The sequence below is a fragment of the Collinsella sp. AM38-1BH genome (genome assembly GCF_003467545.1).
GTDB lineage: Bacteria > Actinomycetota > Coriobacteriia > Coriobacteriales > Coriobacteriaceae > Collinsella.
In genome coordinates this window covers 57,672-115,342 of record NZ_QSHC01000003.1, presented here as the reverse complement: position 1 = coordinate 115,342, position 57,671 = coordinate 57,672, and the positions used below count along the sequence as shown (strand labels likewise).

Genomic DNA, 57,671 nt, shown 5'->3' with positions numbered 1-57,671 from the left:
GGTATCATGGATGGGAAAAGCCGATAGCGGCAGCGACAGGAAAGGTGGCCACGTATGGCAGACGTCGACAACAGGAACCGTAACCGCAGGTCCAACCGAGCGGGTCAGCCCAATCCCAAGCGCGAGGCCCGTGCCAAGGCCGCCGAGCGTCACGTGTCAACTGTGTCCGAAGCGTGCGCCAAGGATATCGAGCGTTCGCTTGCCGGTGTTCGCGAGTTTGACGGTATGCCTGCCGGCTTTGTCGCGGCGATGAAGGCCAAGGTTCAGACTGCTGTGGCCGCTGAAGAACAGGTTGCCGAGGACGTCGAGGGCGCGGAGGCTGCCGAGACCGAGGCGGCACCCGAGAGCGAGGCAGCGCCCGAGACCGAGGCAGCTCCTGAGCCCGTCGAGGAGCCTGCCGAGGAAATCGCCGAAGCTGAGTCCGCGCCTGCTGAGGAGCCTGCTGCGTCCCTGCCTGAGGTCACCGTGCTCGATGCCTCCGCCACGCAGGCCATCTTGGACAACGGTCGTGGCTATGCGCAGTTCTGCGACATGGCCGTGCTCGCCTTTGCCTCGTTCACCAATCCGGGCGGTGGCTATATTCAGGGTTATCTGGGCCAGGAGGCCACGCTGTGCGCCGATTCGTATCTGTACAACGTTCTCGATAAGCAGCGCAAATGGTACGGCGAGAACCGTCGCCGCAACATCAACTGCGAGCTTTACCGAAACCGTGCGCTGGTGGTGCCTGCGGTGCGCTTCGATCGCAACCACGTGCATGCATACGCCGACGTGATCGTGGCCGCCGCGCCCAACGTTAAGCGCGCCCGCCAGGAGTATCGCGTGAGCGACGATGCTCTGCTGGATGCCCTGCGCGACCGCATTCGCTTTGTGCTTGCCATCTGCGACGAGCTGGGTCGCGAGAAGCTCGTACTGGGCGCTTGGGGCTGCGACAACAACGGCTTTGACGCCGAGGCCGTGGCCGAGCTCTTCCGCAAGGAGCTCGCGTCGGGCGACTTTAAGGTCAAGCAAGTCTTCTTTGCCGTGCCTTCTACGCGCTGGGATGAGGATTTTGCCAAGTTCGAGCACGTGCTGGCAAACTTCCCCGAGCGCAACGAGGAGTCCTATGCCCAGGTTGCCGCTCGCGCTGCGGCAGCTCGCGCCGCCGAGCAGGCCCAGGCTGCTACCGAGGATGATGAGAACGAGGACGATTGGCGCAAGTACCTGTAATCGGTACGTGCTGACAGATGGGTCGAGCCGGCGGGAGGGCTGCTCCCGTCGGCTTTTTACTGAGCGAGGGGCTTACGATGAAAAACGTTCTATGCTTTGGCGACAGCAACACCTATGGTTACGATCCGGCGGGCATGCGCGACGGCACCGCGGTGCGCTATGCGCGGGATGTGCGCTGGTGCGGCGTGGCCCAACGTGACTTAGGCGAGGGCTGGCATGTAATTGAAGAAGGCCTCAACGGCCGCACGACGGTACGCGACGACATGTGCCATCTGGACACCAATCTTAACGGCATCCGCGCGCTGCCGATGCTGCTCGAGGCCCATAAGCCACTGGACGCCATTGTGATCATGCTGGGCACCAACGACTGCAAGACGGTCTTTAACGTGACGGCTGCCGATATCGCCCGTGGCGCCATGGCGCTGATTCGCGCCGTCCGCGCGTTTCCGTGGACCGACGCTGCGCCTTGTCCGCGCATTCTGCTGATGGCTCCTATCAAGATCAAGCCGCAGATCGCCGATGTATATATGACCGATTTTGACGAGCGTTCCGTCGAGGCCTCGGAGCATTTTGCTGAATACTACGCGCACGTAGCCGAGCAGTTTGGCTGCGACTTTTTGAATGCAGCGGAGTTTGCCGAGCCGGGCGATATCGACTATCTGCATATGATGCCCGAAAGCCATGAGAGCCTGGGTCACGCCGTGGCGGCCAAGCTCCAAGAGATGCTCGGTGAGTAGCACGGCCCCAAACCACCACAATAGTTCTCCTTGCGACGGCTTGTTTCGTTGGTTTGCTTTGATCTGTAACAGTTGTAAGGCCAAAAACGGGCTAGATGTTACAGATTAAGATTATTTAGGTCGATATCGGTCGTTTGTCTCGATCTGTAACATCTAGGGTCGATTTTGCCGAGTTACTGTTACACATCGAGATTATCTTCTCAGTGGAATTTGGATGTCTCGATTTGTAACGGGTGGGCCGAAAAATGGACTTTAACTGTTACAGATCGAGATGTTTGTGGGAACCACCGCAAGGGTGCCTGTCCCCTTTGCGGTGGTTTTGGACTGCGAATCTTAATACTGCCACATGTGGTTGACGGGGCCGGAGCCTTTGCCCATGTTCAGGCCGGCGGCCAGAGCGCCTGTCAGGTAGGCCTTGCCAGCGTTGACGGCATCGGCAAGATCCATACCCTGGGCCAGCGCGCAGGCAATGGCGGACGAGAGCGTGCAGCCGGTGCCGTGTGTGTTATTGGTATCGATACGCTTGTGGCGGAACCACGTGGTGAGTGGATCTCCCAGATGGTTGCCCTCGTCATCGAGCGGCGCGGGTTCGGCCAGTACATCGTTGGCCTCGTTGACAAGATGCCCACCCTTAACGAGGGATGCGCAACCAAAGCGGCGGGTGAGGAGCATGGCAGCATTTTGCTGCGTGCGCTCGGAGTCGACCTCGTAGTCGAGCAGGGCCATGGCCTCGGGAATATTGGGCGTGATAACCGTCGCCAGCGGGAACAGGCGGCGGGTGAGCGCCTCGGCGGCATCTTCGGCAATCAGCCGCGCGCCCGAGGTGGCGACCATGACGGGGTCGACGACCACGTTCGTTGCGTTCCAGGCGCTCAAGCGGTCGGCGATGACTTCGATAATCTCGACAGAAGAAACCATGCCGATCTTGACGGCGCTCGGGCGGATATCGTCAAAAACGGCGTCAATTTGCGCGGCTACGATATCTGGCGAGATATCCTGTACGGCGGTGACGCCCAGCGTGTTTTGCGCTGTGATGGCGGTGATGGCCGTCTCGGCATACAGGCGGTGCGCCGTGATGGTCTTGATGTCGGCCTGAATGCCGGCGCCGCCGCTGGAATCGGATCCCGCGATGGACAGGACGGCAGGTACCTTACTACGATCCATGTTCGCTCCCTTGTTCGGTCGGAATCAAATGGGTCTTTAAGCCAGCATTATAAAGATGCCCGGGCCGACTCTATGTCGAACCCGGGCGGGCGATGCAATCTTTACGCAAATGCAAGCAAATGTTCACACGTCAACAATTGACAGGCACCAGCTCGCCGCCAGAGGCGGCCGCGGCGACAGGGTTAGTCCTCTATGCCGAGGTCGATCGTGGTGCCCTCGAAGATCTTGTTGACGGTGCGGACGGCGCACATCTTGCCACACATGGTGCAAGTGCCCTCGGTGGCGGCGGGGGACTCCTCGTAGCGCTTCTTGCCCGTAACCGGGTCGAGCGCGCACTCCCACATGGCGTCCCAGTCAAGCTTGCGGCGTGCCTGGCCCATCTTGTCGTCCATGTCGCGGGCGTGCGGCACCTTTTTGGCGATGTCGGCGGCGTGTGCGGCGATCTTGGTGGCCATGAGGCCGTCGAGCACATCCTGGGCGTTGGGCAGGCATAGGTGCTCTGCCGGTGTCACGTAGCACAGGAAGTCGGCACCGGAGCTGGCGGAGATGGCGCCGCCGATGGCAGCGGTGATGTGGTCGTAACCCACGCCGATATCGGTCACCAGCGGCCCGAGCACATAGAACGGAGCATTGTGGCACAGGCGTTTCTGCAGTTTCATGTTGGCGGCGATCTCGTCGAGCGCCATGTGACCCGGGCCCTCGACCATGACCTGGACGCCGGCGGCCCAAGCGCGCTTGCACAGCTTGCCCAGCTCGATCATCTCAGCGGTCTCGGTGGCGTCGTTGGAGTCGTAGAGGCAGCCCGGGCGGCAGGAGTCGCCGAGCGAAATCGTCACGTCGTACTCGTGGCAAATCTCGAGCAACTCGTCGTAGAACTCATAGAATGGGTTCTCGTTACCGGTGACCTCCATCCAGCCAAACAGCAGTGAGCCGCCACGGCTCACGATGTTCATCAGGCGGCCGGTCTCCTTAAAGGTCTTGGTGACCGACTTGTTTATGCCGCAGTGGATGGTCATAAAGTCCACGCCGTCCTCGGCATGCGCGCGCACGACTTCGAACAGGTCGTCCTTGGTGAGCTTGACCAGCGGCTTTTCCATGTAGCCGATGGCGTCGTACATGGGGACGGTGCCTACCATGAGCGGCGTCTCGTCGATGAGCTGCTGGCGGAACTGGCGCGTCTTGCCCGAGTTGGAGAGGTCCATGATGGCGTCGGCGCCAAAGTCCTCGGCGATCTTGACCTTCTTCCATTCCTCGGCGGCATCGGCCTTGTCGCCCGAGATGCCCAGGTTCACGTTGACCTTGGTGGACAGGCCCTCACCGACGCCAAAGGCGCGCATGCCCTTTTTGATGTGCACGATGTTGGCGGGAATGGAGATGCGGCCGTCGGCCACGCGCTCGCGGATGTACTCGGGGTCGCGATGCTCGCGCTCGGCGACCTCCTTCATCTGCGGTGTGATCCGCCCGGCGCGGGCGAAGTCGATTTGCGTGACGAGCTTGGGCTCGGTCTGTGCGCTCATTGGCACGGCTCCCTTCGTTGGCATTACCCATATCAGGTTTGCGGGTCAGGGCGGGCGCGCCCAGTCTCAGCCTGCCGTCTTGTCCTGCAAGCTCCCCGTTTATGTAATGGGCTCAAGTATAGCCTGAATGGGTACGATTGGGCCAACGAGCGTGCCTGTGGGGAGGCGTACATGGAAGACAAGCATCTATATCGAGAGACACAATGGGGTGTATCGGCCGAGGAAAGCCGTGCGCACCATGGGTTGGTCGCGATTGGTTTTGCGGTGCTTGCCGTGCTGGTGATTGCCTTTTGTATTTGGACGTTCGGCGGTCCTGGCGGCGCCACCTGGGGGTTTGAAGCCGACGAGGGCCTGCCGATTATGACCATGAAAGTTTCTGGTGGCAACACGGTTGCCGCACCGGGCGACTATTGGTATCCGCGCGACGAGTTTGTGCAGCTGCAGCTGAGCGGCGGGTCTATTCCGGGTGAAGAAATCGAACGCGTGACGTTTGATGCGACGCTCAAAACGCTGACGGTGAAGCTCAAAGATCAAGGGGACGTGCCCACGACCATGGACATTGCGCTGACGGAGTGGCGTCTGGAACCTCCGTCGGGCGTTACGGTATCCGACGTAGAGCACGTTAAGATTACCTACCAAGATGGCTCGACGAGCGAGATTGCAAAGGCCGATGGCTTGGCGGAGTAACGGGGTGTTTGGAAACGGCGGGCCTATAGTGCCTGCGCGTTCATGAAAACCAGGGTGTTTTTGTCTGAAAGCTCGGGGATGTGCCGATAGCCGATGTTGAATGCGGTAAGTTCGCTTGCATCCTCGAGCTTGTTTTCTGCCATCCACCGCACCATGGAGCCGCGCGCCTTTTTGCTGGCGGTCGACCGTTGGATGGGCTTCCCGTTGCGGATGCCCTCGCCAAAGAGGCATGTGACGGCCGTGGCGTCGCCCGCGAGGTGGGGCAGAACGGCTTTGGCATACTCTACGCTGGCGAGGTTGACGATCGTGGTGTTTGAGCCTGCCGGGGCGATAGCCCGCGCGAGCTTATCGCTCCAAAATGCGTAGAGGTCTCGGGCACCGTCGACGACAAGCTTCGCGCCCATCTCCAGCCGATACGGTTCGACGGCATGAAAGGGACGAACGCACCCGTAGAGGCCGGAGAGGATCCACAGATGGCTTTGCAGCCAGGCGAGCTGTTCGGCATCCATTACCTCGGGTGCCATGCTCTGGTACTGAATGCCGTGATAGGACATGATGGCAGGGGAGAAGTGACGGGCGAGTGCGGGATTGTCGAGATCGCCGTTTTTCAGGATGGGCCCGAACTCATGCAGGGTGTTGAGGCAAGGTCCCAGCAGTTTGTCACTCACGTTCCACAGCGCCTGCAGGCCGCCGCTGCCTTCATTCCGCTCGATATCTAGCAGTGCGCGGTGGAGGCGAGCTGTCTCGCGCACAAAGGGTGGAATGCCCAGGACTTCAAAAGCATTTTGGGCCGCGCGCATCTGCTTGGCGGGCGAAATGATGACCTGCAGCATGGACTCTCCTCTGCCAAAAAAGAAATTGCGGTGGAATACGGTCTGTTTGGGCTATTGAAAGACCAAATCAATCCGTATTCCACCGCAAGTTATGGGTGGGGTGGATTAGGCGCGCTCGAGGAAGGCCTTGTAGCCGCGATAGGCCTCGTAGATGTCGGCCTTGTTGGCGACCTCCCACAGGGCGTGCATGGACAGGACGGCAACGCCGGAATCGATGACGTTCATGCCGTACTTGGCCATGATGTAGGCGATGGTGCCGCCGCCGCCCGCGTTGACGCGGCCGAGCTCGCAGGTCTGGAAGTCCACTCCTGCCTTGTCCATGATGTCGCGAATGAGGGCCACATACTCGGCGTCGGCGTCGTTAGAGCCGCCCTTGCCGCGGCTGCCCGTGTACTTGTTAAAGCACAGGCCGCGACCCATAAAGGCGGCGTTCTTGGTCTCGAACTTGCCGGCATAGCCCGGGTCGAAGCCGGCGGACACGTCGGAGGAGAGCATACGGCTGTGGGCGAGCGCGCGGCGCAGAGCCAGCGGGCTGTCCTCGCCGGCGAGCGTCATGATCTCGGCGACGGTGTTCTCGAAGAAGCGGCTCGTCATGCCGGTGGCGCCCACGGAGCCGATCTCCTCTTTGTCGACGATGAGCGTGATGCTCGTGCGCTCGACATTGGCCACATTGATCTGGGCGAGCATGGAGGGGTAAGCGCAGACGCGGTCGTCGTGACCATAGCCCAGAATCATGGAGCGGTCGAGGCCCATGTCGCGGGCGGGGCCGGCGGGCACGACCTCGATCTCGGCGGAGAGGAAGTCCTCCTCCTCGACGCCGTACTGCTCTTTGAGGATGTCCAAGAACATCTGCTTGACGGGCTCCTTGGAAGCGTCCTTGTCGTCCTCATCGAACTTGACGGGACGGCCGCCCACGATCACGTCGAGAATCTCGGCGTCGACGGCGTCCTTGGCGGGCTTGGCCATCTGCTCGCTCGAGAGGTGGATCAGCAGATCGGAGATGGTAAAGACCGGATCGTCTGCCTTGTCGCCGATATTGATGTCGACGGTGGTACCGTCCTTTTTGCAGATGACGCCCACGAGTGCGAGCGGGGAGGCTACCCAGTGGTAGCTCTTGACGCCGCCGTAGTAGTGCGTGTCGAGGTAGGCCATGTCGCCGGCCTCGAAGGCGGGATTCTGCTTAAGGTCCAGGCGCGGCGAGTCCACGTGGGCGCCCAGGATGTTAAAGCCCTGCTCGAGCGGGGCGGTGCCCAGGTTGACGAGCATAAGGTCCTTGCCGTGGTTGGCGGCGTACACCTTGTCGCCGGCCTTGAGCGTGCGGCCCTCGGCGATCACGGTCTCCAGGTCGACGTATCCCGCCTCCTCGGCCATCTTGATGCCGGTCTTGACGCACAGGCGCTCGGTCTTGTTCTCGCTCAAAAACTGCTTATAGCCGCGGCAAAGCCCCTCGAGCTCCTCGACTTGCTGTGGCGTGTACTTTTTCCATGCGCAGGGACGCTCCATGACGCAGGCTCCTTTCGGATCGATCGTGCTGGTTGATGTACCGTGAGCCATCGTATCACGCGCGGGCTCGCGGTGGCGGGGGAGCTTGATGTGCGGTGGCCGCGGGGCGGGGAGCGTGTAAACTGGAGTAAGCAAACCGTGCCCAGCCCAAAGCGAGGTATTCAATATGTCTGACAAGCGCCGCACCTTTGCCGTTATCGACGGCAACTCGCTCATGCACCGCGCCTTCCACGCCGTGCCGCCCACCATGAATGCGCCGGACGGCCGCCCCACCAACGCGATTTTCGGCTTTCTGAACATGTTTCTCAAGATGATCGATGCCTTTAACCCCGACGGTGTGGTCGTGGCGTTTGACAAGGGCAAACCGCGCGTGCGCATGGAGATGCTGCCGCAGTATAAGGCGCAACGCCCGCCCATGGACCCCGATCTGCATGCGCAGTTTCCGATGATCAAGGAGCTGCTCACCGCGCTCAACGTGCCGATTCTGCAGTCCGAGGGCTGGGAAGGCGACGATATCCTGGGAACCATGGCGCGCCTGGGTGAAGAGGCCGGCTGCGACATGCTGCTGGTGACCGGCGACCGCGACATGTATCAACTCGTGACCGAGCACGTCAACGTGGTCTCGACCCGCAAGGGCCTGTCCGACGTGGCGATCATGACGCCCGAGAGCGTGGACGACCTGTATCATGGCATTACGCCGGCGCTCGTGCCCGATTTTTACGGTCTAAAGGGCGATACGTCGGACAACATTCCCGGCGTACCGGGCATCGGCCCCAAAAAGGCGAGCGCGCTCATCGCACAGTACGGCAGCTTGGACGAGGTCATCGCGCATGCCGACGAGGTCAAGGGCAAGATGGGCGAGAACCTGCGTGCGCACATCGACGATGCGCTGCTGAGCCGCAAGGTCGCAACCATTCGCACCGATGCGCCCGTCGAGCTCGATTTTGAGGCGACGTCCTTCCCGGCGTTTTCTGCCGACGAGGTGTCTGCGGCACTGGGTACGCTTGGTATCACCGCCATGCAGAACCGTTTCTTGGCGTTGATCGGCGGCGAGGGCGGGGCTGCTGCTGCCTCCAGTGTGTTTGAGATACCTGCTATGGTTCGCGCAGCCGCCGGCGATGCCGACGCGCTTGGTGCCGTTGCGGCTGAGGTCTCCCGCGCGATTGATGCCGGCGAGTGGGTCGCCGCCGTGGTGGACGACGACAAGGAAGAGGGCGCGCTCTTTGGACTGACGCGCACGCTGTGGTTGGCGACGTCCAAGGGCCTGTTCGCGCTCGAGGAGGGCGACGGCGGTACTACTGCCGTAGTCGATGGCTTCAACTTCGCCCACGGCGTGATTGCCGGCGTGCTTGCGCGCCTGTTTATGGAGGGCCGCGTGGCGAGCCCGGATACGAAGGCGTTGTTGCACGAGCTTTCGCCCATCGATTCTTCTGAGCCCGAGCTCATGGATCCGCTGGCAGTCGATTCCACGCGTATCTTCGACACCGTGGTTGCCGCCTACCTGCTGGATTCTGACCGCTCTGAGTTTGACGAGGCGTATCTGGCCGATACCTATCTGCAGATGGCGCTGCCTGCGGCGCGCGGTGCAGAGGGTGCCGGTGAGGACGCTCCGGCGCCTGCCGCCCGTACTGCGGCCCTGACGCTGGCGCTCGTGGCGCCGTTGCGCGACCGCATGGCCCGCGAGAACGCCGCCAACGTGTTCGATGGTATCGAGATGCCGCTCGTTCCGGTACTTGCCAAGATGGAGCGCGCGGGCATGCTTGTGGACCCCGACCGCCTGCACAGTCTGTCCGAGGGTCTGGCGACCCAGATTGCCGAGGTTGAGCGCAGCATTCGCGACCTGGCGGGTGACGAGACCTTTAACATCGGCAGCCCCATGCAACTTTCGCACGTGCTCTTTGACGTGATGGGCCTTCCGACCAAGGGCCTCAAGAAGACTAAGCGCGGCTATTATTCAACCAACGCCAAGGTTCTGAGCGATCTTGCCCGTGACCACGAAATCGTGCGTCTGATCTTGGACTGGCGTGAGAAGTCTAAGATCAAGTCCACCTATCTGGACACGCTGGGCCCGCTACGCCGTGGTGACGGTCGCGTACACACTACGTACAACCAGACCATCACGGCAACGGGGCGTCTGTCCTCGAGCGACCCGAACCTGCAGAACATCCCGACGCGCTCGGAGCTGGGTCGTACCGTCAAGACGGCGTTTTCGGCAGGCGAGGGAAGCGTCTTTTTGGCGGTGGACTACTCGCAGATCGAGCTGCGTCTGCTGGCACATCTCTCGGGTGACGAGCACCTGGTGCGCGCCTTTAACGAGGGCGAGGACTTCCATGCCGAGACGGCGGCGCGCGTGTTTGGTGTGCCGGTGTCCGAGGTAACGCCCGACTTGCGCAGTCGCGCCAAGGCCGTGAACTTTGGCATCGTGTATGGCCAGCAGGCCTACGGCCTGTCGCAGTCGCTGCATATCTCGATGGCCGAGGCACGCGACATGATCGACCGCTACTACGAGGCCTACCCGGGTGTGCGCACGTTCCTCGACAACGTGGTGGCACGCGCCAAGCAGACGGGCTACGCCGAGACCATGTACGGCCGCCGTCGTCATATTCCGGAGCTCAAGGCCAAAAATCCGCAACTCCGCGGCTTCGGCGAGCGCACGGCCATGAACCACCCCATGCAGGGCACCGCGGCCGACATCATCAAGATCGCCATGGCCCGCGTAAGCCGCCGTCTGGAAGAAGAAGGCTTTGCCGCCCACATGATCTTACAGGTGCACGACGAACTGGACTTTGAGTGCCCCGTCGACGAAGTCGAGCGCCTCACCGCCATGGTCCGCGACGTCATGGAACACGTAGTAGACCTCCGCGTCCCCCTAATCGCCGAAGCCAGCACCGGCACAACCTGGGCCGACGCCAAATAGGGAAGCAGCCACAGATCCAAAGCAGCCAAACCAGAAGGGAGTCCCTTTCAGCAAGGAACTCCCTTCATCCATAATTATTCAGCTAAGTATCTAGACGCCAAGACGCCATCCAGGCGGCAAGCAAGTCACCGCAGGACCTGGCCGGGTGGCATGGGTTAACTTTTCGTAGATTCCGCACGCAAAGAAAGCCACTTAATGTGGCTTTCGTCTTGCGCAGGACCTGACCGAGCGAAAAGATAACCCATGCCACCCGGCCAGGTCCGACGAGCCACGTTAACGAGCCGCCAAGATGGCGTCGATGAGCGTCAGTACGCCCCCGTCGTTGTTGCTCGGAATGCGCCACTTGGCATGCGCGTTCATGTGCTCCTCGGCATTGTCCACGATAAAGCTATGCCCGACGCGCTCCAGCATGGGGATGTCGTTGTAGGTATCGCCCACGGCGGCAGCATCGGCAATATCGATGTCCAGGTGCTCGCACAGGTGCGCGACGCCGGCGCCCTTGTCGACGCCCAGGTTCATAAAGTCGATCCACTCGCGCCCGGCGTTGGTGACGTAGAGCTTGTCCGAGAACTCGGGGCTATAGGTCTCGCGGAAAGCGGGCTCGGCGTCGTAGCCGGGGAAGAAGACCGAAATCTTGTTGGACTCGAAATCAATGCCCTCAAAGCTGTCGACGTAGTTGATTGTGTTGTAGTAGACGCTGATCTCGTCGTGGTATTGATGGTCGCGGGCAAGCACGTAGAACTCGTCGAAGCAGCACAGGACGGGGACAGCGCGAGGATCCTCCGAGGCACGGCTCAAGACCTGCTGATACAGCTCCACGTCAATATTGCTCTTATAGATATAGCTGCCGCGATAGATCACGCACGCTCCGTTGTCGGGACAAAAGGCGAGGCGGTTCTTGATGCCCTCGAACATCTCCTCGAGCTTGGGGGCGGGACGTCCGCTGGCGGGGCAGAATACGATGCCGGCGTCGGCGAGCTTGTCCAGGCGCTCATCAAGACCCTGGGGCAGCACACGCTCGTCGGTCAGCAGCGTCTTGTCCATATCGACGGCGAGAATCTTAATGTTGCCGATGTTGGCGTCCGATTCGTAAGTTTGCATAAAAAAGCGCCTTTCGTTTCGAGATTGTTTCAGACGTTATAACCATCAACTAGTAGTCGAGCGTATTTTCGCAGGAATGGTGCGTATTTGCACTGCAATTCACAAACTAATGAAAAAACTTTTCAGAAATTTGAATTTGTCGCTTGCGCAGCGTGCACTTTATCGTAATATAGCGAACATCGAAAACGGAGACGGCAAAAGAGCCGTTTACCGAGGAAAAGGTACCGTTTGCGATATTTGAATTGCGCCCGGCGATACGTGAAAGGAGAGGCAGATGCAGTTCGTAAAGATCATCACCACTGCAGACAATGCCATCCGACGCCAGCGCGCAATTTCCCGACGACGATAACAATCGTCTCTGTCCCCATGGGGCGCAATGCCTCAACAGAGTCATTTTGAGGTCGTTGGGTTTAAGCACGACATAGCCGCATGTTTCTAGGGCATGCCTGTGATGCAATCTGCTGAATAACCTGATATTGCACGGTTTTTGACCTCAAGGTGACTTGCAACTGACCGATGTTCTAACTAGCTACCAAGGGCGAAAGGAAACAGCCATGAGCAAGGAAAAAGTCGTTCTCGCATATTCCGGTGGTCTTGATACATCCGTATGTGTCAAGTGGCTCCAGGACGAGAAGAATCTCGACGTCGTTTGCGTCTGCGGCAACGTGGGCCAGGAGGAGACCGGCCTGGATGCCAAAAAGCAGAAGGCGCTCGACTTGGGCGTTCTCGATTGCCAGGTGCTCGACCTGCGCGACGAGTTCTCCGATGAGTTCCTGACCAAAGCCATCGCAGCAAACTCCATGTATGAGAACAAGTATCCGCTGCTCTCCGCCCTGTCTCGCCCGCTGCTTGCCAAGAAGCTTGTTGAGGTCGCCCACGAGTTTGGCGCGACCTACGTCGCCCACGGCTGCACCGGCAAGGGTAACGACCAGGTCCGTTTTGAGGCCGCCGTCAAGGCCCTCGACCCCGAGCTTAAGGTTATCGCCCCGGTTCGCGAGTGGGACCTGAAGTGCCGTCCCGACGAGGTCGCCTATGCCCACGCCCACAACGTGCCGGTTCCCGAGGGCGCCAACGACAACCCCTACTCCATCGACGACAACCTGTGGGGTCGTGCCATTGAGTGCGGTCACCTGGAGGATCCCTGGAACGAGCCGCTCGACGACGCTTGGGTTATGACCAAGAATCCCGAGGACACGCCGGACACCCCGACCTACACCGAGATTGAGTTTGAGGCCGGCAAGCCCGTCGCCGTCGACGGCAAGAAGATGAAGCTCTCCGAGATCGTCATCGCTCTCAACAAGATCTCCGGCGACAATGGCTTTGGCCGCCTCGATCTGGTCGAGGATCGTCTGGTGGGCCTCAAGAGCCGTGAGTGCTATGAGGTTCCCGGAGCCCTGACGCTCATCACCGCCCACAAGGCGCTCGAGGACATCTGCGTCGAGGGCGACCTGCTCAAGACCAAGATCAAGCTCGAGCAGGATTGGGCCACCGCCGTGTACAACGGCCAGTGGTACAGCCCGCTCAAAAACGCGCTCGATGCCTTTATGGCCGATACCCAGAAGTTCGTGACCGGCACTGTCCGTCTGAAGTTCTTTAAGGGCAACTGCCATGTCGTCGGCCGCAAGAGCCCGTTTAGCCTGTATGACTACGGTCTGGCTACCTACGACCGCGACACTACGTTTGACGAGAAGGCCAGCGCCGGCTTTATCGAGATCGATACGCTGTCGCTCAAGACGTGGGCAAAGGTCCAGGGCCTCAGCTCTGCTGCCGCCCAGGCCTAGCGCCTCCTTCCCTTGGTATCCGCGCGGCCCATCCGCGTGATACATAACGGGCGCACGGGGTCCCTACCTTTCGTTATGCTTGCTGACACTTCTTAACATCGGTGGCCCCTACGTTCCGCCCGCATATATGATGCCGCGTCTGCGGCTGAGTCCGAGCCCCGCCGGGGTTGTCCGGCGGGGCTCCTTCTATCAATTTGGCGGCTCTGCGCCTATATATATGAGGAGTATCCATTATGTTCAATGCTATCGCGCATGCTTTACTTGCCCTCGCGCCCGAGTTCGATGCTGCAAGGGTCGAGGACGTCCCTATGAGCCTGAAGGCCTGGATCGATGGTTCGCAGGGCAACATCCGGAGGGAGACGTTGGGCGCCAAGTGCATGGCGCGTCACTTCTTTGCAAATTAGCTACATGGCTCCGCACACGGTGGGGAATGTGTAAAACTAGCGGTTGAAAAATCGCTTTAGCGATATGGCGCATTGCTTTGGGCGCTTGTTTTGGTATTTGGAGAAAGGGGACGGTTCCATGGTTCTTTGGGGCGGTCGTTTTGAGGCAGGCGTGGCCGAGGTCACGCAGGAGTTTGGCGCGTCGCTGCCGGTCGACAAACATCTCTATAAGCAGGATATCGCCGGCTCTAAGGCGCATGCCAAAATGCTGGCGGCCCAGGGCATCATCAGTGCCGAGGACGAGCAGGCGATTGCCAAGGGCCTGACCGGAATCGAACAGGATATCGATGCCGGCAACTTCACCTTCGACATCAACGACGAAGACATTCATATGTCCATCGAGAGCGAGCTGACGCGTCGCATCGGCGAGGCCGGTAAGCGCTTGCATACCGGACGTTCGCGCAACGACCAGGTGGCGACCGACACGCGCCTGGGCGTCAAGGCGCTGGCCAAGGAGCTCATGGAGGCCAATCTTGAGCTGCGCCATGTGCTGGTGGATGCGGCTAAGAAGTACGACAAGGTAATTCTGCCGGGCTACACGCACATGCAGCACGCTCAGCCCGTGCTGCTGTCGCATCATCTGCTGGCGTATTCCTGGATGTTCGCGCGCGACTTTACGCGCCTGAAGGCAGCCTTTGATGCCGCCGACAACTGCCCGCTGGGTGCTGCCGCACTTGCCGGCACGAGCTATCCGCTCGATCGTCAGATGACGGCTGCCGAACTTGGCTTTGCGGGTGTGATTCCCAACTCGCTCGATGCGGTTTCCGACCGCGATTTCCTGCTCGATCTGCATTACGCCGGCTCAGTCATGGCCATGCATCTGTCGCGCCTTTCCGAGGAGATCGTGCTGTGGTCGAGCTCCGAATTTGGCTTTATTACGCTTTCCGACTCGTACTCCACCGGCTCGTCCATCATGCCGCAGAAGAAGAATCCCGACTTTGCCGAGCTTATCCGCGGCAAGAGCGGCCGTGTGTATGGCAACCTGGTGCAGCTGCTCGTGACCATGAAGGGCTTGCCGCTCGCTTATAACAAGGACTTGCAGGAGGACAAGGAGGGCGCGCTCGATACCGCCCATACGCTCATGCAGTGCCTGTCGGTTATGGCCGGTATGATTTCGACTTGGACCGTCAACGAGGACGCCATGGCGCGCGAGTGCGGCGTGGGACACCTTGCCGCCACCGATGTTGCCGATTACCTGGCTAAGCGTGGTCTGCCGTTCCGCGAGGCACATGCCGTGGTGGGCCATCTGGTCCTGATGTGTGAGAAGCGCGGCTGCAATCTTGAGGACCTGCCGTTTGAGGTGTTCCAGGAGGCAAGCTCGCTCTTTGAGCACGACATTACCGAGGCGCTCGACATCCCGTCGATTGTCGCTGCACGCACGACCGAGGGCGGTACCGCCCCTGCCGCCGTTGCCGTGCAGCTGCAGCGTGCCGAGGCACAGCTCGTGGCCGACGAGGGCGTGTTTGGATCGCTGACCAAGGTCGTCGAGATGGGCCACGGGATAAAGTAAGGGTTTGGCCGAAGCTGTTTTTGCCATTTATTGAGGAATCATTTTTTGCTTTACGGACGTCTGCTGATGTGAGCGTCCGTATTTTGTTGCTATGGGGGAGGGGCTTGTCGAGAAGTTCTGTAGGACCTTTGGGCAGGTTGTGAAGGGGGTACGTTCGCGGGCGGCAACCGACCGTCTGCTCTGCTCGATGCGGTTGATGGGCAGTCGGATGGTACTCTAATCGAGCTTCGAAACAGAAGTGACACATATGGAACGCTTTAATAAATTGCAACGTTTCAATAAACAGCTTTTTGTTTAACTGCAGCTAAAACTCTGTTACGATGCAGTCCAGGCGGGTGCCGGAATGGGACTTGGGCACGCGCGAACCTACTTGAAAGGCTACCTTATGGCTATCGAGAAGACCTTCATCATGATTAAGCCCGACGCCGTGCGCGACCGCAAGATCGGCGAGATTGTTGCTCGCATCGAGCGCAGCGGCCTTGTCATCGAGCGCATGGAGATGACCACGCTCGAGCGCGCTACCGTCGAGGAGCACTACGCCCATCTGGCCGACAAGCCCTTCTTTGGCGGTCTCTGCGACTTTATGACGAGCGGTCCGGTTGTCAAGATGGTTGTTTCCGGTCTCTCCGCTGTTGCTAAGATGCGCACCCTCATGGGCGCTACTAATCCGCTTGACGCTGCTCCTGGTACCATCCGCGGCGACTTTGCCGTCGATGTCAACGCCAACGTGATCCACGGCTCCGACTGCCTGGAGAACGCCGAGATTGAGATCAAGCGCTTCTTTGGCTAAACCAGCTTTGACTCCTTAAAGCTGTTAGCGTGTGGCTTGGGCGCCGCGGAACTCCATCCGCGGCGCCCTTTTATTCCAAAATCTATGAAGGGGCCCGTTCGGTCATGAGTTCCGAGCGGGCCCCTGCTGTTAGCTTGTGGCACTGAGATGTTTAGGCCTCGTCGACGACCTTGAGGCCGCGCGTGTGGTCGATCTCGTTGAGGAGGTTAACGCGACGCTCGTGACGACCGCCCTCAAACTCGGCGTCGAGCCACTCGTCGACAATCATCTTGGCGAGCTCGGAGCCCACGACGCGGGCGCCAAAGGCGAGCACGTTGGTATTGTTGTGCATGCGGGAGAGCTTGGCGCTGAAGGGCTCGGAGCACACGACGGCGCGTACGCCCTCGACCTTGTTGGCAGCCAAGCTAATCCCGACACCGGTGCCACAGATGAGGATGCCCAGGTCGACGTCGCCGTTGGCAACGGCCTTACCCACCTTGTAGCCGGCGATGGGGTAGTCAAAGCTCTCGGAGGTGTCGGTGCCAAAGTTCACGACCTCGCAGCCGCGCTCCTTCAGGTGCTCGGAAATGATGTTCTTGAGCTCGACGGCGGCGTGGTCGTTACCGATACCGATCTTCATGGATGGTTCCTCTCTGGTCTGTGCGGCGCAAATGCTAAAGGTGTTTACCGCGTTCGACTGCATGATAGCGCGACTTTTGCGTAAACGCTCGGGCGTTTTTTGGTCAAACGCTTTAGCATGCAACAAGACCGGCTTCTCATGAATGAATGCTGTCAGTTTGTGCTTGAGCGCCGTCCGCCGGAACCATGGTTGCGGTTTTTGATGCATTGTTATCAAATAAAGGAACTAACCATTCTTGAGAGCCCAGCCCGTTATGCAAGCAGGAGATACCTATGCCTACCGATTCCATCCGTGATGCCGCGTTTTGCGATGTTTTGAACCGCGAGCTTGTCTGCGCACTCGGCTGTACCGAGCCCATTGCCGTTGCCTATGCAGCAGCGCTGGCGAGCCAGACGCTCGGTTGCGAACCCGATCATATGGATGTCGCCTGCTCGGGCAACATCATCAAGAACGTCAAGAGCGTGACCGTGCCCAACTCGGGCGGTATGCACGGTATTGAAGCCGCGGCCGTGCTGGGTGCCGTGGGCGGCGACGCTAAGAGTGCTCTCGAGGTGCTCGAGAGCGTTGACGATGAAGACCGTGCTCGCGTGACCGAGCTCCTCGCCGACGCCGGCTACTGCGATGTGTCGCTTGTCGAGGGTGTGCCCAACCTCTACATCAAGGTGACTGCGACGGCCGGGGGCCATACCGCGGTCGTCGAGATTACCGACCACCACACCAATGTCACGTGCCATACCCTCGACGGTATTCCGGTGTGCGGCAAGTCGGCGGGGGAGTGTGCCGCCTGCGCCGAGCGCGTCGTGGCCGAGCGGGCGGCAGATAACGCCGATACGCCCATGTCGATTGAGACCATCATCGACTTTATCGAGGACGGTGACATTGAGGACGCCTGCGCTGCCGTTGAGCGTCAGATTGAGCTGAACGGTGCGATCAGTGCCGAGGGCCTGGCGCACGCTTGGGGCGCCGAGGTTGGCCGTACGCTGTTGGGCGCTCGTGCCGATGACGTCGCCTGCCGTGCCCGTGCCCGTGCAGCCGCCGGGTCCGACGCCCGCATGAACGGCTGCGCGCTGCCGGTCGCCATCGTGTGCGGCTCGGGCAATCAGGGCATTACCTGCGCGCTGCCTGTTATGGAGTATGCCGAGTATTTGCGCTGCGACCATGATCGCCTGGTTCGCGCCGTGATGCTGTCCGATCTGATCGCCGTGCATATCAAGAGCTATATTGGTGCGCTCTCGGCGTTTTGCGGTGCTATTTGCGCCGCATGCGGTGCCGGTGCCGCGATTACCTGGCTGTGCGGTGGCACGCGTGAGCAGATTGGCGCGACGGTCTCGAACACGCTCGGCAACGTGGGCGGCATCGTGTGCGATGGCGCCAAGGCGAGTTGCGCGGCTAAGATTTCGGCAGCCGTGGACGCTGCGATTCTGGGCCACGATATGGCTATGCAGGGCCGTGGCTTCCGTGCCGGCGAGGGCCTGATCCAGGATACCGTCGAGCAGACGATCGCCAGCATGGGCTACGTGGGCCGTGTGGGTATGAAGGATACCGACGTCGAGATCCTCAACATCATGATCGGCAAAACCCAGGTCTGTTAAGACAGTTCGTCGGCTACTTGGTGTTCGTAGAAGGCTTCTACTACGGCGTTAAAGTCGCGGGCGAAGTCTTCCATGGTTCCGCGCCAGGTGGCTCGGCTGGGCTTGCCTTGGCCCACAAAGGCGGTTTGGATGCCGCAATCGGGGGACGGGAAGTCGCGCTTGGGATCGTTGCCCACCATAAGGACCTCGTGCGGCTCGAGCCCCATCACCTGAAGCTGCTCTAGATAGTAGGTGGCATCGGGCTTGCAGCGGGTGGTGTTTCCCATGTGCGTGACGAGCTCAAAGGGAACATCGGCCAGGTCGCCCCAGCCCATGCGGCACTCGATGGCCCCCTGGGGAAAGCTGGGGTTGGTAAAGAGCGCGCAACGCAGTCCAGCGTCCTGTACGGCCTGGAGCGCGGCGTGCGCGCCCGGCATGGCGTGGGCGTTAATGACATCGTCGTTCTTGTACGGAAGAACTTCGCGATCATAGTAGGTAAACGCCTCGTAGATGATGGGATCGGAGAGGCGGATACCGCATCGGCGCTCGACCTCTTCTTGGTAAAACTCAAGATTGGTGCGGTTGTCCGTGCCGCTGCGGCGATTGGCGTTGAGGTCGACCAGGATGGTGCCGAGGCGTGCCATCGTGCCACCACGGCTGCGGCGGCCGATATCCGCGAGCATCGAAGAGACATCCTTAAAATAGCGAAGGATGAACGCGTTGAGGTTGATGCTGAGAAGCGTCTCGTCCATATCGAAAACGACTGCTTTGAGCACGCGGGCACCTTTCTCGAAAAATCGATCTAGAGTTGTTGGCTCCGGATACTTTACCCCAAAGCCGAATGCCTGGCTGGTTATCGTCAAGTTGCGGAGACGTGTGTTCATAAGATTACGAAAAAGTCTCCACACGAGTAAAAAATCGCAGTTCACGCTTGAAATCGAAATGATTTCCCCGTAACCTATACGAACGTGATTGCATAAGCGTCACATTAGTATCTGTCGGCTCCCGAGTGTTCCTAAACGTTGTGTGCTTGTCGCACCCTTCTGTAGGTCCTAGCAATCGGGGCCCCGTAGTTCGAAAGGGGTCCACCTTTGAGTGAGATTCAGAACTCGTCCATTTTCTCTCTTGACGATGTCAACGAGGAGGAGATGAACAACCTCATCGACGGTACGATTACCGACTTTGATGAGGGCGATCTCGTTAACGGCACTGTCGTTAAGATCGAGCATGACGAGGTGCTCGTTGACATCGGATTCAAGTCCGAGGGCGTTATCCCGGTCCGCGAGCTGTCCATCCGCAAGGACGCTAACCCTGCAGACATCGTTGCACTCGGTGATCCCATCGAGGCTCTGGTTCTCCAGAAGGAGGACAAGGACGGCCGTCTGGTCCTGTCCAAGAAGCGTGCCGAGTACGAGCGTGCTTGGAACCGCATCGAGGAGAAGTTCAACTCCGGCGAGAACGTCGAGGGCGAGGTTATCGAGGTTGTCAAGGGCGGCCTGATCCTCGACATCGGCCTGCGTGGCTTCCTGCCCGCTTCCCTCGTCGACCTCCGTCGTGTCAAGGACCTCACCTCCTACATGGGCACCCGCATCGAGGCCCGCGTCATCGAGATGGACCGCAACCGCAACAACGTCGTCCTCTCCCGTCGCGTCGTGCTCGAGGAGTCCCGTAAGGCCGAGCGCTCCGAGATCCTGTCCAAGCTCAAGTCTGGCATGCGTCTCCAGGGCACCGTTTCCTCCATCGTCGACTTCGGCGCCTTCGTCGACCTCGGCGGTATCGACGGCCTCATCCACATCTCCGAGCTCTCCTGGAACCACGTCAACCATCCTTCCGAGGTTGTCAAGGTCGGCCAGGAGGTCGAGGTCGAGGTTCTCGACGTCGATCTCAACCGCGAGCGCATCTCCCTGGGTCTCAAGCAGACCACCGAGGATCCGTGGCGTGCACTGGTCAAGAAGTACCCCGTCGGCGCTATCGTCGAGGGCACTGTGACCAAGCTTGTCCCGTTCGGCGCTTTCGTCGACCTGGGCGAGGGCATCGAGGGCCTGGTGCACATCTCCGAGATGGCCAACAAGCACGTCGATCAGCCTTCTCAGGTCACCCATGTGGGCGACAAGGTTCAGGTCAAGGTCATGGAGATCGACCTCGACCGTCGTCGTATCTCCCTGTCCATGAAGTCTGCTGCTGAGACTCTGGGCGTCGAGATCGAGGTTACCCCGCTGCCTTCCGAGAAGAAGGACGAGGAGACCGACGCCGAGTAAATCGGTTTGACGATCACTTGTTTTAAGATCACTTGTTTTAAGGGATCCGTCCGCAATGGACGGGTCCCTTTTTGCATTTGTTGCTGAGGTACGCGATGCTGCCCGTGCGCGATGCTGCCCTGGCTGTTCGCAGACTATTGGGTTGTCGGTGCATGAAAAATGCCGACATCCCGCCTCGGGGAGGAGGCGGGAACGCACCGAGTAGACGGAGGGGTGCGGAGCGCGGTCGCGTCTCGACTGACGACGTTGCCCATCAACAACCCTATTGTACTGCATAGCGCGGTTCTTGGTTTATCGTGTCGAACGCTTGTGTTGTGCCATTGCCTGCGGCAACGGTGTGCTACACTCTTGCACTGCTGAGTGGGCCAGACGGTCGCGCGATGTGCTGCTTGCAGCACGCGTGAGGAAAGTCCGGGCTCCAGAGGGCGGGATGCCGGCTAACGGCCGGGCGGAGTGATCCGACGGAAAGCGCCGCAGAAAAGAAGACTCCCACCTGCGCCGCAAGGCGTAAAGGGAAAAGCTGAAACGGTGGTGTAAGAGACCACCAGCGTCGTGGCAACACGGCGGCTTGGCAAGCCCCATCCGGAGCAAGCGCGAATAGGAACGCTATGGGCCGGCCCGGTCCGCGTTCGGGTAGCGTGCGTGGAGCTGCATGGTAACGTGCAGACAAGATAAATGACCGTTCACGACAGAACCCGGCTTATCGGCCCACTCGGCACTTTGTTGACGCTGCGAACCCGTCAGCGCGGCAATCTGCCTTTCAAGCCTTCGGGCATGACCATAAGGTCAATGCCCTCGGCTTTCAAGGCACCTTGCTCGCGCTGACGGGTTCTCGCTTTCGTTGACGGAATCATCGGCGTTGTCATTCTTTTTACTAGGGTTATCGTATTATTGAGGCTGTTTGTTGCTGCGCTTTATTTTGTTGAGGGGCTTTGTTGGACAGCTATTTTACTTTGCAATCGAATATTGAGGCTACGGGCGAGTTCGTTGACCGCAAGAGCCGGTTTATTGCCCAGCTGGTCCATATTGAGTCCGAGGATGAGGCGAATGCCTTTATCGAGATGGTTCGCAAGCGTCATTATGACGCTCGGCATAATGTTCCCGCGTGGATTTTGGTCGATGGACGCGAGCGCCAGAGCGATGATGGTGAGCCGAGCCGCACGAGCGGTATGCCGACGCTCGAGGTGCTGCGTGGCGCGGGGCTCAAAAATGTTTGCTGCGTAGTGACGCGCTATTTTGGTGGCACGCTGTTGGGGCCTGGTGGCTTGGTGCGCGCCTATACCGCGGCGACGCAGACGGCGGTGGCCGCGGCTCAGGAGGCCGGGCAGATCGTCGAGATGACAAGCGTCGTGCCGGTTGACGTGTATGTGGCCTATCCACAGTATGAGCAGGTGCTTCGCTTGGCCCAGGATTCGGGTGCCAAGGTTTCGGATACCGATTACGCGGATACCGTTACACTTCACTTGGTGTTTAAGGCGGGGGAGCAGGAGCCATTTTGCGCCAAGATGCGCGAGCTTATGGCGGGACGCGAGGAGATCGAGGTCGGCGCTCCCGAATTTGCCGAGTTCTGACGGCGACGGCCGGCGTGCTTTTGGATGGATCCCAAGCGCGCCGGCCGTCGTTTTATGTTGATGCCGTCTACTCGGCGAGCTGCTTTAGCACATCGCAGGCGATCTCGATGGCATCGTCGATGCAACCGGGGCAGCTGCGGAGCGGACCCTTATCCGATCCGATGCCCTTGAGCGTGCCGCAGACGGTCGTCGTGTTCTTCTCGCCAAAACGCTTGGCGATTTCGCGCGACAGCTTGTAGGTCTGGCCCTTGGTCTTGGGGTTTTCCATGCCGTCGCTCATCACGAAGCCCATGATGGCCACGGCGCCCGAGATGGCGCCGCAGGTTTCGGTCATGCCGCCCATGCCGGCGCCAAAGCCCTCGGTGAGGGTAAAGGCGATCTGAGGGTCGAGTCCGACGGCAGGTGCGAGCGTGCAGGCGACGGCCTGCGCGCAGTTAAAGCCACGGGCGTGGTATTCGGCAGCTTGAGCCTGACAGGCGGTGATGTCGAGCTGGGCCGTATCGATTTGCTTCATCGTTGTCTCCTTGGTCACGGTGTACCCGCTTATGGTACCCGTGACGGTGCGTGTAATCATCGAGAGCTTCATGGATGCCTCATTTTTATCTATCGAGCAAATGTCCAAGGCTTGAGATAAATGCCCCGGATCAATTTGTCCCATAACCTACCTTGTGGATGGGTTGAGAGGGGTGCGGGGTAGCGGTATCGTGAACCGAATAAAACGTAACCCAGGCAAGGGAGCAAGATATGAGCGAGCAGACCATCGGTACCACATGTGTTCAGGGCGGCTATCACCCGGGAGATGCGGAGCCGCGCCAGGTGCCCATCTACCAGTCCACCACGTGGAAGTACGACACGTCGGAGCACATGGGCAAGCTGTTTGACCTAGAGGAGTCGGGCTATTTCTACAGCCGTCTGCAGAACCCTACGTGCGATTTGGTTGCCGCCAAGATCTGCGAGATGGAGGGCGGCACTGCCGCGATGCTCACGAGCTCGGGCATGGCGGCGAATTTCCTCGCGATCTTTAACGTAGCCGGTGCCGGCGATCACGTGGTCGCGAGCTCTGCCATCTACGGCGGTACCTACAACCTGCTCGCCCATACTATGGAGCGCATGGGTCTGACCTGCACGTTTGTTGCTCCCGACTGCACCGACGAGGAGCTCGAGGCAGCCTTTGAACCCAATACTAAGCTCGTCTTTGGCGAGACGATCGCCAACCCCGCCCTTGCCGTGCTCGATATTGAGCGCTTTGCCAAGGCCGCGCACGACCACGGCGTACCGCTGATGGTCGACAACACCTTCCCGACGCCCGTGATGTGCCGTCCCTTTGAGTGGGGCGCCGACATCGTCACGCACTCCACTACTAAGTACATGGATGGCCATGCGGCCTACCTGGGTGGCGTGATCGTCGATCATGGCCAGTTTGACTGGATGGCCCATGCGGACAAGTTCCCGGGTCTTACCACGCCCGATGAGAGCTACCACGGCGTGACCTATGCCGAGAAGTTCGGTCGCGAGGGTGCCTTCATTACCAAGGCAACCGCTCAGCTTATGCGCGATCTTGGTCCCATGCAGAACCCGCATGCGGCGTTTTTCTTGAACAGCTCGCTCGAGAGCCTGCATGTGCGCATGCCGCGTCATTGTGAGAACGGCCTGGCCGTTGCCAAGTTCCTGCAGAGTCATCCCAAGGTACGCTTCGTGAGCTATCCGGGCCTGGAGGGCGACAAGTACTATGATCTCGCTCAGAAGTACATGCCCAACGGTACCTGCGGCGTTGTGAGCTTTGGCTTTAACGGTGGCCGTGCGGCGGCCGAGACCTTTATGAAGAGCCTCAAGCTCGCCCAGATCGCCACGCACGTGGCCGACGCCCGCACTTGCTGCCTGCATCCCGCTAATGCCACGCATCGCCAGATGAACGATGAGGAACTCATTGCCTGTGGCATTTCCGCCGACATGGTGCGCTTGTCGTGCGGCCTCGAGGACACGGCCGATCTGATTGCCGACCTTGAGCAGGCACTCGAGCAGTGCTAGGCTAGCGTGCGTGCGAGGCGTGGGATGGCTTTTCGGCTGACGACGTCCTCATAGTTCCGATTCCGTAGGCGGGACCCCGATCGTGTCCGTTTGTAGGCGATTGGGGTCCCGTTTTTGCGTTGCACGATAGAAAGGATATACATGGAGAAAACTGCCGAGCAGCTGCGCCGCGAACACATTGCCCTAGAGGGCGACACCCACGGTAAGAATAAATGGGCGATTCTGTTCACCGTGCTCGTCATGACCTTTATGGCGTGTCTGGATGCGAGCATCGTGACGGTGGCGCTCCCAGTGATGCAAAAGGAGCTGGGGGTGGGTCTCGACCGCATTCAGCTCGTGAGCTCGGTGTATCTGCTCGCGACGTGCGTCGCCATGCTGCCGTTTGGCCGCTTGGGTGATGTGCGCGGCAAGGTGAATGTGTTCCAGCTTGGTGTAATCGTCTTTACGGGTGGCTCGTTGCTTTGCGGGCTTTCGGCTTCGCTCGAGGTGCTTATCTTGGCGCGTTTCGTGCAGGGCATTGGCTGTGCCGCCGCGATGGCCAACAATATGGGCATCATCACCGAGTCGTTTCCGGCGCGTGAGCGCGGCCGTGCCATGGGCATTCTGGCGACCTTTGTGGCTCTTGGCATGATGTGCGGCCCCGTGCTCGGCGGCGTGCTGGTGGCGAGCTTTCCCTGGGAGAGCATCTTCCTTATCAATCTGCCCATTGGCGTAATCTCGTTTATCGTGGGACTCTATACGCTGCCGCATGTGAAGCCGGAGGCTGGCGAACGCCCTATGCCGTTGACAGAGGCGGCGCGTCGCTGCTTTGCGAGCTCGGCTTTCACGATTAACCTGGCTTGCATGCTTATCGTGTTCGTGGGTATCGGTGCCTCCGAGTTTGTGCTGCCGTTCTACTTTCAGGATGCCCACGGCTTTAGCTCCGATATCTCCGGCCTGTTGTTTTTGGCGATGCCGGTCGTGAATGCCTTTGTGGGCCCGCTTTCGGGCTCGGTGTCCGACCGTGTTGGTTGTGAAGCGCCCACGGCCGTTGGCCTGGGCGTGTACGTGTGCGGTCTCTTTGCGGTGAGCACGCTTGACGAGCACTCTTCCGTCTTGATGATTGTGTGCTGCGTCGCGTTTATGTCGTGCGGCACGTCGATCTTCCAGAGTCCCAATAATTCGCTGTATATGGGTTCGGCTCCGCGTGAGGCGCTTGGCTTTGCGGGCAGCTTGAGCAGCTTGGCGCGCTATGCGGGCATAGCGCTGGGTATTACGGCGGCGTCGCGCATCCTGTATGGACAGACGAGCGCGGCGATGGGCAAGACGGTCACGAGCTATGTGGCGGGTCGTCCGGACGTGTTCCTCTTTGGCTTCCGTTTGGTATTCTACGTGCTGATGGCCGTTGCTACCGTGGGCTTTGCGCTCACATTGGTACGTTTGGTGAGGATGCGCGCCCGTCATTAGCGTGTAGTGGCAGGCTTGCCACGAATCGGACCTATCTACTGGTCTTGCAGCTTTATGGTGCGATGTGGCTTGTGGGGCGGGCGGGGGTCGGTCCGTGGTAGACTATCGAACAACGTTTATTAATCGCGCGGTATCGTTGCCGCGAGAAGGGGTTGCGCCATGCAGGAGCTTGAGGATCGTATTCGCCATGACGGCATCGTAAAGGCCGGTAATGTCCTTAAGGTTGATGCCTTCCTCAACCACCAGTGCGACGTTGAGCTGTTCGACCACATGGGTGCCGAGTGGGCCCGTCTGTTCGAGGGTGTCGAGATCAACAAGATCCTGACGATCGAGGCTTCGGGCATTGGCATGGCTTGCATCGCAGCTCAGCATTTTGGCGGCGTGCCGGTGGTCTTTGCCAAGAAGGCACAGTCCATCAACCTCGACGGCGAGCAGTATGCCACGACCATCTACTCCTTTACCAAGCAGAAGGAGTACCCGGTTATCGTGGGCAAGCGCTTCTTGTCCGAGGGCGACAAGGTCCTGATTATCGACGACTTTTTGGCCAACGGCTGCGCGCTTGAGGGTCTCATCAAGATCTGTGAGGCTGCGGGCGCCGAGGTTGCCGGCATAGGCATTGCCGTGGAGAAGGGCTTCCAGGGCGGTGGCGATAAGCTCCGCGAGCGCGGCTTCCGCGTTGAGAGCCTGGCCCGTATCGCCGAAATGGACTGCGAGAACGGCGAGATCACGTTCGCCTAGGCGCGCAGCACAAGCGATTGGTATGCGATGTGACAAAGGGACTGTCCCTTTGTCACATTTTTTGTATGAGGGGAGGTTTTGATATGGATGAGAACAAGATGGGATGGCGCGAGTATGCGCGCTATGCCGAGATGTCGGTCGAGGAGTTGGCACGCGATTGCGCGGTACAGGTGTTTCGCGCGACGGGTCCGGGCGGACAGGGCGTGAACACGACGGACTCGGCGGTACGCATGAAGCATGGGCCCACGGGGATTGTCGTGACGGCGCGTGAGAGCCGCAGTCAGTTTCAGAATCGCAGCTGCTGTCTGCGTAAGCTGAGGGCAGAGCTTGAGCGTCGCGGGCGTCCACCGCGCCGACGCGTCAAGACCAAGGTGCCTCAGCGATCGCGCCAGCGCAGGCTTAACGACAAGCACTTCAACGCGATTAAAAAGCCAACCGTCGCAAGCCGGGCGGGGAGGAATGATCCCCTCAATACGTTGCGGTGAAATAGGGACTGTTTTGGGGGTGCGGCTGCATAAACAGTCCCTATTTCACCGCAACTTAGGGATGGCTAGTGGGTGGGGCGCCAGACGTGGAGGGCTCCGCCGAGGACGTCGACCTCGATGCGCGAGGCGACGATGGGCTCGCCGTCGGCCTGAATGGGGTAGTCGGGCTCCTCAAAGGTGAGCGCGGCGTGACGGCAACGACGCATGCGAACCGGCGGCAACTTGGTATGGTGGCCGTCCTTGGCCGAAAGGAACATAGGCAGGGCTACCGCGCGAGGGACGGGGCCGCAGGCGTAGCAGACGTCGAGCATGCCGTCGCAGGGGTCGGCGTCGGGACAGATGCGATAGCCCGAACCATAGGTGGGTCCCAGCTGGATGGCCATGATAATCGCGCGCACGCGCTCGGCGGGCGCGCCATCAAAGCTGATGGTCATGGGGTAGTTGCGGTAGCGCAGACCAAACTGCTCAAGTCCCGAGAGGGTGTAGAGCGGAGCGCCCGTCAAGCCGGTCTTTTTGCGCAGCTCGGTGGTGCCCAGGCCAATGGCGGCATCGATGCCGACCGAAAGCGTCTGATCGTAGTACTCAACGGCAGCCTCGCCGCTGCCGCTCGCAGGGCTCCACGAGCGAATGCGCCCGATGTCCTGACGCTGCAGCTCGCAGGTGAGCAGCGCGCCAAAATCTTTGCCGGAGAAATCGTCGATGCCGAGCGTCTGGGCAAAATCGTTGCCGGAGCCCACGGGCAGGACGGCAAGAGCGGGGCGTGCGTCCTCCTTTTGCGTCATAAGCCCGTTGACGACCTCGTGGATTACGCCGTCACCGCCAAGCGCGATAACGGTGCGATAGCCCTGAGCCTGGGCGGCCAGCTCCTTGGCGTGTCCCATGCGCTCGGTCAGCACCAGGTCAAACTGGGATGCGCGTGCAGTCATGTCCAAAAAGCGCTGCAGGCGCTCAGCGACTTCGCGCGCCGCACCCGACTGGGCGGTGGGGTTGGCGATGATGAGCGTGCGACCAAAATCAGTTGCGTGCATGGGGCGACTCCTGGCGTATGACGTGACGGTGCGGTCGCGCTCAGGTCGAATTGCCCCCGATTGTGGCTGCACGGCGAATACTAACGTCTACTCTATCAGGTCGTTGTGACGCTCGATAGCCTCTGCCACCGTGCCGCCCTCGTCCACAATAAGCGAGCGGCGCTTGGGTGAGATGATGCGCTGGGCGGGATACACGCCGCGGTGGCCGCCGGCGAGATAGCTGATAAACGCCACGATGACAAAGAACCCGGCGGCCGTGCCGTGGAACAGGTCGATGGCCATCATACAGGTGGTGATGGGCACGTTAAGGCCGGCGCAGAAGACGCCGAGCATGCCCAGCGCCGCCAGAAAGCTGGGGTCGATTCCGACGAGGCGGCCGATCCAGCCACCGAGTGCCGCACCGATGCCAAACAGGGGCGTGACCTCGCCGCCTTGGAAGCCCGCGCCCAGGGTAAGCGCTGTGACGACCAACTTGATGGCTGCGTCCGCCAGGGTGGTGTTGCCCGCAAATCCGGCGCCGGAAAGCCACGTGGAAAGGCCGGCGTAGTTCCAGGCGTCGAGGAGGGCATAGGCGGCCAAAACCACGAGCGCGCCCACGAGTGCGCGAGCAAGGTAATTGGTGATAAAGCGACCGTACAGGCTCTTGACGGTTCGAACCGACCAGGCAAAGAGGCGTGCCGTCAGACCGAAGATAATGGCGCTGATAACAACGATGACGACCGTTTTGGGCGTCATGGTGGGAACGCTGGCGATGACATTCGCCTCGTACTCGGTACCCAGGGCAAGCGATGTAAAGTAGCCGGTAAACGAGGCGACCAGGCAGTAGATCCCCGCGGTGTAGTCGATTTTGCCGATAAAGCACATCTCCATGCCAAAGAACGCGCCGGCAAGGGGCGAGCCGAACACGGCGCCAAAGGCCGACGAGATGCCGGCGAGCATGAGGTCGTGGTGGTCATGCTTTTTGAGGTGGGCGAGGCTCGAGATGTTGCTGGCGATGGTGCCGCCAATCTGCACCGCGGCTCCCTCGCGACCGGCCGATCCGCCCGTTAGGTGCGTGAGAGTGGAGCAGACGAAGGTGAGGACGGCCATGCGCATATGGATGAGGCGGGTGCCCAAGGCGGAATCGATGACCAGGTTGTTGCCGCGTTTGGCGGCAAGGCCGTGGTTTTTGTACACCCATGCGGTGGCCACACCCACAACGGGAAGCAGCGCGTAAATCCATGCATGGTGCTCGCGATAGTCGGTCGCGATATTCAACGAGGCCAAAAACGCCCAAGCGGCAACGCCCATGGCGAGCGAGACGATGACGACGAGCACGAGCAACTTGGCGCTCGCGAGTAGGTTACGGGCGTTGCGGCGCGTGTCGGCAGCCAAGAGATGCTCGGAGCGGGTGAGCTGTTGCCTGCCGGCCGTGATCACGTCGTTAAGGGAGAAAAAGCCGCCGTCGTCGAGCGGTTGGGAATGATCCTGCGCCTCGTTTGCGCTTTCGGGTTTGTCGTTATGAGCCATACGTTCCTCTTTTAGGTTGCAACGCAAGCATTATAAAACGCGGTAAACGCGACGAGCCGGTGGGTTGGTTTCTATTCTGTTTCGCGGCCTGCAACCGACAGGTGTATTTGCGGGTACAGGCCGAGTCGCGGTCGTGCGTCGGGGGATTATACTGAGACAAGCATAAAGAACCGGCGCCACTGTTGTACGCCGTAGCATTAAGAGGTGCACATGGCAGAGAAACTCATTCCGCTGGAGGACGCGCAGTCGATTGTTCTGTCGCACGTTGCTCCGACCGATCTCGTCGAGATTCCCGTGTGGCAGGCCGCCGGTCTTCCTTTGGCCGAGGACGCGGTGGCCGATATCGACATTTCGCCATTTGCTAACAGCGCCATGGACGGGTATGCCGTGCGCGCGGCGGACTTGGCGCAGGCATCTGGCGAGGCGCCGGTGACGCTCGACGTTATCGGACACGAGGCCGCGGGCCATGTGTTTGAGGGCACAATCGGCACGGGCGAGACAGTCCGCATCATGACGGGCGCGCCGGTACCCGAAGGTGCCGATGCCGTGGTGAAGTACGAGATCGTCGACGTGCTTGATGGCGACGGCAACGAGGGCTCGCACGTTCGCTTCTCGGCGCCGGCCAAGGTAGGGGAGAACGTTCGCTCTGCCGCCGAGGAGGCCCATGACGGCGACGTCGTGATGCGCGCTGGCGAGGTTGTGGCTCCGGCGGGCGCGGGCCTGCTGGCAAGCGCCGGATACGCGAGCGTGAAGGTGCACGCTGCCCCACGTGTGGGCATTATCTCCCTGGGGACGGAACTGGTCGCACCGAGGAACGTGCCGGCGCGCGGGCAGATTCGCGACTCCAATTCGTCGGCGTTGATGGCCGAAGCGCTCGATGCCGGCGCCGAGCCCGTGTTCTACGGCATCGCGCCCGACGATGAGCAGGCGATTGCCGAGCTGGTTCATCGTGCCGTGCAGGAGTGCGATTTTGTCATTACGAGCGGTGGCGCCTCGGCGGGCGACTACGACTACGTGACGGCACTGGTTAAGCGCGAGGGCGAGGTGCTGTTTGACCGCATCTCGATGCGTCCGGGCAAGGCCATCACGTTTGGCTTGCTCGGAGGTAAGCCCTACCTGGGGCTTTCAGGTAATCCGGCCGCGGCGTATGTGGGCTTTGAGATGCTCGCCCGTCCGGCGATCCGCAAGATGCGCGGCTTTGCCGAGGGTGCGCGTCCCGTGCAGCAGGCGACGCTCACGCACGGCGTGAAAAAGCGACAGCCCCGCCGCTTCTTCGATCGCGCCACGGTTTTGCGCGACCCCGAGACCGGTGAGCTGTTGGTGACCGAGGCCAAGTCGCAGAATTCGGCGCTGCTCGGCACGATGCAGCGGGCCAACTGCCTGCTGCGTATTGACGAAGGACCGTGCGACCTTGCGGCGGGCGATGTCGTGGACGTTGTGCGCGTCGACCTGCCCGAGGGCGCCGTGTTGTAGGAGGAATGCTATGGAGCTGAAGATATCGATCGTGACGTGCTCGGATACGCGCGATCTTGCCCAGGACGAGGCTGGAGCCGCACTCGAGGAACTTATCGAGACGCAGGGCTGGACGGTCGCCTCACATGTGGTCGTGCGCGACGACGCCAGCGAGATCGGTGATGCCATTGTGGAAGCCGCCGATGAGTGCCACGCCAATGTCGTGCTCACCTGCGGTGGCACGGGGCTTTCGATGCGCGATGTGACGCCCGAGGCGACGCGTGCCGTCTGCGACCGCGATGTGCCGGGTATTGCAGAGGCAATTCGTGCGTACTCGATGACCAAGACGCGCCGCGCTATGCTCTCGCGTGCTATTTGCATGCAACGAGGTCATACACTTGTCGTAAACTTTCCCGGTTCTACGAAGGCCGCCCGCGAAAGCTGGGAGGCCATAGCAGACCAGCTGGAGCACGCGGCTCAGATGACAGCGGGCGGCGGACATACCAACTAAGCTATTTACCTGCGGTGGGGCGACCTTATCGGTCGCTCCGCTTTTGTTTTCCGCCGAATCGACGCCGAGGTGTACGGTAACTCGAAACTATATTCTCAGGCGAGAATAATTTCTCACTAACATTATTCGCGCATAAGTATAATCTGATTGCAGATTAAAGCCCGCGGTGGGGTACCCGGGCACAAGGTCCGAAAGGGTTGAATATGTTCGATATGGTTTCTCGCCGCGGATTCGTCTCGCTTTCTGCTGTCGCCGCCGCCGGCCTTGGCCTTGTTGGCTGCTCGGGCAACAAGACGTCCGACCCCGCTGGTTCCGATGCCGGCTCCGCCAAGTCTTCCTCTAAGAAGAAAGCTGTCGAGCTGCAGGTCTTTGCCGCCAACTCGCTCGAGAAGGCTCTGCCCGAGGTTCAGGAGCTTTACACCGAGCAGACCGGCACCACGTTTGCCGACACGCAGTTTAAGGCGTCTGGCGACCTTGTCGAGCAAATGCGCGCCGGTGCCGCCGTCGACGTGCTTATCACGGCCTCCAAGGGCACCATGGACGACGCCGAGGCCGCCGAGCTCGTCGACACCGACACGCGTGAGGACATGTTCGTCAACGACCTCGTGATTATTCGCGCCGAGGGCTCCGACACCAAGGTCCAGGCCATCGCCGACGTCGCGAATCTGGACGGCAAGATCGCCATCGGCGACGCCAAGACCGTTCCCGCCGGCAAGTACGCCAACCAGGCCCTGGCCTCCGTGTGCCTCTACACCGGCACCGAGGGCGACGACGGCGAGTATGCTCCCGAGATCGCCGACAAGGTCGCACTGGCCGACAAGGTCGGCACTGCTGCCGCCTATGTGTCCACAGGCGACTGCGTGGCCGGTTTTGTCTACAGCTCCGATATCTTCCGCTACGACGGCATCGAGGAGGCCTTCGTGTGCCCCGAGGACTCGCACAAGCCCATCGTGTATCCCGGCGTTGTCGCCGATAGCTCCGAGCATGCCGACGAGGCCAAGGCGTTCATCGACTTCTGCCTGACCAACAAGAAAGCCCAGAAGATTTGGGCCAAGTACGGCTTTGAGCTTTCCGAGTAGTGCGGCTTGGCGCGATAATTCCATCGTTTTGTGTTTCACTCCGTCCTTGTATTCGCTTGGAGCTTTTCGTGCTTAATAGATTCCGCATGCTTGTCGCCTGTGCTTTGACCTTCGCGCTTTGCTGGGTGCCGGGATTTGCGTTTGCTGGGGACGCCGAGGACGGGGCCCAGGTTGCCGCGACCGCTCATGGGCTTTCCTATGGGATCGAGGGTTTTGAGCGGTTGGCCAAGGGGACCGCTCGTTCCATGGAGGGCCAGCCTGAGGGCTACCGGTTTCCCGTTGACGAGGACGTGGACCTTGTAGTGGTGCCCGCTGCCGATCGCGTTGTGGTGTGGATATCGCCCAAGGCGGTCGAGAAGTATGGATTGGATCCGCAGGATAACGAGTGCGTATCGGGTCTCAAGGCCCTCGTCTGTAAGTTCGACAGCGCAAACTGCATGGGAGGTGCGCAGCTAGGGGACGTGGATCTTCCTTGGTATGTCACGGCGGAAACAACGTTTGATGCCGGCGGGTATACCTATGGCTTTGACGAGCGCGGTGCGGATGGGGACCGCTATGTGGTGATTGCATCAGCCTCGGGTGATGCCAAGGGCGGCGCGCGTTGGCTTGATAGCGCTCAAATGGTAGAGGCATCGTCTGTCGTGTTGCGGGATGAGCAGGGCCCCTTGGCCTCTCTGGCCTCCTTATTGGGCGGCATCGACTATCGCCCGTTTTGGGTGTCCATAAAAACGAGCGGCCTTGCCCTGGTGATCGCGTTTGCGCTGGGCCTGTTTGCCGCGTGGAAGACCATGGGTACCACGAGCCGCGTGAAGGGTTTGCTCGATTCGGTCTTTACCATCCCTATGGTGCTGCCGCCCACGGTCTGCGGCTTTTTGCTCCTCATGCTGTTTGGCCGCTCGACCGGGGTGGGCCAGTGGCTGATCGCACACGGCATCTCGATCGTCTTTACCTGGCCCGCGGCGGTCATTTCGGCCGTCGTTGTGTCGTTTCCGCTGGTCTACCGCACGGCGCTCGGAGCCTTCGAGAGCCTCGACACGCAGATGCTCGATGCGGCGCGAACCCTGGGATGGTCCGAACGTCGCATCTTTGCCAAGCTTATGATGCCGCTTGGCTGGCCCTCGATTGCCGCCGGCACGGTGCTCGCCTTTGCCCGCGCGATGGGCGAGTTTGGCTGCACCCTGTTCTTTGCGGGCAACTACGCCGGTATTACGCAGACCATTCCCATTGCGATTTACTTTAAGTGGATGGGTGGCAATACGTCGGTGGCGCTCTTTTGGGTCGTGGTCGTAATTGCGTTCAGCTTCCTGGTCATCCTGTTCATCAATATGTACACGGCGCATTCGCAAAAGTACCGCGAGCGCGGCCTGTCCCGCGCGGAGCGCAAGCAGGCCAAGCAGCTGGGCGGCCAGACCGATTCGCTCGACCCAGTCGGCGGCGATGCACTGCGTATCGATCGCGAGGCGTTGGCCGAGCTTATGCGCGATGACACGGTCGCAAAGGGAGGTCGATAAGCCATGTCGCTTGTTCTGGATATCAAAACGCGCTATCCGGGGTTCACTCTCGACATGCAGCTTGAGGCCGGCGAGGAGCGCGTGGCCCTGCTGGGCGCCTCGGGTTGTGGCAAGAGCTGTACGCTGCGCTGCATTGCCGGCGTGGAGACGCCCGACGAGGGCAAGATCGTCGTCAACGGCGTGACCTTTTTTGACTCGTCGGCGGGCATCAACCTGTCGCCCCAGGAGCGCAAATGCGCCCTGCTGTTCCAAAACTATCAGCTCTTTCCCAACATGACGGTGGCCGATAACGTGTGCGCCGGCGTAAAGGATGCGGGCGACGCCGCGGCGCGTAAAAAACTTGCCGAGCGCTACCTGGGCATTTTCGGTCTGGCCGACTTTGCCGACCGCTATCCCGCGCGACTCTCGGGCGGTCAGCAGCAACGTGTGGCGCTTGCCCGTATGGTGGCGGCGCATCCGGGCATCTTTATGTTCGACGAGCCCATGAGCGCGCTCGATTCCTATCTTAAGAGCGCACTCGAGCAGAACATGCTCGACCTGTTCGACGTCTGTAACCGCACCGTGCTCTACGTGAGCCACGACATCGACGAGGCGTGCCGCCTGTGCGGGCGCATCTGCGTGATGCACGACGGGCATGTTGAGGAGATCGGCTCCATCGAGGACGTGGTCCGCCGTCCGCAGACGCTGGCGGCACTGCGCCTGACGGGCTGCAAGAACACAAGCCGGGCGCGCAAGATCGGCGATGAAGAAGTTGAGGCCCTCGACTGGGGCATGACCTTTAACGTGGGTCGCGAGGTTCCCGATGACGTGGCATATCTGGGTATTCGTGCGAGCTACTTCCATGTGGACAACCGTGCCGAGCGGGGTCGCAATAGCTACGATTTGCACGTGGCGCGCGTGAGCGATTCGCGTTTTGAGCGGCTGGTGCTGTTGGATGCGCCGCGGGCCGATGCGCCCACGCGTCTGCAGTGGAAGGTCAACAAAGTGGGCGTGCCTGTCGACGAGCTGCCGCAAGCAGACGAGACGCTTCGCATGCATTTTGATGCCAGCAGGATCCATTTGGTTTGTCGATAGCGCCGGGTAATGCCGTCGGGGATATAAGCCTCGGCGGCTGTGTCTTGCCGCTCGCCGAATGAGGAATGACAAACTCTTATCAATCAAGATAATTATTTATTAAACGACGGCACACGAGGCTGTCGTACGAATGTCAACGGTGTTCGTCTGGACGATGACCGCTGATATAGTTGACCTTGACTGGTTAAGGAGGGTGCGCACATGCCGCAGACGACATACATTCGCCGCGTTGCCGCGCGCGCCCTGTATATGGCTCGGAGTCGCATATGAGCAGGTATGTTCACGGCTCCGGGAGAGACGACGCACAACTAAATAATCGACCGCAAAGCAGGTTCCCTAAAATTCCGGGTTTGAGCACGGCCGGGCAATCGCCGTCCGTCGTGCATCGATACCGCTGTTATCCATTTTTGGTTCGAGAGGGGAACCGTCATGGCTGAAGAATTCGATTTTCATCCGATGTGGGAGAGCCTCGGCATGAATCTTGCCGATCACGACATGCTGCTGGGCGCCGTGGGCCAGATGTACGGCGATATGTTCCTGACGCAGAACAACCGTCCCAAGTCCACGTCCTACCTGGACTTTGTGGCCACCAACATCCACAGCGGCCGTATTAAGGAGATGCTCGATAAGAAGGAGGCCGGCGAGGCCACCAAGATCGTCGGTTCGTTCTGCGTGTACGTGCCCGAGGAGATCGTACTTGCCTGCGACGGCATCCCCGTGGGCCTGTGCTCGGGTGCCGACTGGGCAACGGACAAGGTCGAGGAGCACCTGCCGCGCAACACCTGTCCGCTTATCAAGAGCTTTGCCGGCTTTAAGCTGGGCGAGGTCTGCCCCTACATTGAGTCGAGTGACTTGGTGGTGGGCGAGAACACCTGCGATGGCAAGAAGAAGGCCTACGAGTTCTTTGCCACGCAAAAGAACATGTACGTCATGGATATTCCCAACGTGCACGATGAGTCCGCACTCGTGACCTGGAAGGCCGAGGTCAAGAAGCTCGCCGCCAAGATCGAGGAAGAGTGTGGCGTCAAGATTACGCCCGAGCGTCTGAAGGCCGCCATCCACGCCGTCAATGAGAAGCGTCGCGCCCTGCAGCGCCTCGCTGCCACGCGCGCTGCCGACCCGGCGCCCATCAGCGGTCTCGACAGCCTGCTGACCGTTCAGGCCGCCTTTATGGACGACACGCCGCGTCTGACCGGAGCCATTAACGATATGGCGGCTGAGTGCGAGCAGCGTGTCGAGGCCGGCGAGGGCGTGGCGCCCAAGGGGACTAAGCGCATCCTGTACACCGGTACGCCCATGGCCGTGCCCAACTGGAAGCTGTTCAACCTCATCGAAAAGGCCGGCGGCGTCGTGGTGGGCGAGGAGTCCTGCACGGGCTCGCGCTACTACAAGGACCTGGTCGACGAGTCCGGCGAGACGGTCGACGAGATGCTTGACGCCATCGCCGAGCGCTACTTTAAGATCAACTGCGCCGTCTTTACGCCCAACGACCAGCGTATGAAGGACATTGTCCAGATGGCCAAGGACCTGCATGCCGATGGCATCGTCGACGTGGCCCTGCAGTTCTGCACGCTCTACGAGATGGAGTCCTTCACCGTGGAGAAGGCCGCCGAGGAGGCAGGCATTCCGTTTATGCACATCACGACCGACTACGCCGGTGAGGACGCCGGTCAGCTCCAGACCCGCATCGAGGCCTTCCTCGAGACGATTTAGCCGCACCGCCGGGTGTTCCTATCCACGCGATAGGGATTTCTCTGCTGCCATGCCGGTCGGTGTCCGGATGCACCGCAGGGCGCCGATCGGCTTCGCATAACTGCCGGGGCGGGGATTTTCGCCGTCCCGGCAGATTCTGTCCGTTTGTTCAGACACGAAAGGAACTCAATGAATAACGACCTTTTCAAGGCGGGCGTTTCCCGTCGCGGTTTTCTGACCGGCTCCGCTGCCCTGTGCGTCATGGCGGGCCTCGGCCTCACCGGCTGCGGCGGTTCGGGCGCCGAGAGCGGTAGCGCCGCTGCCTCCGGCCAGGATGTGGAGTATCGCGACGAGCTGCAGATCGCGCTCCCGGCGAGCCCGGACGGTCTCGATCCGCACACCACGTCGTCGCTTGTGACCATGGACATCATCTGCAACGTCGTCGAGCCGCTCTTTGGCCTCGATAGCGACTACGAGCCCCAGCCCGTGCTGGCCAAGGGCTATGAGGTCTCCGACGACGGCCTGACCTACACCATCAAGCTGCGCGAGGGCGTCACCTTCCACAACGGCAAGGAGTTTGGCTCCGAGGACGTCGTGGCTTCGATGAACCGCTGGCTCACCGTCAACGACCGCGCCGCGAGCCTGCTGCCCGGCGCCACCTTCGCCGCCACGGGCGACCACGAGGTCACCTGCACGCTGACCGAGCCCGCCATCGACTTTCTGATCATCTTGGGCAACCACTCCCAGTATCCGGGCATCTTCCCCTCCGAGGTCATCGAGGCCGCGGGCGATACCGGCGTGACCGAGTACGTGGGTACCGGTGCCTACAAGCTTGTGGAGTGGAAGCAGGACCAGTACATCCATCTCACCCGCTACGAGGACTATGTCGCCGCCCACGGCAAGGCTTCGGGCTACACCGGCAAGGTCTCCGCGCCCACCAAGGACATCTACTATCAGTTCGTGACCGAGGCCTCCACGCGCGTGAGCGGGTTTGAGACCGGCGAGTACGATATCGCCGGCGAGATTCCCACCGAGAACTACCACGACTTCGACGGCAACGACGACGTTAAGCTCTACACCCATAACGCCGGCGTTCTGACCGCCTTCCTCAACATGAACGAGGGCGTCTTCGCCGACGAGGAGATCCGCAAGTGCGCCCTCATGGCTATCGACTGCGAGGCGGCCGCTCTTGCCGCCTATGGCGAGAAGGAGCTCTTCAACATCGATCCCAACCTTGGCAACCCCGAGAACGCTCAGTGGGCGACCGACGCGGGCAAGAAGTACTTTAACCAGGCCGACGCCAAGGCCGCCAAGAAGGCCCTGGCCAAGACCTCCTATGCCGGTGAGACGGTCAAGCTGCTGACCACCCCCGACTACAAGGATATGTACAACGCCACCGTCGCGCTGCAGGAGCAGCTCGAGAAGGCCGGCTTCACCGCCGAGGTCGACAGTTACGAGTTCGCGACCTTCATGGACATCCGCTCCGGCAAGCCCGAGCAGTGGGACCTTTTTGTGGCCTCCACCAACTACAAGCCCATCCCGGCCCAGTCCCTCTCGGTCTCCAAGGCCTTCTATGGCCTGTCCGACGAGAAGGCGCTCAAGCTCGTGGCCGAGACCCGCACCGCCAAGGACACCGACGCCGCGGCCAAGAAGTGGGCCGAGGCTCAGGAGCGCCTCTATGAGATCGCCGTCATCGAGCCGCTTTGCCACTACGCTTCCATCACGGGCACCCAGGCAGACGTCGAGGATGTCGAGGTGCTCGACGGCGCCATCATCTGGAACGCCAAGCGTCCGGAGTAATGCAATAGATGGCGTGGCGGCTTGAGGGGTCTGGTCCCCTGTGGCCGCCATGCCCTGTCCACGTTCAGAGGGGAAATAGACGCCTCGCATGTTGAAGTACACGCTCAAACGTATAGGCGCGATGGTTCCGGTGATGCTCATCATCTCGGTCGTCGTGTTTTTGATTATCTATCTCACACCGGGTGACCCGGCCTCTTCGATGCTCGGCATGGAGGCTTCGGCCGACCAGATCGAGCGCGTCAACGATAGCCTGGGACTCAACGAGCCGCTGCCGCAGCGCTACGTTGAGTGGATGGGCGGCGTGCTTACCGGCGACCTGGGCAATTCGTATTTTATGCGCCAGCCCGTCACGCAGGCGATCGCCGAGCACTTTGGCCCCACGCTATCGCTCGCGCTTCTGGCACAGCTCATCGCGCTGTTGATTGCACTGCCCTGCGGCGTCGTCGCTGCCCTCAAACATGGGTCGCGCACCGACGCGGTCTTGCGTGTCGTTGCTCTTTTGGGCGTGGCGATACCCGGCTTTTTGATGGCGCTCATGCTTATGTGGCTGTTTGCCGTCACGTTGCGTGTGTTCCCGGTGGCCGGCTATGCGCCGCTATCGAAGGGCTGGTTCAGCCATTTACGCTATCTTGCGTTGCCGGCCATATCGCTTGGATGCGTGCAGGCGGCCCTGCTCATGCGCATGACCCGTTCGAGCGTGATCGAGGCCATGCAGCTCGACTGCGTCAAGACGGCGCGTGCCAAGGGCGTCTCCGAGGCTCGCGTGGTGCTGGCCCATGCCCTGCGCAACGCAGCGCTGCCGATTCTCACCTCGGTCGGCTATTCTTTTGGCGCCCTGATTACGGGTGCCGTGGTGACTGAGGCCATTTTTAACATCCCCGGTTTGGGCCAGCTGGTCACGAGCTCTATCGAGCGTCGCGACTATCCGGTGATTCAGGGCGTGCTTCTGGTCATCGCCTTGTTGAATTCGGTGATCAATTTGGCCGTCGACCTTGCCTATGGCGCTTTTGACCCGCGCGCTCGCAAATGGGGCGATGCATGATGGCAAACTTTAAGAAGGCTCTTGCCAACAAGGGGTTTGTGGTCGGCGGCTGCATTTTCCTGGCGATTGCGCTGATCGCGCTCGTCGGTCCGCTGGTGTGGACGGTTGATCCCAATGCACAGGAGATGACGTTGCGACTTTCGGCACCTTCGCCCGCGCATCCCTTTGGCTGCGATGACTTTGGCCGCGACCTGCTTGCCCGCGTCATCGCGGGCGCGCGCGTGTCGCTTGGCGTTGGCATTGCCGTCACGCTCGCGACGAGTGCGCTCGGCTTGGTGATCGGCGCCTATGCGTGCTACAACGAAAGGCTCGATCATATTCTCATGCGCATCTGCGATGGCCTTATGTCCATTCCGGGCGTGCTTTTGGCCATCGCGCTCATGGCGATGATGGGGGCGAGCGCGTGGAACGTTATCATCGCGCTCTCCATCGTCTATACGCCCAGCATGGCGCGCATCGTGCGCTCGCGTGCGATGGTGGTCAAGGAGGAGCCCTTTGTGGAGGCCCTGCGCGTGCAGGGCGCCTCGACCGCGCGCATCGTGTGGCTGCATATCGTGCCCAACGTTATGGCGCCCTTCCTGGTGCAGGCGACCTTCGTCTTTGCCGAGGCCGTGCTCTCGGAGGCCGCCCTCTCGTTTCTGGGCCTGGGTATCAAGGCACCCGATGCCAGCTGGGGAAACATCCTTCAGGCGGGCAAGAACGTGATGCGCAAAGCCTGGTGGATGATTTTCTTCCCGGCAGCGGCCATCATCGCAAGCGTGCTTTCGCTCAATCTGGCCGGCGACGGCCTGCGCGACGCCCTCGACCCCAAGACCAAGGAGGGCTAGCCCATGGCTCAGCATCTTTTGGACGTGCGCGACCTCTGCATCTCGTTTGTGGGCCGCGATGGCAACGCGTTGGAAGCCGTCAACAAACTCAACCTACATATCGATGCCGGCGAGATCGTTGGTGTTGTCGGCGAGTCCGGCTGCGGTAAGTCGGTGTTTGCCCAGAGTGTCATGCGCCTATTGGAGCATGAACAGAAGATGGCCTATGAGGGCCAGATTGTGTTTGATGGCGAGGATCTGCTGGCACGTCCGCTCAAGACGATACGCAAGGTGCGCGGCTGCGACATCGCCATGATTTTCCAGGACCCTTTGAGCTCGCTTAACCCCGTCATGACGGTCGGGGCCCAGGTCGTCGAGGCCGTGCGGGCCCACCGTAAGGTGAGCCGACGCGAAGCCCGCAACGAGGCTCTATCGCTGTTGGAGCGTGTGGGAATTCGAGATGCCGCGGCCCGCTTCGACATGTATCCGAGCGATTTTAGCGGCGGCATGCGCCAGCGCGTGATGATCGCCATGGCGCTCGCCGGACACCCGCGCCTGCTGATCGCCGATGAGCCCACCACGGCACTCGACACGACGACTCAAAAACAGATTTTGGACCTTCTGCGCGACCTCAACAGTTCCGAGGGCATGGCGGTGCTTTTTATCAGCCATGATTTGGGTGTCGTCACGAGTATCTGCTCGCGCGTACACGTCATGTATCTGGGCCAAATCGTAGAAGAGATCGACGCCTGCGGCCTTATGAAGCGCCCGAGCCACCCGTATGCCCAGGGGCTCATCGCGAGCATTCCGCCGCTCGAAGGCGAGCGAGTTGACACGCTGGCGGATATTCCGGGCACAGTGCCGCCGCTTACGGCAATACCCTGTGGATGCCGCTTTGCGCCTCGTTGCGCCCGGGCGGACGAGCGTTGCCGCGCGCAGGAGCCCCCGCTGTTTGCCGTGAATGCGTGCGACCGGTCTAAATGCTGGCTTGTCGAGAAAGGGGAGTGCCATGGCTGTTGATAGCGAAGCCCTGCTTTGCGTCTCACATCTGACTAAAACGTATCCCATGCCGGGCTCAGGTTTTAAGCGTCAGGCCTTTACCGCCGTGGACGATCTGTCGTTTGAGATCGCGCCGGGCGAGGTCTATGGCCTGGTTGGCGAATCCGGATCGGGCAAGTCGACGACTGGACGCCTGATCTGTGGTCTCGAGCGTGCGGATTCCGGCTCGATTGTCTATCGCGGGCACGACCTCGCCACGATGTCGGAGCGCGAACGCAAGCCGTTTCGCCGCGAGATCCAGCTGGTATTCCAGGATAGCTCCACGGCTTTTGACCCACGTAACCGTGTCGGCCGCATTTTGGAGGAGCCGCTGATTATCGCCGGCGTGCGCGATGCGGATGAGCGCCATGAGCGCGCGCTCTCGGCCCTGGCCTCGGTCGGTCTTCTGGCAGAGCATTATGACCGCTATCCGCATGACCTTTCGGGGGGACAGCGTCAGCGACTCAATCTGGCGCGGGCGCTTATTTGCGAGCCGCGTCTTGTGGTATGCGACGAGCCGGTCTCGGCGCTTGACGTGTCCGTGCAGGCCCAAGTGCTCAACTTGCTTCGCGACCTGCAGCGCACGACGGGCGTGGCGCTGCTGTTTATCACGCATGATATGCGTGTGGTTCGGCATATGTCCGACCGGATTGGCGTGCTCTACCACGGTCGTCTTGTCGAGGAAGGCGCGGCCGAGGACGTGATCGCGCACCCGAGCGATCCGTATACGCAGGAGCTTATCGACGCCATTCCCTAGAGGATGCTTCCTTTTGGGTATGGCGTGGGTTTGTTGTTTAATTGTCGGTATATCGGTGCAAGAGAGGGGAACTACTATGGTCGATATCGAGGAGCAGCCGTTGCCGCGCACGTTTGAGGAGTTCAACGAGCAACGCAAGGCGGCGTTTATTCGCGTCAAGGATTACAAACAGGCGGGCAATCGCCTGATCGGTTTTCTGTGCAGCTACACGCCGCTCGAGATTATCGATGCCGCGGGGGCTGCGAGCGTGGCGCTGTGCGGCACGTCCGACGAGGTGATTCCCGAGGCCGAGAAGGTGCTGCCGGCAAATCTCTGCCCGCTCATCAAGTCGACGTACGGCTTTGCCTTCTCGCAAAAGTGCCCGTTTACGTACTTTAGCGACATGATCATCGGCGAGACCACCTGCGACGGCAAGAAGAAGATGTACGAGCTACTCAACGAGCTCAAGCGCACGCACATTCTGCACCTGCCGCAGGGTCGCGACCGCGCCTACGAGCGTGAAGGCTGGTACGAGGAGTGCCGCCTGCTCAAGGAAGAGCTCGAGAACTTCTACGACATCACGATCACCGATGACGACCTGCGCGCCGCTGTCCGTCGTCGCAATCGCTTGCGTGCGGCCCAGCTCGAGATGTTCGCACTGCAGGCCAACCAGCCGGCGGTCATGAGCGGCGTCGACCTGATGAGCACCATGTTCGCCGGTACGTTCAGCTTTGATATCGAGGCCTATACGCAGCAGCTGGAGCAAAAGGTTGCCAAGCTGCGCGAGGCCTACGACGCGGGCGAGCGCCCGGTTGCGGCGGATGCCAAGCGCATTCTGATCACCGGCTGTCCGGTGGGCGGTGTGATCAACAAGATCGGCCGTACTATCGAGTCCAACGGCGGTGTGGTCGTGTGCATGGACGACTGCTCGGGCGAGCGCACGGCGGCCATGATGATCGACCCGGAGGCTCCCGATATCCTGCACGCCATCGCCGACCGCTACCTGGACATCAACTGCTCGGTCATGACGCCCAACGACAGCCGCATGGGGAACACGCTTGCCATGTGCGAGAAGTATCATGTCGATGGCGTGGTAGAGAGCGTGCTACAGGCCTGCCACACCTTTAACGTGGAGAGTGCGCGCATGCAGGAAGCTGTCGAGGGTGCGGGTATTCCGTATATGAAGATCGAGACCGACTACAGCAACGGTGACATGGGCCAGATCGAGACTCGCATCGCCGCCTTTATCGAGACCCTGTAGGACAAATGCGGCAAAGGGATAGCTGCTTTGCCGCATAGAAGGAGGATGCCGTGGTTGGCATTGGTATCGACATCGGTTCGACGGCCGCGAAGGCTGCGGTGGTGGACACGGATGGCGCCATTGCGTGGACCTGCGTCATACCGACGGGATATTCGTCGGTTGATGCGGCCGAGCGTCTGCGCGGCGAGCTTGCCGCAGCTGGCTATGACGTGGCTGCCGACGACGTGCGCGTGATCGCGACTGGCTACGGCCGTGTTGCCGTGCCCTATGCGCACAAGGTCGTGACCGAGATCACCTGCCACGGTACCGGTGCCGTGCGTCTGTTTGGCGATCACGGCACGGTGATTGACGTGGGGGGCCAGGACACCAAGGTCATCCAGCTTAAAGGCGGCCGCGTGGCCAAGTTTGCCATGAACGACAAGTGCGCCGCCGGCACGGGGCGCTTTTTGGAGATCATGGCCGACCGCCTAGGCATTTCCCAGCAGCAGATGGCCGACCTGGCGCGTTCCGGCGAGCCCACCAAGATCAGCAGCATGTGCACGGTGTTTGCCGAAAGTGAGGTTATCAGCCTGATCGGTCGCGGTGAGCCGCGCGAGAACATCGCACGTGGCGTGATCGACAGCGTGGTCTCGCGCATGGCGACCATGGCCGGGCAGGCCGCGGGCGCCCCGTACTACCTGACCGGTGGCCTGTGCGAGAACGCCTTCGTGGTGGAGCGGTTGGGCGAGCTACTGGGGTCGCCGGTGACAACCTCGCCCCAGGCTCGCTTTGCCGATGCCATCGGCGCGGCGATTCGCGCACAGGCGCTCAATTAATGCATCCGCCTTGGGCTCGCATTCATGCGTATACTGAGAGAAAATGATTGACCGATGAGAGGAGGTATCGATGCCTGACGATCAGATTAAGCTCACGTCTATGACGGCCGCGAGCGGTTGAGCCGCTAAGTTGGCTCCTGGAGCCCTCGCCCAGGTCCTGGGCGACTTGCCCAATGTGCATAACGACAACCTACTCGTGGGGTTCGATACCTCCGACGATGCGAGCGTCTTCCGCGTTGGCGATAACCTGGGTCTCGTGCAGTCCATCGACTTCTTCCCGCCGATGGTCGACGACCCGTTTCTGTTCGGCCAGATTGCCGCGGCAAACTCGCTGTCGGACATCTACGCCATGGGCGGGCGGCCGAGCCATGCCATGAACCTGCTCTGCATACCCAGTTGCCTGGGTGTTGAGGTTGCCGGCCAGATTCTGGCGGGCGGCGCCGACAAGTGCGTCGAGGCGGGCTGCTCTATCGCGGGCGGTCATACCATCAACGACGACGAGCCCAAGTACGGCTTGTCTGTGAGCGGCTTTGTCGCGCTCGACCGCATGCTCGCCAACAGCGGCGCGCGCGCTGGCGATGTCCTGCTGCTGACCAAGGCGATCGGCTCTGGCATCATCACCACGGCCATTAAGGGCGAGCTCATCGAGCAGGACGAGGCCGCAGCCATGTTCGACTCGATGCGCACCCTCAACGAGGCCCCGATTCGTCTGGCCGAGGGCCTCGAGCTTCACGGCTGCACCGATGTCACGGGCTTTGGCCTGATCGGGCACGCGTGCGAGATGGCCGAGGGCTCGGGCGTGCAGATTGAGCTTGTGTCGGGGGCGGTGCCGCTCTTTGACCAGGTGCTCGACATGGCGCGTCTGGGCATTATCCCCGCGGGCTCCTACCGCAACCAGGACTTTTTTGGCCCGCGTGTGGCTGCCGACGGGGACCTGGAGCCGGGCATGCTCGACGCGCTGTACGATCCGCAGACGTCTGGTGGCCTGCTTATCGCGGCGCCCGTGGCGGATGTGGATGAGCTTGCGCGTCGTTTACATGCCGAGGGGCGCGTTGCCGCCACAATCGGTCGCGCGTGCGAGCCGGTGCCGGGCGGTCCTGCTGTTCGCGTTGTGCATTAAGGAAAACCGTTTATGCGACCGCCTGCTGTTCTGGGCGGTCCCTTTTGAAAGGATGTAGCTATGTCTACCAAAATTGAAGTCAATGCCATGGGCGATGCCTGCCCGCTGCCCGTCGTCAAGACGCTTAAGGCGCTCAAACAGTTTGACGGCGAGGGTGCCGTGGTGACCTCGGTCGATAACGAGACCGCCGTCAAGAACATCTCCAAGATGGCGCAGGAGAAGGGCTGCACGGCCTCGGTCGAGAAGGTTTCTGACGCTGAGTGGCACGTGACCGTGGCGACCTCTGGTGCCATTGCCGTGGCCGATCCCGAGCAGGATGGCGCTGCCTTCTGTGGTGCCAGCACCGGCAAGGGCGAGCTCGTCATTTCCGTCTACACCGACTGCATGGGCCGCGGCGACGACGAGCTGGGCCACAAGCTCATGAAGGCCTTCATCTTTGCCGTGACGCAGCAGGAGGAGCTGCCCGCGACCATGCTGTTCTACAACGGCGGAGCCAAGCTCACCGTCGAGGGCTCGCCGGTACTCGACGACCTGAAGGGCCTGGCCGAGCAGGGCGTTGAGATCCTCACCTGTGGCACCTGCCTCGACCACTATGGCATTAAGGACCAGCTTGCCGTGGGCGAGGTCACGAACATGTATGTGATCGTGGAGAAGATGGAGCAGGCCGTGCGCGTCGTGCGCCCGTAGCGTATTGGTTGGAGTTGCCATGAGGGAGAAGCGCCCGGCGCTTGTCATCACGTTTCCCACCACGGCGGCCGCCATGGGCTGCGAGTCCCTGTGCGTTGAGCGTGGCCTTCCCGGGCGAACGATTCCCGTGCCCGGGGAGGTCGCTGCCGGCTGTGGTCTGGCGTGGAAAGCGTTGCCTGCCGATGAGGAGCTGCTGCGCGGCGAACTCGCCGCGGCGGGCGTTCCCACCGAGGGCTATACCGTGATTGATATGTGGGAGGTCGTGCGATGATCTACCTGGATAACGCGGCGACGACCATGCACAAGCCGCAGACGGTCATCGATGCCGTGACGCAGGCGATGTGCTCGCTCGGCAATGCCGGGCGCGGCGCCACGTCGGGTGCCCTCGATGCCGCTCGTACGATTCACGGTTGCCGTGCCAAGCTCGCGCGCTTGCTGGGCTGCCCGCGGGCTGATCATGTGTGCTTTACGTCCAACTCCACCGCGGCGCTCAACACCGCCATCAATGGCGTGGTGCGCCGCGGCGACCGCGTGGTCACGACGGTGCTCGAGCACAACTCCGTGTTGCGTCCGCTCAACCGCCTGGCGGCAGAGCAGGGCGTGACCGTTGAGCATGCGGGCTGCGACGCGAACGGTGCGCTCGACTACGAAGAGCTTGAGCGGCTGGTGACGCCGGGCACACGTGCCGTGGTGGTGGCGCACGCCTCCAATGTGACCGGCAACGCGGTCGACATTGCGCGCGTGGCCGCCATGGCCCATGCGGCCGGTGCGCTCGTGATCGTCGATGCCTCGCAGTCTGCCGGCACGGCGCATATTGATATGCAGGCCATGGGGCTCGACGTGGTGTGCTTTACCGGCCACAAGGGGCTCATGGGTCCGCAGGGGACCGGCGGCCTGGCCGTGGCGGAGGGCATTGACGTGGCCCCCTGGGCCATGGGCGGTACGGGCGTGCACAGCTTTGATCCGCTGCAGCCGCTTGAGTGGCCCACGCGCCTGGAGGCGGGCACGCTCAACGGCCACGGTGTCGCCGGCCTTTCTGTCGGCCTCGACTTTATCGAGGCCCAAGGTGGGGTCGAGGCGATTGCGGCGCATGAGCGAGCACTGGCGGATCGCTTTCTCGCTGGCGTGCGCGAAATCCCGGAGATCAAGCTCTACGGTGCCTTTGACCAGCCCGTGCGCTCGGCGATCGTTTCACTCAACGTGGGCGATATCGATTCGGCCGAGATTTCGGACGCGCTCATGCAAGGGTGGGGGATTGCGACGCGCCCCGGCGCCCACTGCGCTCCGCTCATGCACCGCGCGTTGGGGACCGAGCGCCAGGGTGTCGTTCGCTTCTCGTTTGGGTATTTCAACACGGACGAGGAAGTTGACGCCGCGATTGAAGCTTTGCGCGATTTAGCTTGCTAAAGCGTATATACTTGCGGGATGGGCCTTTTGCCCGTCCCGTTTTTGTTTCGACCCGAAAGGTGGTCCCATGGCCTCATCCGCGCCGCGCGGCCTGCGCTCCGACCATGTCGTTACCGTCGGTATCGCCCTGTTCTCGATGCTCTTTGGCGCCGGCAACCTTATTATTCCGCCGCTGCTGGCGCTGCAGGCAGGTTCTGCCACGCCGGTCGCCATGCTCGGCTTTCTCATTGCCGCCATCGGCCTGCCCGTCATGGGCTTTATCGCCGTGGCACTTGCCGGAACGGCGCGCGAGCTTGCCGGCCGTGTGCATCCCAAGTTCGGCGAGTTCTTTGTCGCGGCGGTGTATCTGGCTATCGGCCCGTGCCTGGCTATTCCGCGCACGAGCTCCACGGCCTTCGAGATGCTGGTGCCGCTGTTGCCCGAGGGCGTCTCGCTCGGCACGGCGCGCCTGGTGTTTGCCGTCGGCTTCTTTGTCGTCGCGTTTGCGCTCACGCTGCGCCCGGGCGTCATCACACGCGTGCTCGGCCGCATTACGGGCCCCGCGCTCATTGCGCTCATCGTGCTGGTCGTTGGTGCTGCCGTGATCTCGCCGCTGGGTCCCGCTGCCGCGCCGCAGGCCCCCTACGATGCTGGCGCTGCCGTGCAGGGCTTTCTGACTGGCTATCAGACCATGGACCTGCTCGCGTCGCTCGCCTTTGGCATCATCATCGCCGAGACCATCCACGAGTTGGGTGTTACCGATGACAAGCGCGTGGCCTTCGAGATTTCGCGTTCCGGTGTGATCGCCGGCGTACTCATGGCCATCATCTACTGCGGCTTGGGCCTTGCCGGTATGCAGCTCGGCACCGTGATGCCCGACGCTACCAACGGCGCCGCCATCCTCGCCCGTTCGGCCTCCATGCATTTTGGGCTTGCCGGCACGGTCGTGGTCTTTGCGATCTTTTTCCTCGCCTGCATGAACGTGTGCATCGGCCTCATCAGCTGCTGCTCGCGTTACTTCTGCGAGACGTATGTGGTCGAAGGGGGAGCAGAGGCTTCCGAGGAGGCCATGCGCCGTCCCTTTGCGATACTCGCCTTTGTGTTCGCGGCGTTTTCGTGCGTGCTCTCAAACGTGGGTCTCGACGTGATCCTCATGTTCTCGGTGCCCATGCTCAACGCCCTGTACCCTGTTGCAATTGTTCTGGTGCTTATGGGCCTAGTGCACGGTTTTTGCGACGCGCATCCGCAGGTGTGGGTCTGGGTCGGCGGCGTTGTCGCGGTGCAGAGCGTGATCACCTCGATCCGCGACGCGTTCTTTGCAGGCGTGTGGCTGCCGTTCGATGCGCTGCCGCTGGCCGACATTGGAGCCGCATGGGCGCCGGTTGCCGTGGTGGCGTTTGTGATTGGCCTGCTCCACAGCCGGTTTGTCGCACATTCGAGGAGCTAGGGTATCGTCGCTTGCACAGGCGGGGAGTCTCCCCTATAATTTCCTTCGCTTTGGGACACGCAAGGTTTAGACCTTAGCTGCTCAACACCTTCGGGACGTGGCGCAGTTTGGTAGCGCGCCTGCTTTGGGAGCAGGATGTCGCAGGTTCAAATCCTGTCGTCCCGACCATATCTTGCGGGCGTAGTTCAATGGTAGAACCCCAGCCTTCCAAGCTGATGACGCGGGTTCGATTCCCGTCGCCCGCTCCAAGTAATTTGCAGGTCAGAGGTACGTTTACTTCTGACCTGTTTTGTTTTGACCGTCCGACGCGGGGCCTTTGCATTGGCAATGCTCGTCCCTGCTGATTAGGAAAGAAGTGACTGACATGGCAGATTTCAAGGCAGAATACCCCATCCCCGACTGCCTGGCGCCTGCCGCAATCGAGACCAAGACCGAGGCCGCCGGCGTTACCAAGGCCAGTCTGCCTGCCTCGAAGGCATTTTTGCTCGCCATGTTCGCCGGCGCGTTCATCGCCTTCGGCGGTCTGTTCTTCACGGTCTTTCTGAGCGATGCGTCCCTTGGCTGGGGCGCTCAGCGCTTTGTGGGCGGCCTGTGCTTTTGCCTGGGACTGGTGCTCGTGCTCATTTGCGGCGCGGAACTGTTTACCGGCAACTCGCTTATGGTCTGCGCGCTCAAGAGCAAAAAGATCACGCTCGTCCAGATGCTCAAGGCTTGGGTCGTTGTGTGGATCGGCAACTTTGCCGGCGCGCTGTTCGTTGTCTTTTTGGTTTACATGGCAGCTATTTATAAGCTCAACGGCGAGGCCGTTGCCAACACCATGGTGAGTGTCGCCGCCGGTAAGGTTTCGATTGACGCCGTCACCATCTTCTTCCGCGGCATTCTGTGCAACATCTTTGTGTGCCTGGCTGTATGGATCGGTACCGCCGGCAAGACCGTGGTCGATAAAGTCGTGGGTATTCTGCTGCCTATCGCCGCCTTTGTGTCATGCGGTTTTGAGCACTGCGTTGCCAACATGTACTTTTTGCCCATGGGTGCCGTGATGCACGCGTGCGGCTATGGAGCCGATGTCGCCGGCGCCGATGCCCTCAACGCCGCCGGGTTGGCGCTCAACCTTTCGGTCGCCACGCTGGGCAATATCGTAGGTGGCGCCCTGATCGTGGCGCTGGGCTACTGGTTTATCTACGCCAACAAAGAGTCCTAAAGGACCCAACCCATAACCGACCAAAAAGGGACAGGTTTATTTTGGCAGGTTTTGGACGAGGCGCTTCGCCGTCTTGTCGCGAGCTGCCATAATGGACCTGTCCCTTTTGTATTCGCGTCGTCACATTTTGGCCGATGACGACCAAGGGGGGGCCTGCTTTTTATTGATTATGTCGAAGGGCTTTCCATGAGCGACTGCGAATCCATGCCTGCCGAGGTGCGCGACCGCCTGCGCTCCATTCCCGCCGTGCACGAGCTGCTGGCCGAGTGGCCGGTCATGAAGGCTGCCGGCGATGCGGGCGACACGTTGGTGCGCGAGGCGATTGACGCCGAGCTCGATGCCGAGCGCGCGGCGATTCGCTCTGGCGCCCCCGCTAGGAATAAGCGCGAGCTCGCCTTGGCTATCGAGCGGCGGTGCCACCGCCTGTCGCTGCCGACCCTGCGCCCTGCCGTTAACGCGACGGGCGTTGTGATTCACACCAACCTGGGCCGCGCTCCGCTCGCGCCCGCGGCGGTGCGGGCGGTGACCGATGTCGCTCGCGGCTACAGCACGCTTGAGTATGACGTCTCAACCTGCGCTCGCGGGGGCCGCAAAGAGCATGCCGCGCGTCTGCTGCGCACGCTCACGGGGGCGCAGGACGCCCTGGTCGTCAACAATAACGCCGCGGCGGTGCTGCTGGTGCTTGCCGCGCATGCGTGCGGCAAAGAGGTCATCGTGAGTCGCGGCGAGCTGGTCGAGGTGGGCGGTAGCTTCCGCATTCCCGACATCATGGCGGCCTCGGGCGCCAAGCTTGTCGAGGTGGGCTCGACCAACCGCACGCATCTGGATGATTATCGAAGCGCCATCACGCCCAACACGGCGATGATCCTGAAGGTTCATCCTTCCAACTACCGCATCGAGGGCTTCCACGAGGAGGTTTCCGTGGCGGAGCTTTCTGCGCTGGCGCATGAGCACGGGCTTTTGCTTTACGAGGACCAAGGCTCGGGTGCTTTGCTTGCAGACGGGGTGCTCGCCGATGCGGGGGAGAAGTCCACGTCCGCCTCGCTTTGCGCCGGCGCTGACCTTGTCTCGTGCTCGGGCGACAAGCTACTCGGTGCTTCGCAGGCGGGCATTATTCTCGGCAGCGACCAGGCGATTGCCACTTGTGCCTCGCATCCGCTGATGCGCGCGCTTCGCCCCGGCAAGCTCACGCTCGCGGCCCTCGAGGCCACCCTGCGCCTGTATGTGGCCGGTTCCGATACGGCACATCGGGAGATTCCGGTGCTCAACATGCTATCCGGCGCGCCGGCTCCGCTCGAGCGTCAGGCCAAGCGCCTGCGCGACCGCATGCTGCGTAAACTTCGCGAGGCTCAGTGCGAGGAGGCGGTGGAATTGCAGGTTGTCGAGGGCGCCTCTGCCCCCGGCGGCGGCTCGCTGCCGACCGTCGAGCTCCCAACATTTTGCGTTGCCGTCTGTCCCGCCGATGGGCGCCTGTCCGCCGATGGCCTAAAGCGCGCCATGGTTCAAGAACCCGATACGCCGGTTGTGACGCGCGTGCAGCGCGACCAGGTGCTGTTTGACGTCCGCACGCTTTTGCACGATACCGACCTTGACCTGTGTGCGTCTGCGTTGACGGATGCCGTGCGGGCGGGTTTGCGTCGATGACGGCGCGTGAGCTTGTCGAATGTCCCGTTGTCGTTGGAACGGCGGGACACGTTGACCATGGAAAGTCGGCCCTCATCGAGGCGCTGACCGGAAAAAATCCCGACCGTCTGGAGGTCGAGAAGCGCCGCGGTATGACCACGGAGCTCGGTTTTGGAGAGTTGGCGCTGCCGAGCGGCAAGATTGTCGGCCTGGTCGATGTGCCCGGTCATGCGCACTACCTGCGCGCGATGGTGCAGGGCGCCACGGGCATCGACGTGGCAGTGCTGGTGGTTTCTGCCGTTGAGGGCGTGATGCTGCAGACGCGCGAGCACGTGCACGTTCTCGAGTTGTTGGGCGTGACGCGCATGGTCGTCGCGCTCACCATGCGCGACCTGGCCGACGACGAGACGGCGGAGCTCGCCGAGCTCGATGTGATGGATTTCCTTTCGGGCACCGTGTTCTCCGATGCCCCCGTGGTCCCCGTGTCATCGCGCACGGGCGAGGGCGTCGAGGACGTGCGCGGGGCGATCGATGCCGCGATCGACGCGTTTCTGGCTGAATCCGCCGAGCGCTCCGAGCGCCCCGGCTTGGCCCCGCGTCTGCCCATCGACCGCTGCTTTTCCATCAAGGGCTCGGGCACCGTCGTCACGGGAACGCTTCACGACGCCCCCATCATGGTGGGCGACGAGCTTGTCTCGAGCCCGGCGGGCGTGCGCTGTCGCGTGCGCGCGATTCAGGTGCACGGCGACACGCCGCGCGCGCTTCCCGGCCAGCGCGTCGCCCTCAACATCGTGGGCGACGGGGTCGATGTCCTGCCCCGCGGCGAGGTCGTCTGCGGACCGAGCGCCGAGGGCTCGACGCTTAGGCTTATCGCGCGCTTCACCTATCTGGGGCGCGAGGGCGCCAAGCCCGTGCCCTTCGAGTCCGGCGCGCGCGTCCACGTGATGGCGGGCACGGCCGAGGTCATCGGGCGCATCATGCTCATGGAGGGCGAGGGACCCATTGAGGCCGGCGAGACCCGCATCGTACAGGTCCGCCTGGAGGAGCGTCTTCCCGTGCGCTCGGGCGACGGCCTCATCGTGCTCGCGTTCTCGCCGGTGGTGCTTATCGGCGGCGGACGCGTGCTGCTTTCGCAGTGCCGCCGCTCGCGCGAGCTCACGGATGCTGAGCGCTCGCTTCTCGCGGCTCTCGATGCGGGCGACCTCGCATCGACCGTCGCCGCGTGGCTCGGTATCCAGCGCCTGCCCGTGCCGGCAGCCGATGTCGCCCGTGCGATCGATCTTTCCGGTGCCGAGGCCGTAAGGCTCCTGCTCGCCGCGGTGGTGTCGGGCGATGCGGTCGCCCTTCATCCGGAGCACTCGACCGAGGAGCTCTATGCCGCCCCCGCCGTGCTCGATGCCGCCCTCACCGCGCTCGCCGACACGCTTGTCGCCATGCATGAGGCCGCGCCCAAGCAGACGGGTTTCACGCCGGGCGAGGTTGTGCATGTCGCCTGGCCGAAAGCGGGCGAAGATGTCGCCTCCGCGCTCATCCTCGAGGGCTGTGCGCGCGGCATCTGCGCCATCGACGGTGCCGAGGTCTTCGACTCGCATTCCGCCGCTGCGGCGTTACGCGTGGTGCGCGAGGCTAGCCATCGCATTGTGGCCCTGCTGGATGAGGCCGGCCTCGACGCGCCGACGCTGCCCGAGCTGGGACAGCAGTTGCAACTCGATCGCGACACCATGACGCGTGCGCTGCGCGAGCTTTCGCTCAACCACTCGATCGTTAAGGTCGAGCACGACGTTGCCTTGTCCGCCGCCGCCGAGGCCCATGCGCGTGAGGTTGTTTTTGCGGCTATCGAGGCTGCCGGCGGCGCTACCACCACGAGTGTATTGCGCGAGGCCTTGGGTGTGTCGCGCAAGCGAGCGATCAGCATCTTGGAGCACCTGGATGCCGTGCGCTTTACCGCACTCGACAAGGATGCCGGCGGCCTAAGATCGCTGCGTTAGGGGCTTTGCATCGCTGCCCTGGTCCTCCTTGCAGTTGCGGGCTGTTCGGTTTGGTAAAATACCGCCACGTTTGGGAACGGATGGGCTCCGGTGGGCCCCGCGGTCCTCAAAACCGTTGTGAGGCGTGCAAAACGTCTTGGATGTGTTCGATTCACATACGTTCCCGCCAACGCATCCTGCCAACCACCACAAAGGTGCCTGTCCTCTTTGTGGTGGTATGGACCATGTGGACGAAACAGCTTCGAAACACGCGATTTGTACGTCGGGTGCTCAAAAACGCTTCTACCTGCATCGTAATCAAAACGAAACATCTGCTCGTCGGTTTATGCGAAACTTTGCTGCAACAGTGCGATATTATCCATACTCGATAAAGCTCGCGGCGCATAGGGTGCCGCGACCAACATTTTTCGTTTCCCATCATTGGAGGAAGCATGAGCTACACGCAGAAAGTTCTCGAAGAGCTCAAGGCCCGCTATCCCGAGCAGCCTGAGTTCATCCAGGCCGCGACCGAGATCCTCGGCACCATTCAGCCGGCGCTCGACGCCCACCCCGAGTACGAGGAGGCCGCCCTGCTGGAGCGCCTCGTCGAGCCCGAGCGCATCGTCATGTTCCGTGTTCCCTGGGTCGACGACCAGGGCAAGGTCCAGGTCAACCGCGGCTATCGTGTCGAGTTCAACTCTGCCATTGGACCCTACAAGGGCGGCCTGCGCTTTAACCCGACGGTCACCCTGGGTATGCTCAAGTTCCTGGGCCTGGAGCAGATCCTCAAGAACAGCCTGACCACCCTTCCCATGGGCGGCGGCAAGGGCGGCTCCGACTTTGACCCCAAGGGCAAGTCCAACAACGAGATCATGCACTTCTGCCAGTCCTTCATGACCGAGCTCTATCGTCACATCGGCCCCAACACCGACGTTCCCGCCGGCGACCTGGGCGTTGGCGGCCGCGAGGTTGCCTACCTGTTCGGTCAGTATAAGCGCCTGACCAACGAGTGGACTGGCGTCCTCACCGGCAAGGGCCTCTCCTTTGGCGGCTCGCTCGCCCGTACCGAGGCCACCGGCTACGGTCTGGTCTACTTTGTGGACGAGTACCTCAAGAGCCGCGGCGACTCCTTCGAGGGCAAGAACGTCGTCGTTCACGGCTCCGGCAACGTCGCCATCTACGCCGTCCAGAAGGTCTCCCAGCTCGGCGGCAAGGTGCTCGCCTGCTCCGATACTCACGGCTGGGTCGAGGATCCCGACGGCATCGACTACACCGTGCTCGAGCATGTCTACAACAAGAAGCGCTCCGGCCACGACAAGGGCGTCACGCTCGCTATGTACGTCGACGAGAAGCCTAATGCCACGTGGCACGAGGGCGACGGCCGCGGCGTGTGGCAGCTTCCCTGCGACATCGCGCTGCCCTGCGCTCGCGAGAACACGCTGCTGCTCGAGGATGCCCAGGCACTCGTCGCCAACGGCTGCAAGGTGGTCGGCGAGGGCGCGAACATGCCCACGACCATCGAGGCCACGACCCACTTCCAGGAGAACGGTGTCGCCTTTATGCCCGGCAAGGCTGCCAACGCCGGCGGCGTGCTCGTGTCCGGCCTGGAGATGAGCCAGAACGCCGAGCACCTGTCCTGGACCTTCGAGGAGGTCGACGGCAAGCTCGAGCAGCTCATGCGCGGCATGTTCCACAACGTGGACGACACCGCCAAGGAGTACGGCGAGGAGGGCAACTTCGTCATGGGCGCCAACATCGCCGGCTTCCTGAAGGTCGCCGACGCCATGCTCGCCCAGGGCGTCTGCTAAATTTTCGCTCGACATAGCATCGCAGAAGGCTCCCAGTCATCTTGGCTGGGAGCCTTTTCTATCCCGGAGGACTCCTCATAACTTGCGGTGGAATACGGATTGTTTTGCGTTCCAGAACGGCTAATCAGTCCGTATATCACCGCAAGTTATGGATGGGTGGGTGGATTTTGTCCTAAATCGGTGTGCGGCCCCTCGTTTGGTACACTTAAAAGTACTGGACAAGTGAAGAGATGGGGGAGAACGTGCTCAAGTTCGGTACCTACGTCCGTGTTGGAAACGCGGCCGAAGCCTATGAGCTCTTGCAGAAGAACCGCAACAACAAGATTGTGGGCGGCGGCATCTGGATGCGCCTGGGTTCGCGTCGTGTGGCGACGGCGATTGACCTTTCGGCCTGCGGACTCGATCAGATCGAGGAGACCGAGACCGAGTTTCGCATCGGTGCCATGTGCACCCTGCGCCAGCTCGAGCGCCATGCCGAGCTCAACGCGCTTGTCAACAATGTCTTCGAGTTCGCCGTTCACGATATCGTGGGCGTGCAGCTGCGCAATACCGCCACGGTGGGCGGCAGCATCTATGGCCGCTTTGGCTTCTCGGACGTTCTCTCCGCCTTCCTCGCGCTCGACTCTTACGTTGAGCTGACGGGTGCCGGCCGTGTGCCGCTCGCCGAGTTCGTGGACATGGGCTATGTGCGCGACGTGATCGAGCACGTCGTGGTCGTCAAGCACGATTACCGCGCGAGCTACGAGGCCGTGCGCAAGGCTGCGACCGACTTCCCCTCTCTAAACGTCACCGTCGCCTGGTGGGACAACACCTGGCACGTCACCGTGGGCGCCCGCCCGCTGCGCGCGACCTTGCTGCAGGGCGAGGCATGTGGCCTCACCAGCGAGCAGCCTTCCGAGGACGAGCTGCGCGCCCTGGCCGTGTCCGTACGCGCGTTGAGCTATGGCACCAACCTGTGGGGCTCGGCCGACTACCGCCGCCGCGTCTCGGCCCCGCTTGCCGTGCAGGCCGTTCGCCGCGCCGCTGGCATCGAGCTTTCGGCCGCGCTTGCCCGCGAGCTCGAGACCGTGCAGATCCCCAAGTTCGCCACGGACGAGTATTCCTGCCGCCGCGTGCCCGGCGTCGATTCTAGCGAGGTGCGCTAATGGCTGCCAAACTCATCGATCTTTCCTTTACGCTCAACGGCCGCAAGGTCAAGGTTCAGATTGCCCCTGACACCATGCTCTTTTCGCTTTTGCGTGAGCAGGGTTGCGCGTCGGTGCGCTGCGCCTGCGAAACCACCAACTGCGGTCTGTGCACGGTGTGGCTCGACGGCGACCCGGTGCTGAGCTGCTCGGTTCCCGCCGCGCGCGTCGAGGGCCATACCATCACCACGCTCGAGGGTCTCAAGGCTGAGTCCGAGGCGCTCGCCCGCGCGATGGCTGCCGAAGGCGCCGAGCAGTGCGGTTTTTGCGCCCCCGGCCTTATCATGAACGTGCTGGCGCTTGCCCGCGCCGCCAAGGAGGACCCGAGCCTCGTCGCCACGCGCGAGGAACTGTCGCGCCAGCTCGCCGGCAACCTGTGCCGCTGCAGCGGCTACGAGAGCCAGCTGCGCGCCATTGTCCGCTTCCTCAACGAGTCCGGCGTGCAGGTGGGCTTTGAGATGCCCGAGCTGCCGGTCAACGACACCAGCTGCGACGGTGTCTCGTACAAGCAGATTACCCATAAGCAGCCTAAGAAGGACTCGAAGGCGTTGCTCGAGGGCCGTCCCGTCTACACGGGCGATATGGTGCCCGCCGGCGCCCTGATCGTCAAACTCAAGCGCAGCCCCTATGCCCGCGCCAAGATCCGCTCCATCGATACGTCGCGCGCCCTGAAGGTGCCCGGCGTCGTGGGCGTCTACACTTACGAGGACGTGCCCAAGCGCCGCTTTACTATCGCCGGTCAGAGCTATCCGCAGCCGAGTCCCTACGACCGCCTGATTCTCGAGAACCTCGTGCGCTATCAAAACGAGGAGGTGGCGATCGTCGCCGCCGAGACCGAGGAGGCCGCCGACAAGGCGCTCAAGCTCATCAAGGTCGACTACGAGGTGCTCGAGCCGCTGCTCGACTTTACCCAGGCGCTCGATAACGACATCGTGGTCCACCCCGAGGGCGACGTGACCTTTATGTTCCCGCAGGGCGGCGATGTGCCC

Annotated in this window: 48 protein-coding genes, 3 tRNA genes, 1 other RNA gene, 2 pseudogenes and 1 riboswitch (1 of these 55 only partly in view); of the genes and pseudogenes, 44 read left to right on the top strand and 10 right to left on the bottom strand. The window is 61.5% G+C overall.

From position 1 onward, the window contains the following. The first annotated feature begins 54 nt into the window (after window positions 1-54). Both DW870_RS02635 and DW870_RS02630 read left to right on the top strand, forming a co-directional pair. Window positions 55-1,206, top strand: coding sequence for a TIGR02452 family protein (locus DW870_RS02635; protein WP_117758722.1), 1,152 nt, complete (start codon window positions 55-57; stop codon window positions 1,204-1,206). 77 nt (window positions 1,207-1,283) lie between these two features. Beyond that, window positions 1,284-1,943 carry an SGNH/GDSL hydrolase family protein gene (locus DW870_RS02630; RefSeq protein ID WP_158556905.1) on the top strand — a complete coding sequence of 220 codons (660 nt, stop codon included), beginning with the start codon at window positions 1,284-1,286 and terminating at the stop codon, window positions 1,941-1,943. A gap of 333 nt (window positions 1,944-2,276) precedes the next feature. On the opposite strand, the gene thiD is transcribed toward DW870_RS02630, so the two are convergent. Further along, complete coding sequence (gene thiD, locus DW870_RS02625; protein ID WP_117758720.1) at window positions 2,277-3,107, bottom strand: bifunctional hydroxymethylpyrimidine kinase/phosphomethylpyrimidine kinase; 831 nt, start codon at window positions 3,105-3,107, stop codon at window positions 2,277-2,279. A 182-nt stretch (window positions 3,108-3,289) separates the two neighbouring features. Then, window positions 3,290-4,624 (bottom strand): phosphomethylpyrimidine synthase ThiC, encoded by a 1,335-nt coding sequence (gene thiC, locus DW870_RS02620; protein WP_117758719.1) that lies wholly within the window; start codon window positions 4,622-4,624, stop codon window positions 3,290-3,292. Then, a riboswitch (TPP riboswitch) is annotated at window positions 4,617-4,732 on the bottom strand. (Overlaps the previous gene by 8 nt.) 63 nt (window positions 4,733-4,795) lie before the next feature. Here thiC and DW870_RS02615 point away from each other — a divergent pair. Beyond that, the gene (locus DW870_RS02615; protein WP_118072001.1) at window positions 4,796-5,311 is read left to right on the top strand and encodes a hypothetical protein; all 516 of its coding nucleotides are present in this window, start codon (window positions 4,796-4,798) and stop codon (window positions 5,309-5,311) included. A gap of 23 nt (window positions 5,312-5,334) precedes the next feature. On the opposite strand, the gene DW870_RS02610 is transcribed toward DW870_RS02615, so the two are convergent. Beyond that, a complete protein-coding gene (locus tag DW870_RS02610) occupies window positions 5,335-6,144 on the bottom strand; it encodes a YaaA family protein (protein WP_117758717.1) in 810 nt (269 codons plus the stop codon). Between the two features lie 105 nt (window positions 6,145-6,249). Continuing rightward, on the bottom strand, window positions 6,250-7,647 hold the full coding sequence (locus DW870_RS02605) for an aminopeptidase (protein ID WP_117758716.1): 1,398 nt from the start codon (window positions 7,645-7,647) through the stop codon (window positions 6,250-6,252). A 166-nt stretch (window positions 7,648-7,813) separates the two neighbouring features. Here DW870_RS02605 and polA point away from each other — a divergent pair, with 166 nt between their 5' ends. Further along, complete coding sequence (gene polA, locus DW870_RS02600; protein ID WP_117847519.1) at window positions 7,814-10,564, top strand: DNA polymerase I; 2,751 nt, start codon at window positions 7,814-7,816, stop codon at window positions 10,562-10,564. A 273-nt stretch (window positions 10,565-10,837) separates the two neighbouring features. Here polA and DW870_RS02595 read toward each other — a convergent pair whose 3' ends face one another. Continuing rightward, window positions 10,838-11,665, bottom strand: a complete 828-nt coding sequence (locus DW870_RS02595; protein ID WP_117758714.1) for a Cof-type HAD-IIB family hydrolase — start codon at window positions 11,663-11,665, stop codon at window positions 10,838-10,840. A gap of 554 nt (window positions 11,666-12,219) precedes the next feature. Between DW870_RS02595 and DW870_RS02590 the strand changes: the two genes are divergently transcribed. The 4 genes from DW870_RS02590 to ndk all read left to right on the top strand — a co-directional run bounded on the left by DW870_RS02590 (window position 12,220) and on the right by ndk (window position 16,189). Further along, entirely contained in the window at window positions 12,220-13,446 is a 1,227-nt protein-coding gene (locus tag DW870_RS02590) for an argininosuccinate synthase (protein ID WP_117758713.1), read from the top strand. Window positions 13,447-13,679: 233 nt separating this feature from the next. Further along, window positions 13,680-13,850 (top strand): hypothetical protein, encoded by a 171-nt coding sequence (locus DW870_RS09300; RefSeq protein ID WP_158550218.1) that lies wholly within the window; start codon window positions 13,680-13,682, stop codon window positions 13,848-13,850. Between the two features lie 118 nt (window positions 13,851-13,968). Continuing rightward, window positions 13,969-15,399, top strand: a complete 1,431-nt coding sequence (argH, locus tag DW870_RS02585; RefSeq protein ID WP_117758712.1) for an argininosuccinate lyase — start codon at window positions 13,969-13,971, stop codon at window positions 15,397-15,399. 385 nt (window positions 15,400-15,784) lie between these two features. Next, window positions 15,785-16,189: a nucleoside-diphosphate kinase gene (ndk, locus tag DW870_RS02580; protein WP_006234152.1), complete on the top strand. Its 405-nt coding sequence runs from the start codon at window positions 15,785-15,787 to the stop codon at window positions 16,187-16,189. Between the two features lie 151 nt (window positions 16,190-16,340). On the opposite strand, the gene rpiB is transcribed toward ndk, so the two are convergent. Beyond that, the gene (rpiB, locus tag DW870_RS02575) at window positions 16,341-16,808 is read right to left on the bottom strand and encodes a ribose 5-phosphate isomerase B (RefSeq protein WP_006234151.1); all 468 of its coding nucleotides are present in this window, start codon (window positions 16,806-16,808) and stop codon (window positions 16,341-16,343) included. A 272-nt stretch (window positions 16,809-17,080) separates the two neighbouring features. On the opposite strand from rpiB, the gene DW870_RS02570 reads away from it, so the two are divergent. After that, entirely contained in the window at window positions 17,081-18,400 is a 1,320-nt protein-coding gene (locus tag DW870_RS02570) for a serine dehydratase subunit alpha family protein (RefSeq protein WP_117758710.1), read from the top strand. On the opposite strand, the gene DW870_RS02565 is transcribed toward DW870_RS02570, so the two are convergent. After that, window positions 18,397-19,155: an HAD family hydrolase gene (locus tag DW870_RS02565; RefSeq protein ID WP_117847522.1), complete on the bottom strand. Its 759-nt coding sequence runs from the start codon at window positions 19,153-19,155 to the stop codon at window positions 18,397-18,399. The two genes, DW870_RS02570 and DW870_RS02565, sit on opposite strands and share 4 nt — an antisense overlap. 315 nt (window positions 19,156-19,470) lie before the next feature. On the opposite strand from DW870_RS02565, the gene rpsA reads away from it, so the two are divergent. The 3 genes from rpsA (at window position 19,471) to DW870_RS02550 (ending at window position 22,208) form a co-directional block, all read left to right on the top strand. After that, on the top strand, window positions 19,471-20,637 hold the full coding sequence (gene rpsA, locus DW870_RS02560; protein ID WP_022095232.1) for a 30S ribosomal protein S1: 1,167 nt from the start codon (window positions 19,471-19,473) through the stop codon (window positions 20,635-20,637). A 357-nt stretch (window positions 20,638-20,994) separates the two neighbouring features. Then, window positions 20,995-21,356: RNase P RNA component class A (gene rnpB / locus DW870_RS02555), an RNA gene on the top strand. 213 nt (window positions 21,357-21,569) lie between these two features. Beyond that, window positions 21,570-22,208: a YigZ family protein gene (locus DW870_RS02550; RefSeq protein ID WP_199411449.1), complete on the top strand. Its 639-nt coding sequence runs from the start codon at window positions 21,570-21,572 to the stop codon at window positions 22,206-22,208. Window positions 22,209-22,275: 67 nt separating this feature from the next. On the opposite strand, the gene DW870_RS02545 is transcribed toward DW870_RS02550, so the two are convergent. Then, a complete protein-coding gene (locus tag DW870_RS02545; RefSeq protein WP_233547383.1) occupies window positions 22,276-22,722 on the bottom strand; it encodes a C-GCAxxG-C-C family protein in 447 nt (148 codons plus the stop codon). Window positions 22,723-22,952: 230 nt separating this feature from the next. Between DW870_RS02545 and DW870_RS02540 the strand changes: the two genes are divergently transcribed. The 4 genes and pseudogenes from DW870_RS02540 to DW870_RS09590 form a co-directional block, all read left to right on the top strand. Then, window positions 22,953-24,236, top strand: a complete 1,284-nt coding sequence (locus tag DW870_RS02540; protein ID WP_117758707.1) for an O-acetylhomoserine aminocarboxypropyltransferase/cysteine synthase family protein — start codon at window positions 22,953-22,955, stop codon at window positions 24,234-24,236. 141 nt (window positions 24,237-24,377) lie between these two features. Further along, window positions 24,378-25,682 carry an MFS transporter gene (locus DW870_RS02535; protein WP_117847526.1) on the top strand — a complete coding sequence of 435 codons (1,305 nt, stop codon included), beginning with the start codon at window positions 24,378-24,380 and terminating at the stop codon, window positions 25,680-25,682. A gap of 159 nt (window positions 25,683-25,841) precedes the next feature. Next, entirely contained in the window at window positions 25,842-26,420 is a 579-nt protein-coding gene (locus tag DW870_RS02530; RefSeq protein WP_117758705.1) for a xanthine phosphoribosyltransferase, read from the top strand. A gap of 152 nt (window positions 26,421-26,572) precedes the next feature. Beyond that, a pseudogene (locus DW870_RS09590) lies at window positions 26,573-26,773 on the top strand (peptide chain release factor-like protein); the annotation flags it as partial. 197 nt (window positions 26,774-26,970) lie between these two features. Here DW870_RS09590 and DW870_RS02520 read toward each other — a convergent pair. Beyond that, the gene (locus tag DW870_RS02520; RefSeq protein WP_117758704.1) at window positions 26,971-27,933 is read right to left on the bottom strand and encodes a diacylglycerol kinase family protein; all 963 of its coding nucleotides are present in this window, start codon (window positions 27,931-27,933) and stop codon (window positions 26,971-26,973) included. Window positions 27,934-28,020: 87 nt separating this feature from the next. Continuing rightward, entirely contained in the window at window positions 28,021-29,442 is a 1,422-nt protein-coding gene (locus DW870_RS02515; RefSeq protein WP_199412352.1) for a chloride channel protein, read from the bottom strand. Between the two features lie 210 nt (window positions 29,443-29,652). Between DW870_RS02515 and glp the strand changes: the two genes are divergently transcribed. The 28 genes and pseudogenes from glp to DW870_RS02385 form a co-directional block, all read left to right on the top strand. Continuing rightward, entirely contained in the window at window positions 29,653-30,915 is a 1,263-nt protein-coding gene (glp, locus tag DW870_RS02510; RefSeq protein WP_117876834.1) for a gephyrin-like molybdotransferase Glp, read from the top strand. Between the two features lie 10 nt (window positions 30,916-30,925). Beyond that, window positions 30,926-31,405 (top strand): molybdenum cofactor biosynthesis protein B, encoded by a 480-nt coding sequence (locus DW870_RS02505; protein ID WP_117847529.1) that lies wholly within the window; start codon window positions 30,926-30,928, stop codon window positions 31,403-31,405. A 203-nt stretch (window positions 31,406-31,608) separates the two neighbouring features. Then, window positions 31,609-32,484 carry a molybdate ABC transporter substrate-binding protein gene (modA, locus tag DW870_RS02500; RefSeq protein WP_117847531.1) on the top strand — a complete coding sequence of 292 codons (876 nt, stop codon included), beginning with the start codon at window positions 31,609-31,611 and terminating at the stop codon, window positions 32,482-32,484. Between the two features lie 68 nt (window positions 32,485-32,552). Beyond that, complete coding sequence (modB, locus tag DW870_RS02495; protein ID WP_233506147.1) at window positions 32,553-33,995, top strand: molybdate ABC transporter permease subunit; 1,443 nt, start codon at window positions 32,553-32,555, stop codon at window positions 33,993-33,995. A 3-nt stretch (window positions 33,996-33,998) separates the two neighbouring features. After that, window positions 33,999-35,069: a sulfate/molybdate ABC transporter ATP-binding protein gene (locus tag DW870_RS02490; RefSeq protein WP_117847535.1), complete on the top strand. Its 1,071-nt coding sequence runs from the start codon at window positions 33,999-34,001 to the stop codon at window positions 35,067-35,069. A 429-nt stretch (window positions 35,070-35,498) separates the two neighbouring features. Next, complete coding sequence (locus DW870_RS02485; RefSeq protein ID WP_117847537.1) at window positions 35,499-36,782, top strand: double-cubane-cluster-containing anaerobic reductase; 1,284 nt, start codon at window positions 35,499-35,501, stop codon at window positions 36,780-36,782. 168 nt (window positions 36,783-36,950) lie between these two features. Next, entirely contained in the window at window positions 36,951-38,561 is a 1,611-nt protein-coding gene (locus DW870_RS02480) for an ABC transporter substrate-binding protein (protein WP_117847814.1), read from the top strand. A gap of 88 nt (window positions 38,562-38,649) precedes the next feature. Beyond that, entirely contained in the window at window positions 38,650-39,603 is a 954-nt protein-coding gene (locus DW870_RS02475) for an ABC transporter permease (protein WP_117847539.1), read from the top strand. Beyond that, the gene (locus DW870_RS02470) at window positions 39,600-40,430 is read left to right on the top strand and encodes an ABC transporter permease (protein WP_199412353.1); all 831 of its coding nucleotides are present in this window, start codon (window positions 39,600-39,602) and stop codon (window positions 40,428-40,430) included. The genes DW870_RS02475 and DW870_RS02470 overlap by 4 nt, the downstream gene beginning before the upstream one ends. A 3-nt stretch (window positions 40,431-40,433) precedes the next feature. After that, the gene (locus DW870_RS02465; RefSeq protein WP_117847543.1) at window positions 40,434-41,429 is read left to right on the top strand and encodes an ABC transporter ATP-binding protein; all 996 of its coding nucleotides are present in this window, start codon (window positions 40,434-40,436) and stop codon (window positions 41,427-41,429) included. Beyond that, window positions 41,419-42,204: an ABC transporter ATP-binding protein gene (locus tag DW870_RS02460; protein ID WP_158556963.1), complete on the top strand. Its 786-nt coding sequence runs from the start codon at window positions 41,419-41,421 to the stop codon at window positions 42,202-42,204. The genes DW870_RS02465 and DW870_RS02460 overlap by 11 nt, the downstream gene beginning before the upstream one ends. A gap of 76 nt (window positions 42,205-42,280) precedes the next feature. Beyond that, window positions 42,281-43,444, top strand: coding sequence for a double-cubane-cluster-containing anaerobic reductase (locus DW870_RS02455; protein ID WP_199412354.1), 1,164 nt, complete (start codon window positions 42,281-42,283; stop codon window positions 43,442-43,444). A gap of 50 nt (window positions 43,445-43,494) precedes the next feature. Then, a complete protein-coding gene (locus DW870_RS02450) occupies window positions 43,495-44,259 on the top strand; it encodes an acyl-CoA dehydratase activase (RefSeq protein WP_117876832.1) in 765 nt (254 codons plus the stop codon). 70 nt (window positions 44,260-44,329) lie between these two features. Beyond that, a complete protein-coding gene (selD, locus tag DW870_RS02445) occupies window positions 44,330-45,379 on the top strand; it encodes a selenide, water dikinase SelD (protein WP_369831636.1) in 1,050 nt (349 codons plus the stop codon). Between the two features lie 60 nt (window positions 45,380-45,439). Continuing rightward, complete coding sequence (gene yedF, locus DW870_RS02440) at window positions 45,440-46,066, top strand: sulfurtransferase-like selenium metabolism protein YedF (RefSeq protein ID WP_117776332.1); 627 nt, start codon at window positions 45,440-45,442, stop codon at window positions 46,064-46,066. Between the two features lie 19 nt (window positions 46,067-46,085). Then, window positions 46,086-46,337 carry a DUF3343 domain-containing protein gene (locus DW870_RS02435; RefSeq protein WP_117817081.1) on the top strand — a complete coding sequence of 84 codons (252 nt, stop codon included), beginning with the start codon at window positions 46,086-46,088 and terminating at the stop codon, window positions 46,335-46,337. Continuing rightward, complete coding sequence (locus DW870_RS02430) at window positions 46,334-47,473, top strand: aminotransferase class V-fold PLP-dependent enzyme (RefSeq protein ID WP_117817082.1); 1,140 nt, start codon at window positions 46,334-46,336, stop codon at window positions 47,471-47,473. Before DW870_RS02435 ends, DW870_RS02430 begins: the two co-directional genes overlap by 4 nt. Before the next feature lie 67 nt (window positions 47,474-47,540). Next, window positions 47,541-48,899: a branched-chain amino acid transport system II carrier protein gene (gene brnQ, locus DW870_RS02425; protein ID WP_117876830.1), complete on the top strand. Its 1,359-nt coding sequence runs from the start codon at window positions 47,541-47,543 to the stop codon at window positions 48,897-48,899. Window positions 48,900-48,990: 91 nt separating this feature from the next. Beyond that, window positions 48,991-49,067: transfer RNA gene (locus tag DW870_RS02420), tRNA-Pro, on the top strand. Between the two features lie 6 nt (window positions 49,068-49,073). Then, window positions 49,074-49,147, top strand: a tRNA-Gly gene (locus DW870_RS02415). Window positions 49,148-49,263: 116 nt separating this feature from the next. Then, the gene (locus DW870_RS02410; RefSeq protein WP_117639223.1) at window positions 49,264-50,100 is read left to right on the top strand and encodes a formate/nitrite transporter family protein; all 837 of its coding nucleotides are present in this window, start codon (window positions 49,264-49,266) and stop codon (window positions 50,098-50,100) included. A gap of 186 nt (window positions 50,101-50,286) precedes the next feature. Next, window positions 50,287-51,744, top strand: coding sequence for an L-seryl-tRNA(Sec) selenium transferase (selA, locus tag DW870_RS02405; protein ID WP_117876828.1), 1,458 nt, complete (start codon window positions 50,287-50,289; stop codon window positions 51,742-51,744). Next, window positions 51,741-53,711, top strand: a complete 1,971-nt coding sequence (gene selB, locus DW870_RS02400) for a selenocysteine-specific translation elongation factor (protein ID WP_117876826.1) — start codon at window positions 51,741-51,743, stop codon at window positions 53,709-53,711. Before selA ends, selB begins: the two co-directional genes overlap by 4 nt. Window positions 53,712-53,783: 72 nt before the next feature. Further along, window positions 53,784-53,880 (top strand) — tRNA-Sec (locus DW870_RS09295). Window positions 53,881-54,142: 262 nt separating this feature from the next. Beyond that, window positions 54,143-55,498 carry an NADP-specific glutamate dehydrogenase gene (gene gdhA / locus DW870_RS02395; protein WP_117786477.1) on the top strand — a complete coding sequence of 452 codons (1,356 nt, stop codon included), beginning with the start codon at window positions 54,143-54,145 and terminating at the stop codon, window positions 55,496-55,498. Between the two features lie 242 nt (window positions 55,499-55,740). Further along, window positions 55,741-56,643 carry a xanthine dehydrogenase family protein subunit M gene (locus DW870_RS02390; protein WP_199408974.1) on the top strand — a complete coding sequence of 301 codons (903 nt, stop codon included), beginning with the start codon at window positions 55,741-55,743 and terminating at the stop codon, window positions 56,641-56,643. Then, a pseudogene (locus tag DW870_RS09585) lies at window positions 56,643-57,086 on the top strand ((2Fe-2S)-binding protein); the annotation flags it as partial. The gene DW870_RS02390 and the pseudogene DW870_RS09585, both read left to right, overlap by 1 nt. A gap of 177 nt (window positions 57,087-57,263) precedes the next feature. Continuing rightward, window positions 57,264-57,671, top strand: the 5' end (the start) of a protein-coding gene (locus tag DW870_RS02385; protein ID WP_369831637.1) for a xanthine dehydrogenase family protein molybdopterin-binding subunit. 1,803 nt of this gene lie beyond the right edge of the window; 408 of the gene's 2,211 nt are visible here — the first part of the coding sequence; its start codon is at window positions 57,264-57,266; the stop codon falls past the right edge of the window.

Bases quoted from the DNA above. Each gene is read 5' to 3' on its own strand.
- DW870_RS02635 (WP_117758722.1), top strand. From the start codon at position 55: ATGGCAGACGTCGACAACAGGAACCGTAACCGCAGGTCCAACCGAGCG.
- DW870_RS02630 (WP_158556905.1), top strand. From the start codon at position 1,284: ATGAAAAACGTTCTATGCTTTGGCGACAGCAACACCTATGGTTACGAT.
- thiD (WP_117758720.1), bottom strand. From the start codon at position 3,107: ATGGATCGTAGTAAGGTACCTGCCGTCCTGTCCATCGCGGGATCCGAT.
- thiC (WP_117758719.1), bottom strand. From the start codon at position 4,624: ATGAGCGCACAGACCGAGCCCAAGCTCGTCACGCAAATCGACTTCGCC.
- DW870_RS02615 (WP_118072001.1), top strand. From the start codon at position 4,796: ATGGAAGACAAGCATCTATATCGAGAGACACAATGGGGTGTATCGGCC.
- DW870_RS02610 (WP_117758717.1), bottom strand. From the start codon at position 6,144: ATGCTGCAGGTCATCATTTCGCCCGCCAAGCAGATGCGCGCGGCCCAA.
- DW870_RS02605 (WP_117758716.1), bottom strand. From the start codon at position 7,647: ATGGAGCGTCCCTGCGCATGGAAAAAGTACACGCCACAGCAAGTCGAG.
- polA (WP_117847519.1), top strand. From the start codon at position 7,814: ATGTCTGACAAGCGCCGCACCTTTGCCGTTATCGACGGCAACTCGCTC.
- DW870_RS02595 (WP_117758714.1), bottom strand. From the start codon at position 11,665: ATGCAAACTTACGAATCGGACGCCAACATCGGCAACATTAAGATTCTC.
- DW870_RS02590 (WP_117758713.1), top strand. From the start codon at position 12,220: ATGAGCAAGGAAAAAGTCGTTCTCGCATATTCCGGTGGTCTTGATACA.
- DW870_RS09300 (WP_158550218.1), top strand. From the start codon at position 13,680: ATGTTCAATGCTATCGCGCATGCTTTACTTGCCCTCGCGCCCGAGTTC.
- argH (WP_117758712.1), top strand. From the start codon at position 13,969: ATGGTTCTTTGGGGCGGTCGTTTTGAGGCAGGCGTGGCCGAGGTCACG.
- ndk (WP_006234152.1), top strand. From the start codon at position 15,785: ATGGCTATCGAGAAGACCTTCATCATGATTAAGCCCGACGCCGTGCGC.
- rpiB (WP_006234151.1), bottom strand. From the start codon at position 16,808: ATGAAGATCGGTATCGGTAACGACCACGCCGCCGTCGAGCTCAAGAAC.
- DW870_RS02570 (WP_117758710.1), top strand. From the start codon at position 17,081: ATGCCTACCGATTCCATCCGTGATGCCGCGTTTTGCGATGTTTTGAAC.
- DW870_RS02545 (WP_233547383.1), bottom strand. From the start codon at position 22,722: ATGAAGCAAATCGATACGGCCCAGCTCGACATCACCGCCTGTCAGGCT.
- DW870_RS02540 (WP_117758707.1), top strand. From the start codon at position 22,953: ATGAGCGAGCAGACCATCGGTACCACATGTGTTCAGGGCGGCTATCAC.
- DW870_RS02535 (WP_117847526.1), top strand. From the start codon at position 24,378: ATGGAGAAAACTGCCGAGCAGCTGCGCCGCGAACACATTGCCCTAGAG.
- DW870_RS02530 (WP_117758705.1), top strand. From the start codon at position 25,842: ATGCAGGAGCTTGAGGATCGTATTCGCCATGACGGCATCGTAAAGGCC.
- DW870_RS02520 (WP_117758704.1), bottom strand. From the start codon at position 27,933: ATGCACGCAACTGATTTTGGTCGCACGCTCATCATCGCCAACCCCACC.
- DW870_RS02515 (WP_199412352.1), bottom strand. From the start codon at position 29,442: ATGGCTCATAACGACAAACCCGAAAGCGCAAACGAGGCGCAGGATCAT.
- glp (WP_117876834.1), top strand. From the start codon at position 29,653: ATGGCAGAGAAACTCATTCCGCTGGAGGACGCGCAGTCGATTGTTCTG.
- DW870_RS02505 (WP_117847529.1), top strand. From the start codon at position 30,926: ATGGAGCTGAAGATATCGATCGTGACGTGCTCGGATACGCGCGATCTT.
- modA (WP_117847531.1), top strand. From the start codon at position 31,609: ATGTTCGATATGGTTTCTCGCCGCGGATTCGTCTCGCTTTCTGCTGTC.
- DW870_RS02490 (WP_117847535.1), top strand. From the start codon at position 33,999: ATGTCGCTTGTTCTGGATATCAAAACGCGCTATCCGGGGTTCACTCTC.
- DW870_RS02485 (WP_117847537.1), top strand. From the start codon at position 35,499: ATGGCTGAAGAATTCGATTTTCATCCGATGTGGGAGAGCCTCGGCATG.
- DW870_RS02480 (WP_117847814.1), top strand. From the start codon at position 36,951: ATGAATAACGACCTTTTCAAGGCGGGCGTTTCCCGTCGCGGTTTTCTG.
- DW870_RS02475 (WP_117847539.1), top strand. From the start codon at position 38,650: ATGTTGAAGTACACGCTCAAACGTATAGGCGCGATGGTTCCGGTGATG.
- DW870_RS02470 (WP_199412353.1), top strand. From the start codon at position 39,600: ATGATGGCAAACTTTAAGAAGGCTCTTGCCAACAAGGGGTTTGTGGTC.
- DW870_RS02465 (WP_117847543.1), top strand. From the start codon at position 40,434: ATGGCTCAGCATCTTTTGGACGTGCGCGACCTCTGCATCTCGTTTGTG.
- DW870_RS02460 (WP_158556963.1), top strand. From the start codon at position 41,419: ATGGCTGTTGATAGCGAAGCCCTGCTTTGCGTCTCACATCTGACTAAA.
- DW870_RS02455 (WP_199412354.1), top strand. From the start codon at position 42,281: ATGGTCGATATCGAGGAGCAGCCGTTGCCGCGCACGTTTGAGGAGTTC.
- yedF (WP_117776332.1), top strand. From the start codon at position 45,440: ATGTCTACCAAAATTGAAGTCAATGCCATGGGCGATGCCTGCCCGCTG.
- DW870_RS02435 (WP_117817081.1), top strand. From the start codon at position 46,086: ATGAGGGAGAAGCGCCCGGCGCTTGTCATCACGTTTCCCACCACGGCG.
- DW870_RS02430 (WP_117817082.1), top strand. From the start codon at position 46,334: ATGATCTACCTGGATAACGCGGCGACGACCATGCACAAGCCGCAGACG.
- brnQ (WP_117876830.1), top strand. From the start codon at position 47,541: ATGGCCTCATCCGCGCCGCGCGGCCTGCGCTCCGACCATGTCGTTACC.
- DW870_RS02410 (WP_117639223.1), top strand. From the start codon at position 49,264: ATGGCAGATTTCAAGGCAGAATACCCCATCCCCGACTGCCTGGCGCCT.
- selA (WP_117876828.1), top strand. From the start codon at position 50,287: ATGAGCGACTGCGAATCCATGCCTGCCGAGGTGCGCGACCGCCTGCGC.
- selB (WP_117876826.1), top strand. From the start codon at position 51,741: ATGACGGCGCGTGAGCTTGTCGAATGTCCCGTTGTCGTTGGAACGGCG.
- gdhA (WP_117786477.1), top strand. From the start codon at position 54,143: ATGAGCTACACGCAGAAAGTTCTCGAAGAGCTCAAGGCCCGCTATCCC.